This is a genomic window from Yersinia frederiksenii ATCC 33641, assembly GCF_000754805.1.
GTDB classification, from domain to species: domain Bacteria; phylum Pseudomonadota; class Gammaproteobacteria; order Enterobacterales; family Enterobacteriaceae; genus Yersinia; species Yersinia frederiksenii.
Window position 1 is genome coordinate 698,056 of sequence record NZ_KN150731.1, and the last position, 53,942, is coordinate 751,997.

Sequence of the window (53,942 nt, forward strand, 5' to 3'; positions counted from 1 at the left end):
GATACATCCTTGAAAGGTGCGCAGGTCAGCGGCGAAACCGTGAAAGTAGATGCGGGCCGCAATTTAACCCTGCAAAGTGAACAAGACCGCAACAACTACGACAGCAAACAGACCAGCGTGAGTGCCAGTGGCAGCTTCACCTTTGGCACCATGACCGGCAGCGGGAGTGTCAGTGCCAGTAAGTCTAAAATTGATTCAGACTACACATCAGTACAGGAACAGACCGGGTTCTTCGCAGGCAAAGGTGGTTTTGATATCACCGTCGGCGAGCACACTCAGCTCAATGGTGCGGTGATTGGCTCAACTGCCACTGCTGATAAAAATAAGTTGGATACTGGCTCGCTCGGCTTCGCGGATCTCGATAATCAGGCCAGTTTTAAAACCTCAACCAGCAGTATGGGCCTGAGTAGCGGCGGCTTTACGGGTAGCAAAGACATTATCAGCAATATGGGCGGAGGCGTCCCCATCGTTGGAGGCAATAGTGGTGATGCCAGTTCGACTACTCATGCTGCGGTTTCGGATGGCACTATCACGGTTCGCGATACCGATAAACAACAGCAAAATGTCGCTGACCTGAGCCGTGACGTCGAACATGCCAACAACGCCCTCTCCCCTATCTTCGATAAAGAGAAAGAGCAAAACCGCCTGCGCGAAATCAATTTGATCGGGGAGATAGGCAATCAGGTTGCGGATATTGCACGCACGCAGGGTAAGATAGCAGAAGAAAAAGCGCTGAAAGATCCGAAAGCGATTCAGGCAGCAAAAGACGCGCTGGCGGAGAAAGGCAATCTGACGCCAACGAATAAGCAGCTAGTCGAGCAGATACGTAATACAGCGTCAGCCAGTTACGGCACCGGCAGTGATTTACAACGGGCGATCCAGGCCGCAACAGCAATCACTCAGGGGCTGACCGGCGGTAACCTCGGTCAGGCGTTAGCGGGCGGCAGCGCGCCGTATCTGGCGCACGAAATCAGTAAATATCTGCCAGCCGATCAGAACCAGACTGCAAACCTGATGGCCCATGCGGTGTTAGGTGCGGTGGTGGGCCATTTTAGCGGCAATGCGACAGTCGGTGCCGTCTCTGCCTTCACGGCAGAAGCCGCCGCACCCGCAATCATCAAGGCTATGGGCTGGGATAAAGACAGTCTCACCGAAAAACAGAAACAAACCGTCAGTGCGCTGGCGACACTGGCCGCCGGGTTGGCGGGTGGGTTAGTTGGTGACAGCAGCAGTAGCGCAGTGGCTGGTGCGCAGGCTGGGAAGAATGCGGTTGAGAATAATACATTATCCTCTAAAGATGAGAAACTGCGTCAGGATGCGAAGTGGTCACTGCCTTATCTGGAAGGTGATAAGAAGGTACAGGCTGAAAAACTGGTCACTGACCTTGACGCGAAAGATAAAGCGTTCGATGCAGCCATAGACGCAGCATGTAAGCATCTGTCATCAGCTCAGTGCAGGGGAATGCGGCAAGAACTGGCCGCGATGGGCAAAAGCTATGATGAACAAATGAATGGCCAGTACATCGGCACTATGGCAAGTGTTTACAAAGAGGGGGCGGAGAAAATCGATGGTCTGATGTGGCAATATGCAACAGCAGACGCTCAAGCTCAGAAAGCCAAAGACATCCAAACTATAGCGAGTAACTGGGGCGTCAGTATCGAGACAGCCTCCGCACTGTATACAGGAATGGCAATAACGCATACCACTGCGGCTATTGGTGGCGCAGTGTATGGGATGAAGACTGAAGTTCCTGTGACAAAAGGTTTGATTCCAACTGGCTCAATAGCTGATGTGAAATCTATAAGTGCAACTGAGGCCAATGCTCCGTTTGTAGCAAAAGGTTGGGGAGCTCCTTATGATTCGGCAACCCAAGTACGAACATTTACTACAGCATCAGATCTTACTTTTGTGCGTGTTTCAACGGTTGATAACCCCGTAGGTGGTTTCTTAGTCCGTGCAGATGAAATTGCAGGTATGACTCCAATCCAGATCCAAAAATATTTAGCCTTACCTAAAATTCCGACGCAAATAGCAAATGTTCTTGTACCAGCAGGAACGAAAATGCAAGTCGGTAAAGTTGCAGCTCAACCTCAGTTCGATGCACCTAATGCGGGTGGGGTTCAGTATCAACTTTTGCAACAGATCCCAACTAGCAGTTTTGGGATACCGAAATCCTTAAAGTAAGAGAGAAATCATGACTAATAATGTGCTAACTGAATACTATTTTTCTGATGGAAATAAAATAATTCTCCTTGATAGGCTAGGAATGGAGAACCTATACGGAAAAATTGAATGTGCGCGAAATATTTATTTATTAGATATGTATGGAGCGACTATTTGGCAAGTGAGTAGTGACTTTGATTTTGAGGGTAATCCTTTCACAAGTCTGACATTATGTGATGATGGTGGAATAATTGCGTATAGATGGGATGGAGGAAATTATACCATTAATGACAAAACTGGGATTGCTACACCAGTTATTTTGATGAAATAGGTTAGGTGTAGTGACCTATGTTTATAAATACTGAGTTGGATACCAGCACACTGGGCGGCGTGGTCCTGTCGGGGCTGGGCAATGATGGGCACGCGGAAGGCACCACCGGATGGCACTATCACCATAAGGGACACGGATAAACAGCAGCAAAATGTCACTGACCTGAGCCGTGATGCTGAACACGCTAACAACGCCCTCTCCCCTTTCTTCGATAAAGAGAAAGAGCAAAACCGCCTGCGCGAAATCAATTTGATTGGGGAAATAGGCAATCTGACGCCGACGAATAAGCAACTAATCGAGCAGATACGTAATACAGCGTCAGCCAGTTACGGCACCGGCAGCGATTTACAACGGGCGATCCAGGCCGCGACAGCGATCACTCAGCAAAACAAACATATCCCTGGCTCAAATGAATACAAGATAGCTTCAGATGCGGGGCTAAATAAAAGTACCTTAACAGCCCAACCAGAAACTTTGCTTTCAAAATTAGGGACAGGACAACAAGTTGGTAAAACCTCCATTGGAACACCAGGTTCTAAGGAGAGAATTAACTATGGTAATATCATAGGGAATTATATAGGTCCACAAACAGGCGTTTCGACACCAACTACAAATGGCATAGTCCATTATGGTAAAAATGGTGTTCATGTCGTTCCTGCGAGACCATCGGAGTAGGTATAATGAAAGATTCAATTGATTTTATTAATTTTTTCAAGCTTTCCATACAAAGGGCTTTGCTTGGGAATATCACACATAATGTCCGTGCAATAATTGCTGAGTTAAGACAAAACGATATCCAACTTTTTTTTACTATGATGGTGAAATACAAGAAAGTGATAAAGAGACTGCTTCAGAAATAGAGTCAGAGATAATAGCTGATTTTGACGACAATTGTAATATTGACTTAAATATAAAGCGTCTTGACTACCCAAAACTAATAAATCATGTTAATGGAATTTGCGTATATCTAAGGAAAGAGTCTTAGTATTAAATTCCGACATTAGCGGGAATACCACGGGGAACTAACGTTAATGAAGGGAGCCAGCTCTGCATGATGCAGACAAGGCAGAAATAGGTGGGACGGGTTCAGGTACACCAGGCGGCTGGGGGCCAGAAGATGAGGAGAATGCAAGGCATAATGAAACTCATAGTACAACTAGCGGTAAGGATTTAAATGCAGAGTTAGTTGGTCGTGAGATTGCTGATGGCCATGCTTTTGAAAAACATGTTATTGAACAAGGTGAGTTCACTGGACTAGGAATTCGAACAAGAGCGCAATTTGCTCAGCATGTAGAAAATGTTGTAAAAAATCCAACGTCAACAAAGGAATTGAGCGGTGGGCGATCAGCTTATTGGGATCAGTCTACTGGCACTGTAGTTATTCGTAATCCTAAAGCACCAGATGGCGGAACTACATTTAGACCCGTAAACGGACGGGGGTATTTTGATAATCTGAGGTAAATAATGGAATTATCAGTAGTGACTAAGCAACAGGCAGAATTGAAGCTTACAAATGATGAGCTATTAATACTAAATTCGGCCCTTAATGAAATTTGTAATGGAATATCTATATCAGAGTTTGATACCAGAATAGGAGCAACTCGAGAAGACGTAACATTATTGCTTGAAAAAATAGGTCAGACTTTAGATGCCATGGCTATCTCAAGTTGAGATATGAAAATCCCTCCCTCAGTTCAAGTTGGTGGGGTTTTACTTTTTAGCCTAAGCAACTTATCTCAGTCCTGATCACCTATCAGTAATAAAAATCATTGCTATCAAGGATTGACCAGTGGCTTGACGGGCGACAGAGCCACTGTGGGCAGTGACCGTGGCTTGACCGTTACGATTCTAAGCAACAAGGTGCAGCTTCACCTTTGGCACCATGACCGGCAGCGGGAGTGTCAGTGCCAGTAAGTCCAAAATTGACTCAGACTACACATCGGTACAGGAACAGACCGGATTCTTTGCGGGCAAAGGCGGCTTTGATATCACGGTCGGCGAGCACACTCAGCTCAACGGTGCGGTGATTGGCTCGACGGCCACTGCCGATAAAAACAAGTTGGATACTGGCTCGCTCGGCTTCTCGGATCTCGATAATCAGGCCAGTTTTAAAACCTCGACCAGCAGCATGGGCCTGAGTAGCGGCGGTTTTACGGGTAGCAAGGACTTTATCAGCAACATGGGCGGGGCATCCCCATCACGGGCGGTAATAGTGGTGATGCCAGTTCCACCACTCATGCTGCGGTTTCGGATGGCACTATCACGGTTCGCGATACCGAGAAACAACAGCAAAATGTCGCTGACCTGAGCCGTGATGTCGAACACGCCAACAACGCCCTCTCCCCTATCTTCGATAAAGAGAAAGAGCAAAACCGCCTGCGCGAAATCAATTTGATCGGGGAGATGGGCAATCTGACGCCGACGAATAAGCAACTGGTCGAGCAGATACGTAATACAGCGTCAGCCAGTTACGGTACCGGCAGTGATTTACAACGGGCGATCCAGGCCGCGACAGCGATCACTCAGGGGCTGACCGGCGGTAACCTCGGTCAGGCGTTAGCGGGCGGCAGTGCGCCGTATCTGGCGCACGAAATTAGCAAATACCTGCCCGCCGATCAGAACCAGACTGCGAACCTGATGGCCCATGCGGTGTTGGGTGCGGTGGTGGGTCACTTCAGCGGCAATGCGACAGTCGGTGCCATCTCTGCCTTCACGGCAGAAGCCGCCGCACCCGCAATCATCAAGGCCATGGGCTGGGATAAAGAAAATTGATAATTAATCTTCTTGTGAGTAATACAGACCCCCGGCCAACTGGCCGGGGGTCTGTATTACTAAGTACTAAATAAAGTTTGTTGTTTCATTGTGACTCACTAAGGCCAATGAAATATTCATAAACTCATAAGAATCCACGCAATTGTGTGGATTTTTTTATTATGTTTCAGATACTCTTATATAAACGCGGCTAAAACCGTCACTGTAGTGCAACATCGTCATGTATTCAGGATGCCAGGCTATTTGGTCACAACGGTTTTATTAGCCAGTTCTACTGCAACATCAATAAATGCCTTTGTTGCCGCAGTCTGCCATGCCCCTCTTCGCTGCAATAATACCGCCGTTCTTCCCAATTCCCAGCCAGTAACAGGCAGTGCTACCAGGTCATTATTTTGTATAGCAATCGTAGCTGGGAGTAAGGTTGAGAGTGATGTCCGGCGGATCACGTCAAGCACAGCACTGATTTCATTCATCTCTATCTGTACCTTAGGGTGCAATCCTACTTGAAGAAAATTGCGATCAATATGCGTACGCGTAGCGTACTCCTGACTGAGAAGGATGAGTTTCTCATTGTTGAGGTCATCAATAGTCACATTTTTTCGCTGTGCCAGGGGATGATGGTTGGCAACTATCAGCGCCAGAGTTTCGATCAATAGGGTCTGTGATTCAATTTCTTTACAATCACCGTTATAAAAGGCAATTCCTGCATCCAAGTCATTATTCAATAACAGACTTTCTATCCTCTCTTGTGACATTTCTTGGACTTGTAAATTAATATTTGGAAAACGTGCATAAAACTCTGCAACCAGCGGTCCGATAAAATAGGAGGTAAAGGTGGGTGTGGCAGCAACACGTAACGACCCTCGGCTCAGATCTTCCACATCATGAATAGCTCGTTTCCCTTCATCTAAAGCCCGGAATGCACGGCGTACATATTGTAGATAGACTTCCCCTGAGTCCGTCAGCCGAATATTGCGCCCACTGCGATCAAACAACTGGGTATCAAGACTTTCTTCCAGCAGTTTGATCTGCTGTGACAAGGCGGGCTGTGATACATGCAGCGCTGCAGCTGCTCTTGTAAACCCTTGGTGCTCTGCAACAGCAAGAAAATAGCGAACGTAACGGACATTCATGGCAATAACCCATAAGATTTTTGAATTGCATGGATTATAAATCAGTCTTTTATCTTATAAAACAAAAGGAATAATCTTCACCGCATCCCATAGCAAGAAAGAGAATCCTCCATGAAAGAGATTATTGACGGTTTCCTGAAATTCCAACGTGACGCATTTCCTGAACGTGCTGAATTATTCAGAAGTCTGGCCACACAACAAAGTCCGAAAACATTGTTCATTTCCTGTTCAGACAGCCGCATGGTGCCAGAACTGGTTACTCAGCGTGAACCCGGTGACCTGTTTGTGATCCGTAATGCCGGCAACATCGTTCCTTCTTACGGCCCGGAACCCGGTGGTATATCAGCCTCTGTAGAATATGCCGTTACGGCACTGAAAGTGACGGATATCGTGATTTGTGGTCATTCTGACTGCGGTGCGATGACCGCGATTGCCAAATGCCATTGCCTGGACCATATGCCTGCCGTCAAGCACTGGTTGCAGTACGCAGATTCAGCAAAAGTAGTGAATGAATCTCGTGAATACAAAAATATACATGATAAAACGATTTCTATGGTTCATGAGAATGTCGTTGCTCAACTGGCCAATATCCAAACTCACCCATCGGTACGCCTCGCTCTTGAGGAAGGCCGTCTGACAATTCATGGTTGGGTGTATGACATCGAAAGTGGTCTGATTTCTGCTTTTGATCGTGCATCTCGCCAATTTGTTTCCCTGGCTGCGAATCCAAATGTTCGTGCCGTTCCTGCTCATAACTGATTAATCTGTAAAAAGAGGTATTACCGTGATTCAGTCACAAATTAACCGCGATGTTCGTCTAATACTGGCAGATCAAATTCTGAACATTAAAGCGAAAAAAGATCTATCGTTTGCCGAGATTGCTGACGAAACGGGTTTATCCGAGGCATTCGTTACTGCTGCACTTTTAGGACAGCATCCGCTGCCAGCAGAAGTTGCACAAATTGTTGGTCAAAAACTAGACCTAGACAGTGATGCCGTCAGACTGCTGCAAACCATCCCGGTACGTGGCAGCATTGACGACCGCATTCCTACCGACCCGACCATGTACCGTTTCTACGAAATGCTGCAAGTTTACAGCACCACTCTGAAAGTCCTGATTCACGAGAAGTTTGGTGACGGCATTATCAGTGCGATCAACTTTAAACTAGATATAAAAAAAGTTGCTGACCCAGACGGAGGTGAGCGCGCAGTCATTACTCTGGACGGGAAATACCTGCCAACTAAACCGTTTTAACTGGTATTGAAACAAACACGGCGGATATTACTATTCGCCGTCCTCATCAAGGAACACGATGTCCTCAAGTCATGATAACGACCATCAACCAGCCATAATGCTGACATCCTGCGATCTTACACAGCGACAAGAAACATTATTTAAACCACCTTTACGCCTCTCAAAGCCAGAGAGGAATCAACCATGAGTCAGGGGAAAAACAATAGTTTGATGCTGCTGGTTCTGGTATTGATTGGCCTGAATATGCGCCCGCTCTTAACTTCTGTTGGCCCGTTACTGCCTCAGCTACAACAAGCTACTGGCATCAGTTTCGGCGTGGCCTCACTGCTTACAGCGCTCCCTGTCGTGGCAATGGGTATCATGGCTCTGACTGGTGGCTGGATAGGCAAATATCTCAATGAGCGCAACAGTGTGGCACTAAGCTTACTGATGATCGCCATTGGCTCTTTGTTACGCGAAAGCGCTCCGCGCAGTAGCCTATTACTCAGTAGCGCACTCCTTGGTGGTATTGGTATCGGTATGATTCAAACTATCATGCCGACGATTATCAAACGTCTGTTTAGCCAGCGTATGCCACAAGTCATCGGCTTATGGTCTGCAACGTTAATGGGGGGCGGCGGCTTGGGAGCAGCCTTGACACCCTGGCTGGCGCAACATAGTTACCACTGGTATCACGCATTGGCTTGGTGGGGATTACCGGCCATCATTGCACTTATTGGTTGGTGGCTACAATGCAACACACTGAATTCAGTCGCGCATACCTCTGCATCTACGTTACCAGTTCGCATACATATCAGCCCGCGGGCGTGGGTATTAGGTTTATATTTCGGCCTAATTAACGGCGGTTACACCAGCTTGATTGCCTGGTTACCACCTTACTATATACAACTCGGCTTCAGTGCTCAGTCTAGTGGTAGTTTACTGGCGTTAATGACACTCGGGCAGACGTTGGGGGCATTAATTCTGCCGATGCTGGCAAATCGTCAGGACAGAAGAGGATTATTGTTATTCACGTTACTACTACAACTCATTGGTTTCTGTGGTTTTATCTGGCTACCACAGCAATTCGCCATACTATGGGCTGTCGTCTGCGGTATTGGGCTTGGTGGGGCATTTCCTTTATGTTTGGTGCTGGCTCTTGACCATTCCCCCCACCACGAGATTACCAGGCGATTGGTGTCCTTTATGCAGGGAATAGGTTTTATTATCGCCGGGCTTTCGCCGTATTTATCCGGTCTGCTGCGAAGTTTGAGTGGAAACTATCTACTCGACTGGATGCTTCATGCTGGGTGCATTATTGGGCTGATAGTGCTGACTTTGCGTTTTACGCCATCGCGCTATCCGCAGCAATGGCGAACCCTCCCCCCCATGAACGAAGAAAAACAGGTTTGATATCAGTAACTATTATTTTGCTTCCTAGAACGCGGCTAACGAAAGTTGCCGTGCTCTATTAAGGAAATCACTGTTACAGCCTTCTCCTGCATCAACTTTTACAGCAAAAGCTCACGCAACAAGAACTTTTTAATTTTACCCGAAGCGGTGCGCGGTAAATGATCCACCAGCTCTAGCCGTTCAGGATATTTATACTTGGCTACCCGCCTGCTGCGGAAGAAGTCAATCATCGCAGCAAAGGTTAAAGGGACGTCAGGGTCACGGAGTACCACATAAGCGCAGGCCCTTTCACCCAACCGCTCATCTGGCATAGCTACCACGCCAACATCCTGCACCAAAGGGTGCAATAGCAGGATCTCTTCTACCTCGCGACTGCTAATATTCTCACCACCACGAACAATAATATCTTTTTTTCTACCGGTTATTTTGATGTATCCCTCTTCATCCATTCGACAAAGATCGCCACTGTAATACCAGCCTTCTTCATCTAATGCTTGAGCAGTCAGTTCCGGTTCCCCCAGATAGCCGACAAAGACATTAGGGCCACGAGAAGCTTCTTCGCCTTCTTCACCATAAGGAATGGTTTTGCGCGCTTTATCGACAACTTTAATTTCGACCCCTAACACCGCAGTGCCATCGGTATTCACCACTCGGGATAGCGGATCATCCAGTTTAACCACTGCATGAGGTGAACTTTCCGTGGCACCATAGACACTCAGCAACTTTATGCCAGCCTGTAAACAGTCGCGGGTAATCTGTTTCGGGATAGTCGTGCCACCACACAAAAAGAAGCGCAGTGAAGAGATATCGTAAGGTTGTTGCTGCACAGTACACAACAGGTCGTAAACAAAGGGCGTCGCACCCATCACGCAGGTGCATTTTTCCCGCGCTAACAATGTCAGGCAGTCGATCGGATTAAAGATATCCAATAGCACACTGCGAGCACCAATAATAAAAGGCGCAGTCACACCATGCAGAAACCCAGTCGCATGCCCCAGCGGGGCGGGCATTAAGATGGTATCCATCCAGTTCAGATTCAACGTCGCACAATAAGCGCGCTCGCTAGCCAGCACATTATTATGTGTGAGCATTACACCTTTAGGGACACCCTCGGTACCAGAAGTAAACAGCACCACCGCCAATTCATCGCCATGAACTTTCACCGGATTTTCCAGTGGAGAATAATCGCGCAACAATTGACTGAGTGATGGTAATGAAGTTGCAGGCGCCAGTTTATCCACCGCCACCACTTGTTGTAGATAGGGAAGCTGGGAACGCAGCGGCGTAATCATCGCCACAGGGTCGGTATTTTTGAACAGGGTTGGGACGAATAAAACACGCGCCTGACTTTTATTCAGAGTCCAGATAAGTTCAGTTTCGCGGTAAGCGGGCAACAAAGGAACCGAGACGGCACCGGTTTTGAGGCAAGCCAGATAGATGAGTGTGAACTCACTCCAGCCCGGCAGTTGAAAAGCCACTCTATCACCGGGTTGAATACCACAATCCAATAAATAAGCAGCAAGGCAAGCCGCAGCCCGATCCAATGCGGCATAAGTATATGATGCCCCTTGATTATCAATGACAGCTATCTTTTCAGGGGCAACTTTAACCGAATGATGCCAGTAATCCGCCAGTGAAGCATCGCCCCAGTAACCCTGCCGCCGATACTCTTCCCTACGTGCATCATTAAGTTTAATTGTGACAGTCATTCTTTTATCTCACTTATTAACAGCAACTGCGCGGTGTCGTGGTATCTGTGATTGTTTTTGTGATGCAGAAAGGTGGCCTACGAATAGGCCAGGTATAAGAACAACCAATGCAGGCGTTAGCCGAAGCGGAACTCAACACCAAAAGTACCCTGCGGATATTCCCATTTTTCCAAAATAGTATCGCCACACAGCACTCGGCAAGTGCCACATTCCAGACATCCGGCATAATCAAAATGAATATTGCCATCACTGTCTTGCTTGTAGAGCCCGGCAGGACAGGCGTTAATCAGTTTGCGGAACTGCTCTCGGTCAGGGTTAGCAACCAGTACAATGTGTGGATTGCTTTCATCCACGCGAAATTTATTAATACCCAGTTTTACATCGACATTGACGGTATTTTTACTGTTCATAGTGCCGTTGCCCCCTTGATTCCGTCCTTCAGCAGATTAATCAGCCCGACCTTTTTGGCCCGGTTTAATATCTTCGAACGTATAGGTTTGCTTGGGCTACCATCAATAATGAACATATCAGCCATAATGTCGGCGACCATGCGAGGGTATTGCGTAAACATCCGCGGGTTCTCCATCATGGCTGGCATCTTGCGAAAATGATGCATATCCTGCATCACAAAGCTTTGCTCCAGTTTTTTCTGGTAGCCCATCAGCCCAGTGGCGGAGAAATCCTGCTGTTTTTTCGCTTCAATGGCGGTCAGTGCGGCAGCTTCTGCCGACGCAATCGCTAAATCCATACCGCGAATGGTATAACCCAGATTTAGGCACAGCCCCGCAGCATCACCGACAATCATCACGCCATCATTCACCAGCGGCGGAATCATCGCTAATCCCCCTTCAGGAACGACATGGGCCGAATATTCCAGTAGCGTACCGCCTTGAATAAGTGGGCGAATAGCCGGATGCTGTTTAAAATCTTCCAACATTTGTGGAACAGTTTTGCTGGCGTGCTCAATGTCAGCGAGCCCGCAAACCAATCCCAGGGAGATTGAATCCCGGTTGGTGTAAAGGAATCCGCCCCCCATCAAACCATTCGAGGGTGAACCTGCAAACAACCACGCGGCCCCCTCACCTGCAGAGAGATTGAAGCGGTCTTCTATTTGAGATGGCGACAGAGCAATCAGCTCTTTAACCCCGACGGCATAATGATGAGGCGAAGGCGGCGGCACCATGCCAATTGAGCGTCCAAGCAGCGAATTAACGCCATCGGCCAAAATGACAATGTTCGCTTCCAACGAATCTTCACCAGCCTGCACACCGGTAACCCGGTTGCCATCACGGAGTAAAGCATCGACTCTGACACCGGGGATAAATTGCACCCCAGCTTCTTCTGCTTTCTCCATTAACCACGGGTCGAACCGATTGCGCAGCACGGTGTAAGAGGCTTTATGTGGAACATCCGGCTGTTCACTATGAAAATCCAGCGTGACGGCGCTTTCATCCGTGAGAAACGAAATCTTTTCTTTAGTGACTTTACGCTCGACCGGTGCCTCTTGTGCAAAGCCCGGCATAATTCTCTCCAGGCTGTGTGCGTAGAGACGCCCTCCCGTCATGTTTTTACTTCCGGCAGTATTCCCGCGCTCAATGACCAGCACATCCAGCCCCGCTTTGGCCATAACATAGCCTGCGATACAACCCGCGACCCCAGCGCCCACGACGATGGCATCAAACTTTTCTTCCGACATTGCTTGACTCCCTACCCCACCATGGTTGCCCCCCTTCTTCGCGGTGCCTCGGTGACACCGTAAAATCAAGGGGCAGACAGTAGCGGAATACTCAGGTGGTTAACGGGATAATTGTTCAATAAGGGCGGGGACCACTTTGTAAATGTCCCCAACCAAGCCATAGTCGGCATATTTGAAAATAGGTGCGTTTTTATCTTTATTGATAGCAATAATAGTTTTCGCACCATTGCCGCCCACCATGTGCTGAATCTGCCCGGAAATACCCAAGGTTAAGTAGAGATCGGATTTCAGCAACACGCCGGAGACCCCGATATAGCGCTCGCGTTCCATCCAGTGTTCACCTTCAGCTATAGGCCGCGAACATCCCACTTCCGCTCCTATCACCGTAGCCAATTCCTGAACCATGCTAAGGTCAGCCTGTGATACCAAACCACGACCAATCCCCACCACACGCTTGGCTTTACTCAGGTCAACGCTGCTTAATGACTTGGTGCGGCGCTCCTTACACAAGATTTCCTGACGAGGAGTCACATAATTTGCCTGATAGACAGTGCAGTCGTGAGATGAGTTGGCCGTAATTGGTTCGACGGCCCCCGGTGCCAACGTGACAATAGCTATCGGTGTAATAATTTTCTCTCGGCCAAAGGCCAGCCCACCATACATCCGGTGCTCAGCGAAGGTGCCTTCATCATTGACTGACAATGAAGTGACATCATTAACCACCGCCGCGTCGAGTAAAACCCCCAACCTGGCTGCCAGTGCTTTGCCACGCTTGGTTGCTGACATCAAGATCAAGGTGACAGGCGTTTGTGCTGCTGTGGGTTTTTCTATTAGAGAAACCAAGGTTTCAGCATAATTCTCTACCCGCTGTAGCGCAGATTGCTCTGCCAAGACATAGAGGACGTCTGCACCTAGCGGTTTAACGAACGGGACGGCTTCAGCGCCTTGAACCAGAACATTAACCTGCTCTCCCCACTGACGCGCTCCCGCTAATAACTCGGCGTAGCGATCAAGATTGTCGCTGAACACCCATACACTCGTTAATTTGCTCATAATCATTTTTCTCCGTATCGGGTTAGTTCAGCACTTTTCTCAAGTGCTCTGCCAATTCAGCAATGGCTTCTGGGGAGTCATTTTCAATAATGATGTGCTTACGTTCAGCTTGCGGTGGTACTTGGACATTGGCCAGTTCGGTATAAGGTTGAGTTGGTGTCCAGTCGATATCACTGGCTTTCCAATGTGTTACCGGTTTTTTCCCAGCGCCAAGAATGGCTTTCATGGTAGGAACTTTAGGAACGTTAATATCCGAAGCCACACAGAGTACCGCTGGAAGTGGTAACTCCAGCACTTCAACTTCCTCTTCCAAAGTACGTTCAATCAGGACTCGTCCATCCATCAGTTGGATACTACTGACGGCATTAACCGTGGGAAGTTGCAGCATTTCACCAACCAATAATCCAACCTGCTGGGCATATAAATCACCGGAACCTTCACCAAATAACAACAGATCAAAACCTATTTTCTTGGCAGCGGTTGCCAAAGCCTGAGCCGTATCTTTGGGCAGTGCCAGCGCCAAAGAAGCATCCTGAAGCAAATACAATTCATGAGGGCCTCGTGATAACACGTCTTTACGCACTTTAGTATTTTCCAGGTATTCCCCCCCCACACTGAGTGCAACTACCTGACCTTCATCACCAGACAGTTGCATCGCCGCTTCAATAGCATTCAAGTCGAATTGGCTTATTTTCGGATCGGCGCGATCAAAATTGAGCTGGTGCTCGGCTGTGACTACAATGTCTTGCTCTTCCGGTACCAACTTAAAACAAGTTATAATTTTCATAGTATTTCCTATTATCTCAAACGGATATATAAGGCTAATGATGATATATTGATACTGAGTCAGAAAAATAACGACATGATAATATGTTTTAGTTACTAACTATCTTGCAAAAAAAACAGCACGGATATATCTGAGCTTTGATTTTTTATATTTAAATCGTGCTCTTATGATATATATAAAGATAAAAAACGATGCATTCGGCATTCGCTCCCTTGAAAATACTGCAAGGCAATATGTGATATTCATCAAGAAAATGCGATGTACGTTTGAGAAAAAAACCTTACTTTTCGTGAAAAAATAAAATTAAACTCGCATTGTGAAAATCATGTATTAATTTTGTATCTTATCAGTCAAATCTGATACAGCCATAAACCGTGAAATAGCGAATAATCGGTAAACCTCTTATTTTAAAACAGACTTCCCGCCACCATATTATCTTGCATGACGCACAAATAATCTTGTTTTGGCATGCTAAATTCGTGGTATATCTTGTTATCTGTTACATGAAAATGACGATGTACATCTTACAGATTAATATGGAGGTAGCCATGTATCAGCGCTGTTTTGACAATAAGTCAGATGCCATTTTTGAAAACGGACTTACACCTAAGCTCTCCAGATATGTGGTTAGCGATGACCCGAACTGGGAATCAGGTCATCATATGCATGAAGCCGAAACCGAACTGATCTACGTAAAGAAAGGCGTCGTCAAACTGACCATTGACTCATTAAACTATGTTGCTCAGGCTGGCGATATTATTGTTATTGAACGTGGTTGCTTGCATGCTCTGGCCTCTGACACAACTTCACCCGCGACGACCTATGCCTGTGCTGTGTATGGTTTTAAAATAAATGGGCTTGAAGAGAATCGAATAATGCAGCCTAATTCCTACCCGGTGGTTTCTGCCGTTAAAAACAAAGATGTCATACATGAAATCAACATGCTATTACCCCAACAAAAGGATAATCTTTCATCCTCAGTTTATGATGCATTTGGCTCTCTTCTTACTGTGATATTTTATGAGAATTTCAAAAGTGCCTACCGAACCAATACTGGCAATATAATCAAAGACGTGTTGGTAAAAGACATTCTGATTTATTTAAACAATAATTACAGAGAAAAAATAACCTTAGAACAATTAGCAAAAAAATTCCGGGCCAGTGTCAGCTATATCTGCCATGAATTCAGTAAAGAGTATCGGATTTCCCCCATCAACTATGTCATTAAGCGCCGGATAACAGAGGCAAAATTTGCATTGACCAATACGGATTTGTGTCTGAATGAAATTTCTTTCCGAGTTGGCTATGAAAACGTCGATCACTTCACGAAATTATTTATTCGCCATGTCGGTTGCTCGCCTTCTGAATATCGCAAACAGTTCAAGAGTGACCTTAACAAAGAAGAATATATCGCAGAATTTGGTGAACGCTCAGAAATGCTAACCTGAGATTAATGGCAAACCTAATGGCTTTATTGCAAATTTAATCCGTCCACATTTCATAATGTGAACGGATTGTCAGAGCTAGCTACTTATTCTGATAGTCTTTTAGGATCTGACGGCCCGCAATATAAATCATTATTTCATCGGTCCCGCCACCAATTCGTTCGCAGCGAACATCACGCCAGAAGCGCGAAACGCGTGCATCATCGGTATAGCCAAGTCCGCCCATAATTTGTATTGCATCATCAATCACTTCCAGTGCAGTACGAGCACAATATAATTTACACATAGCCGCACTGGTTCTTAGCGACTGATGCATATCAGCCTGCCATGCCACTTTAAGTACCATATTGCGCATGTTTTCAATTTTTACCGCCATTAATACCAGTTTTTCCTGAATCATTTGGTTATGGCCAATTGGCTTACCAAACTGAATACGCTGGTTAGCATACTTGGCTGCATCCTCAAAAGCACATTCGGCAAAACCGGTGCTGCGAGCTGCATTAATCAGGCGCTCCATCTCAAAGTTATACATGACATTCAGGAAGCCCATTCCCTCTTCGCCAACCATATCGCTTTCATCCACTTCGACATTGTCGAGATAGACTTCGCACGTGCTCAGCATGTGCCAACCAATTTTATGCAATGGGTTGATTTTAATACCAGGGCGATTCGACTCAACCCACCACAGCGTAAAGGCTTTTTTAGGATCTTTCGGTTCAGGATCCCGCGCCAGCACCAGCATATAAGGGTATTCTTTGGCTCCAGTAATAAAAGTCTTTTGGCCATTCAAATACACTTTGCCATTATTACGTGTATAGCTGGTCGTGGCGCTATTATTGTCTGAACCCGCACCCGGCTCGGTGAGGGCCAGAGCATAAGCCGGGTCACCGGTCGCGAGTGTACTTTCCGCAGTTTTCCGCAATTGTTCTGGTGAACCAAATCGCATCATACTGTGAATACATTGCCCATTAGTAATCAGAAATGCCGGTGCGCCACATTTTGAGACCTCCATTAACGCCAGCATTTGCGTGACATAATCAGCCGGGATCCCATTATATTCCTCCGGCACACCTAACAGAGAAATACCGTTATCAGATAACGCTCTCATAAATTCTTTAGGATAAGTTCCGGTTTGGTCGCAGGTCCTGAAATACTCTTCGGGGAAGTCATTGGTTATGAGTTCCCGAATACTTGCCAACAATAACTCTTGCTCTTCGGTTAAGCTAAAGTCCATATTCTTCACTCCCCTATATTAATTATCTTCAGGCAAAACAAATCCCATGACGTTATCGTAAAACATTCTTTCATCCATTAATTTCAAATTGCTGGATATAATAGGCTTGAAATCCATTTGCGATAAAATATCACGTTCCAGATCAACGCCGGGGGCAATTTCAACTAAATGAAGTCCATCTTCTTTTAACGTAAATACCGCACGCTCAGTGATATAACGAACATCTAAGCCACGCTCCAGTGCAATTTTCCCACTGAATGTTATTTCCGGTATTTCTTTGATGAATTTTTTAACTCGCCCTTCCTGGACAATTTTTAGTGTTCCTTCACTCACTTCTGTTTTTAGACTGCCCGCAGTTAATGTCCCGCAGAATATAATTTTCTTCGACGTTGCACTGATATCAATAAAGCCACCGGTACCCATAATCTTGCCATTGAATTTATGCACACCAACATTACCCTGTTGGTCTATTTCAGCAAAACTCAAATAACAAACATCTAGGCCACCGCCGTGATAAAAATCAAATTGTGAGGTCATATCTAGAATCGCGCGGGTATTAACGTTGGCACCAAAAGCCACACCTTGTGTCGTAATACCGCCAATGGGGCCGGTCTCCACCGTTAATACAAAATCATCAGCGCAACCCTCTTCTCTGGCAACCAGGCCGATACCATCCGCGATACCCACCCCCACATTCCCGACCGCCCCTTTGCGCATTTCAAATAGCGCACGACGGGCAACTAGCTTGCGCTGGTTCAGCGGAATCGCCATCTTAGTACTATCATCCAACACAAAATCGCCGGAAATAAAGCGGTTAACCGGCGCGCCACCATAGAGTTGAGTCTGTGCCGGGTCAACAACCACAATATCCACAAGATAACCGGGAATTCTGACAGATTTCGGATGAAGAGTGGCTTTCTTAACCATCTTCTGCACTTGCATCATCACAATACCGCCATTGTTATGTACGGCCTGTGCGATAACTAAGGCATCCAGATACATCACTTCATCTTCAAAAGAGGCATAACCTTCACTGTCGCACGTCGTGGCACGTATAAAAGCAATGGTTGGTGCAATAGCCTTATAAAAGAGATATTCCTTATTATCAATTTCAACCAATTTAATGAGATCTTCTTTGGTCACTTCATTGAGTTTCCCACCTTGTTGGCGCGGATCAACAAATGTACCAATACCGATATTAGTTAAAATGCCCGGCTGGTGAGCGGCGGATGCCCGAATAACTTGAGTTAAAACACCTTGCGGATAGTTATAGGCACTAATCTTATTTTGTTCGGCCAAATCAGAAATACGCGGCGATTGTCCCCAATGACCACAAAGCGCCCATTTCACTAGTCCCTCTTGAGCCAGTGGGCTAATACCTCTTTCAGCCCGGTCGCCTAATCCCGTTGGGCTAATTAAAGATAAATTGCGTGGTGACTGAGTGTTTTTATATTGCTCAGCTAATGCCGTAATTAATGTTGTCGCTTCAAGAATCCCACCACCTGCACCTAATACACAGAGTGTCGCTTCATCCGGAATATATTTTACAGCATCCTCAGCGGATAAAACGGGAACCCGACCATTAATTCTTTTCGGTTTTTCCAGTTTCATAGTTTCTCCAATTCCATAGATATGCCTAATCATGATCGAATTAGTTTCTGTCCATCAAGAAAATAAAACGTCACATTGCCATTAGGGCATTGTAAATAAATATCGGGTAGGAATGGTTATTCAGAAACCAGAGAGATCTCTGAATAACGGTTAAATAAGCACTACGTTAGGATTGATGTATTACTGTTAAAACAGATCTTAATTCCTTAATATCTATTTGACCCGGCGCAGATGCTTTTTTCAGTGCACCAAATGTTGCTGCCGAACCAAAGACCTCACCTGATAAGCGAGAAATAATTCCCAGAGTCGACATCGACATAGTAATAATTGGGCGGTCAGCATATTTTTCATGCATTTCTAATGTCGCCGCCAGCAGTGTCATCACGTCGCTTTTGTTTTGTGGCATTAATGCAATTTTAGGAATATCGGCCCCAAGATCTTGCATTTTGCACAGGCGTTTAACAATCTCATCTTTGGGTGGGGTTTTATGGAAATCATGATTAGACATGATAACTTTTACACCTTTAGCATGAGCATATTCTATCGTGGCGCTGACTTCTTGATCGCCCGTAAAAAGCTCCAAATCAATCATGTCAACCTGACCGCTATCAATCATCTTCTTATTTAACGCAAGATAATCATTAGGTGATATCTCTTTCTCTCCCCCTTCTTTAGCTGTTCGAAAGGTAAAGAGAATAGGCTTATTATGAATAATATTTCTGAGCTGCTGTGCAGCCTCGAGAATGCTCTCGATATCTTTCACATCTGCAAAATGATCAATTCGCCATTCCAGAATATCAAAATCAAAGTCTTGGTAATATTCAGCCTCAGACTTAATCGTCGCGACATCTTTTCCCATCAATGACACGATAATTTTAGGAGCACCCTCACCTATGACCAGATTCTTTACTGTTACGGTTTTCATTCTTGTCCCTTCCATTAATGCCTGACAACAGGCAATAGTCAGTATGCTCCCAAGCAGGATGGCTATGCGTTGAACCCCATAACCTTTTTAATATATTCCAGCGGAAACTCTTTTCCAGTCCAAAGCTTAAACTGCTCAGCACCCTGCCATAACAACATTCCATATCCATCGACAGTTTTACACCCAGCTTCCATGGCCATCTGTAGCAGCTTAGTCATATGAGGGTTATAGACGCACTCAGAAACAAGCAACTCAGGGCGCAGCATCGAGATATCACTGACGATACTTTCATTTTCCAGTGGTTTCATTCCCACTTTTGTACCGTTAGTCAGAATATCAGCATTGGCAATAGCATTAGCAAACGCTTTTTGGTCCGCCAGGTCGTATACCGTCACAGTACAATCTGTATTGTCATTAACCCGTTTGGCAAAGGCGAGAGCTTCTTCGTAAAACTCATCACGCCGGTTAAATAGCATGATTTCCTTGATACCTTCAATTGCCGCCTGTGCGCCAATCGCGGTAGATGCGCCACCCGCCCCCACCAGGACCATTTTCTTACCTTTAATATCAAAGCCCGTTTCTTTGATTGCTTTAATATGCCCAGTGCCGTCGGTGTTATATCCTCGAAGAAAACCGTTATCATTAACAATGGTATTAATGGCACCTACTAATTTGGCCGCAGGCGTTAATTCATCAACATATTGACAAGCTAGCTGTTTATTGGGCATAGAAACACCCGTGCCACGCATTTTTAATGCCTTGAGACCTTCGATAGCATGACCAAAAGTGGAATTATCTACCTCGAAAGCCATATAAGTGTAAGGCAAACCTACCTCTTCCAATGCCTTATTCTGCATTTCTGGCGATAGGCTATGTCTGATAGGATAAGCCATTAACCCAATCAGTTCATATTTTGCAGTCACGTCCATTAACAACTCCTCACTAAAAATGGGTATATTTAGATTTCTTAATTAATATTTATCTTATTAATTTTCAGCAAGGCGATCATTGAAGGAATCGCTCACCAAAACGAAAATCACTTTGTGGGATCTTGAAGACTTTATAGTAGCGAATAAAGACGACTATCGCGGTGAAGAAAGCAACAAGAGCAAATACGATATCTAGCAATATGATATATTGCAGACCAATAGTGGATAAATAACCGGTAGCGAGTGGAATAACAAAATTCGCCAATCCCCCCATCATCATATAAATACTGGTAACCTTGGCTTTGCTTTTCGGGAAGAATTCGGACATAACCGAGACACCCAGTTGCAATATCCCACCCGCAGCAGAGAAACCAATAACAAACGCCCCGACATTACAAACCAGCGGAGATGGATACAGATAAATAACAGCGGCGGCAATGACAGCTAGCCCAGTATTAAATACATTGGCCCACACAGGGCGCACCATACTTTTAAGCAGGAAGGCAAAGAGAAAGACGCACAATAATGAACCCAAACTATAGTAAGAAATAGTTTTTAATGCATCCGCTTCGGCCATTCCGGCAAAGGCCATCGCATATTTTGGCATCCAAACGACGATAACATAAAATGTGGAAAATGCCGCGACCCCAAATACCACTGAGGCGACACCTTCCAGCCATGCTAAAGGCTTACTGCTCATCTGAGGCAAGTCTTTGGCAATAGCGGCATCCACTGTCTGGCTGGGAAACTTACTCTTCATCACCAGCAGAGTGACCAGAATAAATAGCACGCCCGGAATGATCATGGCATAGCCAAACCACAGTTGGCTCACCATCAGGAAACTGACTAACATCGGGTAGAACATTTGCCCAAAGGAAATTGTCGCCTTCAGTAGAATCACAGCAGAGCCTGAAGTTTTAGGATAACACTCCATCAATGCAGGATAACCCCCGGTGTCTAATGCCGCATTCGCTGCCCCCACACAGAAGGCCAGAATAAACGCAACAATCAGATTGGGACTGGCAAGGATACCGAAGAAAAATAAGATATAGAGTGCTATACCTACAAAAATAACTGAACGCCTGCCGAACTTATCAGAGATGACACCGAAAAATAGAATACAAACTAATCTTCCCAAACCTATTCCAGAAATGACATAGGCTATTCCAGCACTGTCGGTGTTAAATTTTTCAGCCAAAGGGGTCATATTCTGTGCCAAGGTAATCACACTGATCCCGTGAAGAAAATAACTTAGATATATACTTATGGCCGCTAATAAAAATGGCGCATTGAAGGCCTTATTTTGGCTCATACTTCTCTCCGTTTATTGTTAATTTTTTATTAAATACATTTTTTATAAAACATCAATAAACTACCAACCCTATACAATATATATAACGGCAACCTTGGTTTATACATAATATGACGTTTTCGTTTCCAATTTTATTGCAAAGTGCAAAGAGGATATGGCGACAATATTGTTGTTAGATTGTTTTTATTTTACAAAACCAATACAACAAGGTAATAAGGCAAGAAAATACACTGATGAAATGATAGACGTTTGAATTCTGTGAGGAAGTTAAAAATTATCAAATATAAAAGTAGATTTTCTTAATACTATCATTTTATAAAAGAGACATCAGATACGGTTAGGGGTATTACTGTGATCCGGTAGACATTACCATGATGTATATCAATCAGAAAAAAGCCCCCTCATCAGCTGTCATTATCCATCTATGACTTATAACTAACGTATTTAACAGTTCATTTACTCGGTTTATTTTCTTCATGAGGAAAAAGTGCATGTTATATTGCACAACGCCATAATAATTTTGCACGTCCTCGTGAACCAATATCCTTTCTCATTAAATAAATAAGATAATGCCAAAATCGCACCACAACATTATGTGACCGAGTCAGTGGTACAAACAGAATGTTTATCGTATGTTCAACTATTAGTCAAACTGACCATAATGCTCTTGAAATGACAGGTATACCGAGAGGAAGAAATTAACGAGGTGTCACGGGAAACTGGATGAATTTAAAACAATTACACTATTTTAAGCGCTTAGCTGAAAAACAACATTACACAGAAGCAGCCTCAAGCCTGTTCATCGCCCAGCCGTCATTGAGCCATGCCATATCTGAGCTTGAAAAAGAGCTGGGTGTCACTTTGTTTGAAAAAATCGGTAGAAATGTGCGAATCACAGAGAGTGGGAAAATCTTTTTGCCTTATGTGGAGAATGCACTGCTTGAGTTGGAAAATGGCCGTCTTGCCTTGCGTCAAATGACCGGTTCTGAAAATAATACTATTAGGCTGGCATTTATTTACACCATGGGGGAGACTATCGTTCCCCAACTGATTGACCGTTTTATACATATTCCCGGTCATGAAAATAAGCGTTTTTGCTTCTATCAAGGGACATCGTCATCAATTATTGACGATCTCAAAGCTGATAAGTTTGATTTGGCTTTCTGTTCTCAAATGCCAGAAGAACCCGAAATAGAGTTTATTCCATTAATTAGTCAGGAACTGGTGCTGGTCACCTCGCGTGATCACCCATTAGCATTGCGTAATGAAAGTGAAATCGCATTAGAGGACACCATTCCTTATCCCTTTATCTTTTTTTCACAAAAAAGTGGTTTACGCCAATTTATTGACAAGATGTTTATGCAGAGAAAACTGATCCCAGAAATAACCTGTTATGTTGAAGAAGATACGGCAATGGTTGGGCTTGTCAGTATTAATTATGGTATCGCGATTATGCCGCGAATTAGCACACTTAAACATTCTAACGTTCATGTCATGCACATCAAAGACCCTGGCCCGACTCGCTATATTTGCCTGGCAACCCGTAAGAATCAGATATTATCGCCAGCCGCTCAGACATTTAAGAAGTTTATCTTCAGTTCATGCCAGCTAATGACATTTAAGTAACTTATGCATGAGTGTGTAGCTCGCAACTCCTAGCTACACACTATCTTTTCTTTCAGACCTGAACTTGATTCATTTTTACGATATAACTTTGTTCCCTCCTGCTGCGATAGCCAATAAACAGTGCCGTCAGGAAACCGGCAGCAGCGAGGCCCACATCAAACCACATAATATGGGCGATACTGGTTTGCGAGAGTTTGGCGGTAATCAATGGGATCGTGAATGTCGCCAAACTTCCTGCACTATAAAAAATAGCGGTGGCTTTACCTTTAGCCTGCGGAAAACGCATCGCCATCAGTGTCAATCCGAGTTGCATAACACCGCCGGCAGCAGAGAAGCCAATAACAAAGGAAAAAATAAACACGGTGGTTACGGTGGTATATAAACACACCGCCAGCAAGGCAACGAAAGATATAAAGGTATAAAGCATTAGCAATGTGGTCGAACTCACCGTTTTCTTAACCAATCCCGCAGTAATTAAGACGCATAGCAAAGAGCCGATGGTATAGACACTGAGGAGTTTGATAGACAGGGTATAAGACATCCCCGCCACAAACTGTCCATATTGCGCTAGCCACTGGCTAACCAGATAAAACGTCGCCATCGCGATATATCCATACAGTGTAAAGCTGGCGAGATCTAACATTGAGCAGGTATAACTTTTAGCTGTCTTAGATTCAGCGGTATCAATAGCCGGCTCGATTTTCAGCGGAGAATCATGCGGTGGGAAGGGGCATCGAAACAGATAGAGTGCATTCACCAGCATGACAGCGGCGGCAATTAAAAACGACCAGCCGAACCAGAGGTCAAACCACACTAATATGCTGATCATAAACGGTAAAATAAATTGTCCACCGGAAACAAATGCTTTAATAAGAATATTCGCCGTGCTTGGCGTTTTCGGGAAGGCCTCCATCAGTGATGGATAGGTAGCAGAGTCAAGGAAGCTGTTTGCCATGCCCGCCAAGAAACCGAAACAATAGGCAATAACAATGCTTTTTGTACCGAGGATTCCGAGGAAAAAGACCAGATAACAGGCCATTCCCAGATAAACAAAGGGTTTTCGACCAAAACGATCGGAGAGCATGCCCGCTATCAGTAGAATACTCAGCCGCCCTATTCCTAATGATGAAATGACAATCGACACACCTGCGGCGTCAGTTTGCCACTGCTGTTGTAGATGGGGCATATTTAAGCTGATCAATATGACACCCATGCCGTGGACCAAATAATTAATATACAAGCCGATAGATGTTGGTATGTAATTTTTTTTCATATAAACCCTTTGCAGAAAAGGATTTTTTTGATGCAGTCTACAGGGTTTTCTTTCCTGCTATCTATCTCAAAAAAACCTGATCTAGAGGTACTTTCCCGGTGAATTTTGTGGTGCAAGAAAATGACAACCAGACTCAATGCGACAAGTAAAAAAATCCTAAAAGGCTAGGCACTTCATGTATTTCCATACTAACAATCCGGCTTAGCAATAAATAATTCATTTTTTGAAGGTAATTCATAGATTATTTCTATGGACAGCCTAGCTGGATGTTATTGGTCTATTTCCCCCGTTATAATTGTACTTTTCTCCATGCCACTGACGCATTCTTAACAACATTACTGCAACATATACGCCAATCATTTAACAAGTCGGGTATTTATTTAATAGCAACAGTTAGAATGATAGATTTTAATGATAAATAGAGAGAATTGAGCATGCCGTTAATAGGTAATAATACACAAGATGTTTATTTTTGAATTTGTGAGAAAGGAAACATATTATTCATTTTTATGACATGAGTCATATTATGACAGCAAGCAATTAATTTCCTTGAAGTGTCAATATACTTAGGCCATCAAGGAATAATTAATGCAAGATACTTTGGTGTCAGAAAGTAAAGCTATTCATTATCGTAACATTCTATATACTGTTTAACACAAACGTTCCAGATCATGAGAATACAGCTCGGCGGCAACAGATTGATAAACTTTCCATTCTAGAAAGTCTCCATCAGCATAAACAGCATGAAATGCCTCATAATCGGGGAAAAAGCGCATAGTATTATTCCCAATGCGATTATTTATCTTTTTAAGAATGGCATTAATCTTTTTCTTTCTTTTTTCATTCATCAAAGTCAGAGTCTCAATCACTGCTGCGGGAATGTCTTGCTCTCCTTTTTCCCATTGTTGCCACATTTCCGTATCTTTATCGCCTGCAATATAATTTGCCGCCTCTTCATAGCTCATAAAAAAAATCTGACGCAATGCCTGCAATTCTAAATAGTTCATAATGACTCCGACATTCATTAATGTGAATGATTAAATAACATTATAATGCTCAGGACGGAATGATCATTATCACAATAAGTTAAACCCGCCATTGCCAGATAATCCGAGCGAAGACAAAAAGCCCGCAAAATCGATGATGATTGCCGGCTTTGTATCTTGGGTACATCACTGTCACTATGTTAGATGAGGCTAAATATTTGCATAACTAGATCCCGCCACTATTCCCCAACCAGAATAACTTCAATCCCACCTTTACGTAGCCCATTCAAACTTTCCGCAGGAATGCCTTGGTCGGTGATAACCATATGTATGCGCTGAGTATCAATAATCTTATGTAAACTGGAACGATTAAATTTGCTGGAGTCAGTAACTACAATAATACGTTCCGCGACTTCACACATTCGGCGATTGAGCCGTGCTTCATCTTCATTATGTGTGCTTATGCCTCGCTCAAGATCAATGGCGTCAACCCCAAGAAACAGCATATCGAAGTGGTAATTCTGTAAAGATTGATCGGCTTGATCACCATAAAAGGAAAGAGACTGACGCCGCAAGTGTCCTCCGGTCATCAACAGTTCTACTCCTTCAGCGTCTAGCAGTGAATTCGCCACATTCATGCCGTTGGTCATCGCAATAACCTCCTTATGATTGCGCATCAGGCGCGCAATTTCATAGGTGGTCGTGCCGGAGTCCAAAATAACACGGTGCCCTGGCTTAATCAGGTTGGCGGCCACCCGGGCAATGCTGCGCTTTAATGATGTATTAAGGGAGCTTTTATCTTCTACCGTCGGCTCGATCCCCGGCGTCCCTGAGTCACACACCAGCGCGCCGCCGTAAGCCCGTACCGCAATTCCTTGTTTTTCCAGAAAAGCCAGGTCATTGCGGATCGTCACCGTAGAAACACCAAAAAATGACGATAAATCATTAACCTGAACACTTCCTTGTTGGCGCAGCCGCTGAATAATCTGCTCACGCCTTTCACTTGTACCCGTTATACGTTTGTCCGCTACCGAATCACTATTGCTCATAGGACATCCTTTCTAAAAGCCTTTCGTTTCTTTTCACTTTGCCTATTAATACCTTTCTTTTGCGGGAAAGCAAGTTTTAACATTGCCGGAAAGAGGTCCGTTTCCTCACCAAACACCCTTTCATTATGTTTCTTTTGCGAAACAGATCCCAATTTTATTATCTTTCGTTTTGTTTTTATTCCACGATAAAGCAGTATCAATGCAACAAATCGAAAGACAAAAGCAACCTAAAACCCATACGGAGAGGAAAGTGAAACATTTAACCGAGTTTGTGGCTGACCATAAACAGGATATCGGATGTGGCATTTTTGCCGTCTGTTCTGCGCACCCACTGGTTCTGGAAGCAGCAATACGCCACGCCCGGGCAACAGAATCTATCTTATTAATAGAAGCGACCTCCAACCAGGTCGATCAGTATGGCGGCTATACCGGCATGACTCCGGCTGATTTCCGTGGTTTTGTTGAACAAATGGCGGATAACCATCAGTTTCCTCGCGACCAGCTGATTTTGGGTGGCGATCACCTTGGGCCTAACCGCTGGCAAAATGCCCCTGCGGAAGAAGCGATGACTCAGGCGGAAGAACTTATTCGCCACTATGTTGCTGCGGGCTTTAAGAAAATCCACCTTGATTGCAGTATGTCTTGTGCTGATGACCCCGTGCCTTTAACCGATGAAATTGTTGCTAACAGAGCTGCCAGGTTGGCTCTGATAGCAGAACAAACTCGTAAGGATCAATATGGTTCCTCTGATTTGGTGTATGTCATCGGCACCGAAGTCCCGGTTCCCGGTGGTGCACATGAAACCCTATCAACACTGGCGGTCACCTCACCACAAGCAGCAAAAGCCACATTAGCAGCTCACCGCCACGCTTTTGAACAACAGGGATTGAGTGACCTATGGCCGCGGATTATCGGGCTGGTCGTCCAGCCGGGTGTCGAATTCGACCATACCCATGTTATTGATTATCAACCGAAGAAATCACTGGCCCTCAGTCAAATGATCGAAGAATTTGACACCATGGTCTTTGAGGCTCACTCCACCGATTATCAAACCCCACTCGCCCTACGGCAGCTCGTTCAGCATCACTTCGCTATTTTAAAAGTGGGCCCGGCACTCACTTTCGCATTGCGTGAAGCGCTTTTTTCACTGGCGGCAATTGAACAAGAATTACGGCCGGCACACCAGTGCTCAGGTCTGCGTGATGTGCTGGAAAACGTCATGCAGGAACAGCCGGATTACTGGAAACATCACTATCACGGCAGTCACGAAGCACGTCGGTTGGCTCGTGGTTATAGCTACTCTGACCGCATTCGCTACTACTGGCCGGATCAAGACATTGATAAGGCTTATTCCAAGTTAATAGAAAATTTGGCGGATGAATCGATTCCACTGCCATTAATCAGTCAGTATCTGCCTCTTCAATACGTTAAGGTCCGTGAAAGCCTTTTTGCAGCAACACCGCACGAACTGATTATCGATCATATCCAGGATGTATTGCGCCAGTACCATGCTGCCTGCCTGGGAACATCGCCATCCAATTAACACAATGATAATAAGGAAGAAAATATGCCAAACATTGTATTAAGTCGTATTGATGAGCGCCTAATTCACGGCCAGGTTGGCGTCCAGTGGGTAGGATTTGCCGGAGCGAATCTGGTGTTAGTTGCCAATGATGAAGTCGCCGAAGATCAGGTTCAACAAAACCTGATGGAAATGGTGCTAGCGGAAGGAATTTCTGTCCGTTTTTGGCCACTGCAAAAAGTTATCGACAATATTCATCGCGCCGCTGATCGCCAGAAAATTCTACTGGTTTGCAAGAACCCTGAAGATTTTCTGACATTGGTTAACGGTGATGTGCCGGTGACTCGTATCAATGTCGGCAATATGCATTACGCCGAAGGTAAACAACAAATAGCAAAAACTGTCTCTGTTGACGATCAGGATATTGCCGCCTTTAATGGCCTGAAAAAAGCAGGGGTGGAATGTTTTATTCAGGGCGTGCCAACCGAGCCCGCTCAGGATCTCTACAAACTCCTCTGAGGTATTTTCTATGGAAATTAGCTTATTACAGGCATTAGCGTTGGGGATTCTGGCCTTTATTGCGGGTCTGGATATGTTCAACGGCCTGACACATATGCACCGTCCGGTGGTCCTCGGCCCACTGGTTGGCCTGATACTGGGTGATCTTCACACCGGTATTCTAACCGGCGGTACATTGGAACTGGTATGGATGGGGCTTGCTCCTCTGGCGGGCGCTCAACCCCCTAATGTGATTATCGGCACTATTGTCGGAACCGCCTTTGCTATTACTGCTGGCGTAAAACCCGAGGTCGCCGTTGGAGTGGCAGTGCCCTTCGCCGTGGCGGTGCAAATGGGGATTACCTTCTTGTTCTCCATTATGTCTGGTGTGATGGCGCGCTGCGACAAAATGGCGGCAAATGCTGATACCGCTGGCATTGAGCGCGTTAACTATCTGGCCTTACTGGCGCTCGGGACGTTCTATTTTCTGTGCGCATTCTTGCCCATCTATTTTGGCGCGGAGCATGCAAAAACAGTGATCGATGTCCTGCCAGCCCGGCTGATCGATGGCCTTGGTGTGGCCGGGGGCATCATGCCAGCGATCGGTTTTGCCGTATTGCTGAAAATCATGATGAAAAATATTTATATCCCCTACTTTATTCTTGGTTTTGTCGCTGCCGCCTGGCTAAAACTGCCGGTGCTGGCCATTGCTGCCGCAGCATTGGCTATGGCCATCATTGATTTTATGCGTAAAGACCCACCGGCGCAGCAGCCTTCCCGTACTGAGCAAGAGGAATTCGAAGATGGTATCTAATACTCAAGTTTTGCCAGACGTCAGCGTAACGGAACAGCCGGTGGCTGATGGCAACGACAATATCTATGAAGATCAAACTATCGGTGCAGAGCTGACGAAGCAGGATATCAACCGTGTAGCCTGGCGCTCCATGCTGCTGCAAGCCTCTTTTAACTATGAGCGTATGCAAGCTTCTGGTTGGCTTTACGGTCTGTTACCTGCGCTGAAAAAGATTCATACCAATAAGAATGACTTAGCACGGGCGATGAAAGGCCATATGGGATTCTTCAATACCCATCCTTTCCTCGTGACTTTCGTTATCGGCATCATTCTGGCGATGGAGCGTTCAAAGCAGGATGTCAACAGCATCCAAAGCACCAAAATCGCTGTTGGCGCACCACTTGGCGGAATTGGCGATGCCATGTTCTGGCTGACCTTGCTGCCTATTTGTGGTGGCATTGGGGCCAGTCTGGCCCTGCAAGGATCGATTCTCGGTGCGGTGGTGTTTCTGGTGCTGTTTAACGTCGTTCATCTTGGGCTGCGTTTCGGCCTTGCCCACTATGCCTATCGCATGGGTGTGGCGGCCATCCCACTCATTAAAGCCAATACGCGTAAAGTAGGTCATGCGGCTTCTATTGTTGGGATGACCGTGATTGGTGCCCTGGTGGCCACTTATGTTCGTTTGTCCACCACACTTGAAATCACTGCCGGGGATGCCGTCGTTAAGTTACAAACCGACGTTATCGATAAACTGATGCCGGCTTTTCTTCCACTGCTATACACCCTGACCATGTATTGGCTGGTACGCCGTGGCTGGAGCCCTCTGCGACTCATTGGACTTACCGTAGTGTTAGGGATTGTTGGAAAGTTCTGCCACTTCCTATGATTGCGAGAAAAATAATAAGCGAGATAAAACAAGATGATAAGCATTATTCTCAGCGGCCACGGTGGGTTTGCCACCGGACTGGAAAAGGCGATGAAGCAAATACTGGGCGAACAGCCGCAAGTTATAGCCATCGATTTTCCTGAAAGTTCCTCCACTGCTCTGCTGACGGCTCAGTTTGAAGAGGCGCTAGCCAGTCTGGATGAGCGCGAAGGGCTGGTTTTTTTGACTGATTTACTCGGCGGCACCCCCTTCCGCGTGGCCTCAACTCTGGCCATGCAGAAAGCAGACCGTGAAGTTATCACCGGTGTAAATTTGCAGCTCTTGCTGGAAATGGTACTGGAGCGTGAAGGCCTCAGTAGCCAAGAGTTCCGTCGAATGGCGCTCGAATGCGGTCACCGTGGATTGACCAGCTTGGTGGACGAAATGGGACGCTATCGCGAAACCGCACCGGTTGAGGAAGGTATATGACGGTATTGCTACGCGCCAGACGTGTTCTTACCGAGCAAGGCTGGCTCGATGAACACCAGTTACATATCGATGGCGACACCATCGTCGCCATTGAGCCAATCCCCACTGGCGTGACTTGGCGCGATGCTGAACTGTTGTGCCCTGCCTACATTGATATTCATGTCCACGGTGGCGAGGGGGTTGATGTGATGGATGATGATCCCCATGCTCTGAGCCGGTTGGCATTACATAAAGCACGTGAGGGGGTGGGCGGATGGTTGCCGACAACGGTAACTGCCCCACTGGACGAAATAGTGAGCGCATTGCAACGTATCGCCCAGCACTACCATCAAGGAGGGAAAGGGGCCACTGTGCTGGGAAGCTACCTAGAAGGCCCCTATTTCACGCCACACAATAAAGGCGCACACCCAGCAGAGCTGTTCCGCGAACTCGATATTACTGAGCTCGATAGATTGATTGAGGTCTCACGGAATACATTGCGTGTAGTGGCGCTGGCACCTGAAAAACCTGGTGCGCTACAGGCAATTAAGCATCTGAAAAGCCGCGGGATCAAGGTCATGCTCGGCCACAGCGCGGCGAGTTATGAAGAATCACTCCGTGCTTTTGATGCTGGGGCTGATGGGCTAGTTCACTGTTTTAATGGCATGACTGGCCTGCATCATCGTAACCCCGGCATGGTTGGCGCGGGGTTAACTGACCAGCGCGCCTGGCTTGAGTTGATTGCCGATGGCCACCATGTGCATCCTGCCGTAATGACTCTTTGCTGTGGTTGTGCCAAAACGCGAATATTATTGATAACTGATGCGATGAGTGCGGCAGGGATGCCAGATGGTGACTATTCGATTTGTGGTCACCCGGTGACAATGCAGCAGGGTGTTGTTCGCACAGCTAGCGGAGGTTTGGCCGGCAGTACGCTTTCGCTGGATGCCGCAGTACGAAATCTGGTCAATGACGTGGGCATACCGGCGGCGGATGCAGTCCATATGGCTTCACTGCATCCTGCGCAAATGCTGGGGCTTGAGAAAACCTATGGCTCACTGTCAGTGAATAAACGCGCCAATATCATTGCGCTTGATTCCCAACTCAAACTGCAAACTATTTGGGTTGATGGCTTGCCTGTTCTCCTATAGCCCTTTCATTACGTATCATATTGGTTTGTGGTCTAGACGATCACAGACCTTTCTTTTCCTTTCGTATTTTCCGAACCAATTTACTATAAAAAAATAATATTTATAGATAGATCAATAGCATTAAAACAATTCATTGTTTTTCAGATCACGTTTTTCGTTTTATTTCTTTTCTTATGTTGACCTTTCGTTTTCTTTTCTATAGATTTTCATTTAAACACATAGCGGGTTAAATGAAACAAAACGAAAGATTGCCTTCTGCTGCTTTGTGCTGACCCTTTGAATATGCACTGCTAAGGACTGAGTTATGAACGAAAGCCATTCTGCCCGTATTTCCGGCACGTCTACCTGGACCGAAAAAGAGATCCGTCAGCAACCTGAATGCTGGATCCGCTCCTTAAAAAATATAGAAAGCCTACGCCATGATATCGACGCCTTCCTTGCGCCACTATTGCAAAAATCTGATTTGCAGATTGTCCTAACCGGTGCGGGAACCTCAGCATTTATCGGTGATATTATTGCGCCATGGTTATCACGCCATAGTGGGAAAAATTTTGTTGCCGTGCCGACAACCGACCTCGTCACCAACCCTGTTGACTATCTGTCTACCGAGCAACCCACACTGCTTATCTCCTTTGGGCGCTCAGGTAACAGCCCTGAAAGTGTGGCAGCCGTCGATTTAGCCAACCAATTAGTCAAACAGTGTCACCATCTGGTCATCACCTGCAATGAAGCTGGCAGCCTGTATCAAAATGCAGCGAAAAGCGACAATGCACTGGCGCTGCTGATGCCACCAGAAACCCATGACCGTGGTTTCGCCATGACCAGCAGTATCACCACCATGATGGCAAGCTGTCTGGCAGTTTTCGCCCCTGAGGTTATCAACAGCACTCGCTTCCAAGACGTCGCAACTCGCTGTCAGCAGATTATTACCGCGCAAGGTAACTTGAGCGAAGCCGTGTTTGGCGACCTGCCTTTCAAACGAATTGTTTACCTCGGTAGCGGTGGATTGCAAGGTGTGGCGCGGGAATCGGCACTGAAAGTATTAGAGCTCACTGCGGGTAAATTGGTCGCATTTTATGACTCCCCGACAGGCTTTCGCCACGGGCCAAAATCACTGGTCAATGGCGAAACACTGGTGGTAGTTTTTGTTTCCAGCCACCCTTACACCCGCCAATACGATCTCGATTTGCTGGCTGAGTTGCACCGCGACCAACAAGCCATGCGTGTCGTGGCGGTCTCTGCCACCACCAGTCCAGAGATCGAAGCTGGCCCCTATATTCAGCTACCGGCTTCCCGCGACTTTATTGATATCGAACAGGCCTTCTGCTTCTTGATGTACGCGCAAATTTTTGCCCTGACCGAATCCATCAAAGCAGGGATTACTCCGGATACCCCTTCCGCCAGCGGGACAGTAAACCGTGTAGTGAAAGGCGTGGTTATTCACCCCTGGAAAGGCTGAGAGGATCATTATATGAGTATTATTTCTACCAAATATCTGCTTCAGGATGCACAAGCAAGAGGCTACGCGGTACCGGCGTTTAATATCCATAACGCGGAAACTATTCAGGCAATCCTCGAGGTTTGCAAAGAGATGCAGTCGCCGGTGATCCTTGCCGGTACTCCGGGCACGTTTAAGCACATCGCTTTTGAAGAGATCTATGCATTGTGCAAAGCCTATTCGGAAAGCTATGACATGCCGCTGGCGTTACATCTTGATCATCATGAATCACTGGAAGATATCAGTCGTAAGGTTAACGCCGGGGTACGAAGTGCCATGATTGACGGCAGCCACTTCCCGTTTGCCGAAAATGTGCAGTTGGTGCGGACGGTGGTTGATTTCTGTCATCGCAACGATTGCAGCGTCGAAGCTGAGTTAGGCCGTCTGGGTGGCGTAGAAGATGATATGGATGTTGATGAAGAGAGCGCCTTTCTGACTGACCCACAACAAGCACGTCGCTTTGTCGAACTCACTGGGGTTGATAGCCTGGCGGTTGCCATTGGTACCGCCCATGGCTTGTACACTAAGCGCCCCAAAATTGATTTTAAGCGTCTGGCAGAAATCCGCGAAACGGTTGATATTCCTCTGGTATTGCATGGCGCAAGTGATGTACCTGATGAATATGTTAGACGTGCTATCGGGTTGGGGGTTTGCAAAGTCAACGTGGCAACCGAGCTAAAAATCGCCTTTGCGGCGGCGGTGAAAAAATGGTTTGCCGACAATCCAGAAGGCAATGACCCACGTTATTACATGCGTGTCGGCATGGACGCCATGAAAGAAGTGGTGCGCAGTAAAGTGACCGTCTGTGGGTCTGCTAACAAATTAATTCCTGAAACTGAAGCCTCGCTATAAATAGGTGCACTTAGCATGTTGCCCGGTGACTGCCGGGTAACACTATGTGTCCAACACTTGTTTGATTAAAAATACGTTTTAATTTAATGCCCTATCCGCTTTAACGCGCCATCTGAAGAATAACAAACATCTTTTCTGGACCTCAAATAACAAGGACATCCACATGCAGAAAATCATACCGAGTTCGCTCTTATTATTACTGATGAGTCATGGCGCTTTTGCTGCCGAATATCTACTGAATAACGATAAACTATCCCTCTCATTTGATGATAAAAATTCAGCTGTCGTGGTGAAAGATAAACTTTCCGACCACAAACTTGCTCCAGTGGAGCTATTTTTCCTCACTCTGCCCAATGAAGATGTTATCCACGCCGCCGATTTCAACATTAAAAACGTCACTCAAAAAGATGATGCTATTCACATCGATTATGAGCATAAAGACTTCGACGTCACCGTGGTACTCAATGTATTAAAAGGGAAATATGCCAGTATCGACTATACGATTAAGGCAAAAGGCAAAGCGCGTGACGTGGCCAAAATCACCTTCTTCCCAACCAAAGGGCAGTCACAGGCACCTTACGTGGATGGCGCGATTAATAGCTCGCCGATTATCGCCGACAGCTTCTTTATCTTGCCGGAAAAACCTATCGTCAATACCTATGCCTATGAAACTACAACCAATCTGAATGTAGAGTTAAAAACGCCGATTGAAACCGATGCGCCCGTTACTTTCACCACCTATTTCGGCACATTTGAAGAAAATAACCAGTTGCGCCGCAGCTTTAACCAATTTATCAATGCGATGCGCCCTCGCCCTTATCAGCAGTATCTTCACTACAACAGTTGGATGGATATCGGCTTCTTCACCACGTATACCGAACAAGAAGTGCTCGACCGAATGGACACTTACGCCGATGAGCTGATGAAAAAACGTGGCGTACAACTGGACGGTTTTCTGCTGGATGATGGCTGGGATGACCGCACCGGAAAATGGCTTTTCGGCCCGGCATTCAGTAAGGGATTTAGTGTTGTGAAAGAAAAAGCCGACAGCCTGAATACCTCGGTCGGTTTGTGGTTATCGCCGTGGGGTGGGTATAACAAGCCACGCGATATCCGTGTTTCCCACGCCAAAGAGAACGGTTTCGAAACCGTGGATGGAAAATTCGCCCTCTCCGGCCCTAATTATTTCCGTAATTTTAATGAGCAGATTATTAAACTCATTAAAAACGAGCATATCACCTCCTTTAAACTGGACGGCATGGGCAATGCCAACTCACATATTAAAGGTAGCCAGTTCGCCTCCGATTTTGACGCCTCCATCGAGCTGATTAAAAACATGCGTGAGGCTAATAAAGATCTGTTTATCAACCTAACAACCGGCACTAATGCCAGCCCTTCCTGGTTGTTCTACGCCGACTCTATCTGGCGTCAGGGCGATGATATCAACGTCTTTGGTAAAGGCTCGCCAGCTCAACAATGGATGACCTACCGTGATGCCGAAACCTATCGTTCTATTGTGCGCAAAGGTCCGCTATTCCCGCTAAACTCGCTGATGTACCACGGTATTGTTAGCGCTGAAAATGCCTATTTTGGGCTGGAAAAAGTACAAACCGATCCTGATTTTGCTGATCAGGTGTGGAGCTACTTTGCCACCGGGACTCAGCTACAAGAACTCTATATCACCCCTTCAATGTTAAACAGCAACAAGTGGGACACGCTGGCAAACGCCGCTAAATGGTCACGGGAAAATAGTGATGTGTTGGTTGATACCCATTGGATTGGGGGTGATCCTACTGCACTGGATATTTATGGCTGGGCATCCTGGAGCAAAGATAAAGCTATCTTTGGCCTGCGTAACCCATCCGATAAAGAACAAAGTTATTATTTAGACCTGACCAAAGACTTCGAAATCCCGAGTGGTCAAGCCACCAGCTTTACCCTCAAAACGGTATACGGCACCAACCCAAGCTTGGCAAAAGATTACAGCAAACCGGTGATTATCACCTTGAAACCACTGGAAACACTGGTCATCGAAGCAATACCTGTGGCTAGCACCCAATAATTTCCCTTCCACTATCAGGCCGGGTGGTCATATTTATCCGGCCTATCAAGCAGCTCGGCAATTTTTGCTCTTCACCGAAAATGCAACAGTTCATCAGCGATGCCAATAATGAATCCACGATGCTGCCCCCGAATGACGAGGTCATATCCGGCAAAAAGTGTTGAGATTCTTTCGTTTCTTTCATTCTCGCAATGATTGACAATAATCTTGCGCTAGCTTTTGACGCTTACCGTTCAAATGTTAATATAGGTGGCTGAGGGTGCTTGATATTTTGATAACAAAGGAAACGTTTTGAACACGAAAAGCAGAATACGGTTGTGGCCACGGTTGGCATTATATGCAATGACTATTTTGCTATTGGCTGGGTGCTCAAACAAATCAAAACGCGACTATTCTACGTTACCGAAAGGCAGTTACAACAGTCAGTCCTATACCGTTAAACGGGGCGACACTCTCTATTTTATCGCTTGGATCAGTGACAGCGAAGTCAATGACCTTGCCCGGATCAATAAACTCAGCCCGCCCTATCGGTTAGAAGTCGGGCAAAAACTGCAACTTAATAGCTCTACCTCTAGCGGCAGTTTGGCGTCTAATAAACGCAAATCCTCAAGCTCCTCCATCACTAAATCAACGCCGCCACCCGGGGCTGGGGGTTGCTGGCGTTGGCCTACCAGTGGTCAGGTGATATCGAAATACTCTACTGCCGATGGCGGTAATAAAGGTATTGATATTGCAGGCAAACGTGGGCAGCCGGTATATGCATCCGCTAAAGGGCGCGTCGTGTATGTCGGGAATCAACTACGAGGTTATGGCAACCTGATCATGATTAAGCACGGTAATGACTTCATTACGGCTTATGCCCATAACGACACGATGCTGGTGAAGAATGCACAGGATGTCAAAGCGGGGCAAAAAATAGCCACATTGGGAAGCTCGGGAAGCGACACTCTCATGCTGCATTTTCAAATTCGTTACCGGGCAACCGCCCTTGATCCACTCAGATATCTGCCAGCACCAGGAACAACACCTAAATGCTAATGCTTGAATCTCATCCTATTTTATGGTGCATTCCGTGCACTACCCTCGTATATGTATCTATGCCCCACCCATCTCAGGCTGATAATATGCCGACGCGGATATCACTTGAACCATGAAGCTGTTGTTCTCTGTTATTATTTTCACCTTACCAGAGCCCCATAGATGCCACGCCCACTAATAAGTCATGGCGTAATGTGTAATATAGTCATTTATTGCCGAGGGATATTTCAACAATACATCAAGTGCCTCGTGATTCGCAAAACCAAAACCGACCAAATTAATAGCGTTAATATGCTGTCAATAACTCTCTACCCAGTTTCCCGTCCAATCGAGTAAGCGAAGAACTCATTAAATCCTCTGCATCTACGTTTGTAAGATAATGAATCCAAAGAATTGCACAACGCCATAATTTGAATTATCTTGCAATAATACAGGCTCTTATAATGAAAATGATTAAATAGCATGGACAAAAGGAACATTGCCCCATGAGTACCGGATCTATCCTGTTTTACATTTATGGGATTGGCATTGTTGTCGCAACGGGTGTCATCTTCCCTCTCACTCGGGACCAGAGCTTGGTCGTAAGATGGATATCGTCATTTCTTATCGGTATAACCTGGCCCCTGAGCTTGCCGGTTGCCTTGTTACTCTCGATGTTCTAATTGAAATAACAATGATCTGTGCCACAGTTGATTTAAAATAAGCCGCTATAATTACGTTAGGTCATAACGCAAATAGGAGGATGTATGTATCACTCTATTTTGGTGCCTGTGGACATTTCAGATCCTGACTTTACCCAACAAGTCATTGCACATGTTGAAGCACAGGCAAATATTACTGATGTCGCTCACGTTCATTTCCTGACGGTCATTCCGACGTTTCCTTATTATGCCTCTCTAGGGCTCGCCCATTCGGGGGAAGCCCCAAATCAAGAGCAGATAAAAAACGAAGCATTATCAAAGCTTTCTGAGCTTATTGACCAATTTGATATTCCCGCCGATAGGATCAAAAAACACGTAGTCTCGGGTTCTCCCAAAGATGAGATACTGAGAGTTGCTGATTCAATCAAGGCCGACTTAATTATCATTGCCTCACATCGGCCCGGCATATTGACGTATCTATTGGGTTCAAATGCTGCAGCGGTAGTCCGCCACGCAAAATGCTCAGTGCTTGTCGTCCGTTAATCGTTCTTATACAAAACCCGAACAGAGCGATTCCCTTTAAAAACAAAGAAACCTTACTGCTTTGGTCGGGTTTCTTTGTTGTCGTTCGTACACTATTTGGATGCAGCAGAAAAATACATGAGTTAAATATCATTTCTGATACTCACTGTAGAATAAGCCATTTGCCTGCCAGGCACAGTTGCACAGTTGCACAGTGCCGCATTTTATCTTTCGATTTAAGCCGTTGCCACAAAGAGGGTTTGAAGATAATTACTGCTAGCACTGAGCTGTATAAAGGCCACCACTAGGGCACCACTAGGGCACCTAGATTTGGTGACTAAATTATTTAGCAAACTTATCAGCTTCTTCGTCGGTAGTGATAAAGCTTTCACCCAAGCCAATCGCAATCAATACTCCCACGATATAACCCAAGATCTTACTGTTCAGCATTTTTTTCAGCATGCAGTGAAACCTCCTATCAGAAGAACAATTATTTTATGCCTTTAGCATAATTTATCGAAGGGTGACGTAATCTAAGACAGAATTTTATGCATTCTCTCTTGGATCTCTCGCTGTAGTGACGGTGATTTACAACTTTCCTCTGAGGGGAAGTTATTATCCATCAGCATGACGTCGAGTTTTTCTTTGTCTGCAGGGCTCAATGTACTATATAACGCTGAGACTATTTTTTTCAGCGCTAACATTTCAAGCGTCAAATGTGATATTGCATCAGACATACCTCAGTTCCCTGTAATCTTCATGATTATTGAAAGTATAACGATGTCTTGTGGCAACTCTCCAACACAAATCGTGCTAAATATGCGCTATTTACTCGTTCTTACTATATCGGCGAAACCCGTCACCACCCCCTGATTGAGCCGCTTCTATTTGCGTCACTATAAAAATAATTAGCTTAAGATATTCTTCCTATACCGCAGTCAAAACCCGCTATGCTTAAATCAAGAATCGTTCATTCAATACGCTGATTTTAAGTTTTAACACCACCCTTTCGTCTGAATAGTATATGGAGCATACATGGACATTGAACCCAAATCTCCTCGTGCGATAAAGGCTCCTAGCTACTTGGATGCACTTATTCCCGTCGTCTCATTAATCGTGCTGGTAGGGTCATCCGTCGCTTTATTTGGTCTTAATGCAGTCAATGGCCCGCTGCAAGTCGCTATTATCATTAGTACAATGATCACATCTATAATCATATTGAAAAATGGTCATAGCTGGGAGGCTATTTCTGAGTCAGGACGTAAAGGTATTGCTACTGTCTCCGGCGCAATCTTTATCCTTTTTTCCGTTGGCGCATTAATTGGCACTTGGAATATGTCTGGAACCATCCCGACCATGGTGTATTACGGGATCGTCATGATCACTCCTAATTGGTTTTACCCCATTGCTTTTCTGGTATGCATCGGGGTATCACTGAGTATTGGCAGTTCCTGGACAACGGCGGGTACTCTGGGAGTTGGATTAGTCGGCTTGGCCAATATGCTCGGCTTATCACCCGAAATAACCGCTGGCGCAGTAATATCTGGCGCGTACGTCGGCGATAAAGTTTCGCCTCTATCAGAAAGTACAGTATTAGCTGCACAATTAAATGGCGTAGAACTGTATAAGCATATTCGTACACAACTTTGGACGACTGTCCCCGCGGCGTTTATTGCTCTGATTGCATTTATCGTGCTGGGTATGAATCAGCAAAGCGCTTTTGATATCACAATCACCAATAATGAAATGACCCGCTTTAATGAACTTTTCCATATTACGCCATGGAATCTGTTGCCACTGTTCTTTTTACTGACATTATCAATATTAAAGGTGCCCGCCTCACTCGCCATTATGTGCTCTGCTTTACTGGCCGGTATCATGACTTCTTTTATGCAGCCACAGGTTATCATGCGTTTCATCGCTGAACCGGATGTTGCCACACCACTGCTTGCCATTAAAGCTATTTGGGTCGCGATGGCTACAGGCTTTCAGGAGAATTCAGGGATTGAGCAGATCGATGCTCTCCTTTCTCGTGGCGGTATGGACAGTATGTTACTGACCATCTGGTTAATTATTGGTGCAGTCACTTTCGGGATCATGGTGGATGACTTTGGTCTGCTTAATAAACTGGTGACACCATTGCTGTTACGGGCCAGAACCGTGGGGCGCTTAATTGCGTCGGTCGTTGCTACCGCCATTGGGTTGAATATTGCCGCAGGCGATCAATATATAGCGCTGCTGTTACCAACTCGGTTATACCGTGCTGAATTTGCCAAACGTGGGCTGGCACCAGAAAATCTTTCACGGGCTGTCTCTGACGCCGGTATTGTCACCTCCCCGCTCATTCCATGGAATTCCTGCGGAGCTTATATGGCCGCCGTTCTGGGGGTATCAACTATGGCCTACATGCCATTCGCCGTGTTTAATATCGCCGCCCCCCTGATAACTTTGGTGTTGGGTGTAACGGGTTTTAATATTCGTCACATACCAAAGACTACAGCAGAGTTAAAAGAAAATATCCCTGAAAGCAAACCTGTCCAGTAGTCACCATTAAGATTAGAGGGTATGGCTGTGTAAAAATAAAACCGGGCTTAATGGCCCGGTCTGTTTATTGATAATTTGTTAGTCAGTATTAGAAGTTATATTTCACACCCAGCATCACTGCGGTATCGCTATAACCTTTATTGCCGACCTGCTGGCCAATATTACCCCAGAGATTCACCTTCTTGCTTAGCTGGCCTTCCACACCCAGTTTCAGTTCAGCAATATTCGCCGCACCGGTTTGTTTTACCGTCATGCCATCCATGGTGGTACCAAAGTCTTTGGTGTTGTGGATCCAGTTAGCTTCCACAAACGGCTGGAACTCGCGATCTTTACCTTTATCCTGCTCCGCATAACCGTTCATAAAAGCTTTTACCCCCAGGCGGGTCTGGATATTGCCATTGCCTTCGCCAGAGACATTTGTGCCATTGGCTTCTTTATGGTCATCAGCTTTGACCCCCATCCAGGTGACCTGGGCTTTCGGCTGGATAAAGTAGCTGGCATTTTTCGCGGCATTTTCACCCACTTTAAAGGTATAGCCGCTTTCCACCGAGGCGGTAACCCCTTTGGATTTGTATTCTTCAACCGCTAAGCCCTGACCATTAACGGTGTTATTGAACCAGCTGTATTGCGCCCAGCTGTCCACATACAGGCCGGTTTTATCCACACTGTTGGCATACCAGGTGCCATAGACACCAGTGCTGTAACCGTCTACCGAGGCCCGGGCGCTGTAGCCCGACAGCCGCGACTCCGTGGTGCTTTTGCTGTTACCGTAACCGGCCATCAGGCCCAGATGGAAACGGTCTGCGTCATTGTGGCTCCACTGGGCAATATCGCCGCCTAGTTGCATCACATAGCGGTTACTTTGGGTGCGCAGTTGGTCCTGAGAATCGCGCGAACGGTTATGCCCACCTTCGTTACGCAACCACAAGCTGGTGACTTTCTGCTCGCCAGTCAGCGCATCGATATACTGGGTTTCACCCAGACGGTCATGCAGACGAGTGACGAACATATTGTTAGCTGCTGCCAGGTTGGCGCTGTATCCGCTAGCTTCCGGTCGTTCAACCATCGGTGGCGGTGTTTGTGGCGATTGGACTACCGGTGGCAATGTCCCTGGAAGTTCGACTGCCGGTGGTAGTGTCCCTGGGAGTTCAACTGCCGGTGGCTGTGTTTCCGGGAGCTCGGTTGCCGGTGGTAGCGTTTCCGGAACACTAGGGCCGGGTACACTCGTCGGGATTGCGCTGTTCAAATACCAGTTAGCACTATTGATACCAATACCGCGCTCTAAATAGTAGTCATAAGCCCCGGCGACAATACGCCCGTTTTGAGTAAACTGACCATTAGACGCGCCAGCCACTGAAATCAGCTCAATGCCATTTAGGGTTTGTGCGCCACTGCCGCCGAGATTATTCACCTGCACAAAAGTGCTACCGGAGGTATTCCCCCCGATAATCAGTTTATCGGTAATGGAGTTATCATCCTCCAGAACTGAATTCATATTCAGCAGGCCATCATTACCACTATAATCACCCGTAATGGTTAAGGTGTTGCCGCCAAGTCCGCCAAAATTCACGGTACCGCTATTATCTAACGAGTGAAGCGTCTGATTGTAGCCATTCAAATCCAGCGAGCCTGCAGTCTGGGTGACATAATCAGAGCTGGCGCTGAATACATTATTCGCACCGGCTTTAAGGGTACCTTGATTGACTTGAGTCGCGCCAGTGTAACTGCTGGCCACAGACAACGTCAGGGCATAGGGGCCATTTTGTATCAGGCTACCCGTACCGACGAGATTGAAGTTCAGACTACCATCAGCACTACGCTGGAAAATTAACTCGCCTTCATTTTTCAAGTCTTGAATAGGAGAGACAATGGTTGCCAGGTCATTAACGATTGTCTGACCAACCAGTGTTCCGCCCGAGCCCGTTAAGCGGCTACTGCCATTGAAGGTGGTGTTGTTGGTGGTGCCACCTCCGTAGAGGATCTGATCCCCATTGTTATTAAAAATGGTGTTGTTGGCGATACCAGTGACATGCTGGCTCCCCTTGTTAACAATGGTGTCGTTAGCGACTCCCACCACTCCATGGATAATTTGACTGCCACCGTTAAGGGTTGTGCTGTTGGCGGTACCTTTAACCTCCTGTCTGCCATCGATAATGGTGGTGATGTTGGCTGTGCCACCATAAAGAAACTGATCCCCACCGGCAATCGTGGTGTTGTAAGCGATGCCTGGGCCATCAACACGCTGATACCCCCCCGTAATGGTGGTACCATCGGCTATACCGAAAACAGATTGATACCCGCCGTTAACGGTGGAATTGTAGCTTTTACCCTCAGGGCTGATACTCTGATATCCACTATTAATCGTAGTGTTGTAGGCGAAGGCTCCCCCATCGACAGACTGAGTTCCACCACTAACGGTGGCGCCTATAGCGGTACCACCTTTGTAGAGATACTGATGTCCAGCAATAATGATGGCGTTTGTATCTATACCACCTTTGTTAACAACCTGGCCCGCATTGATACCGTTAATGGTGACACCGTTAACTTTACCGCCCTCTAGGACACCCTGATATCCCTCAAGAATAGTACCGCCGTTAGCGATGCCACCATTATTAATAGACATAGACCCATGGTTAAGGATGGTGTCGTTGGCTATACCGCCATTATTAACATTCTGCTTTCCGTAGTAAATGAGGGTATCGTTAGTTGTACCACCTTCGTTAACATTCTGAACTCCCTGCATATTAACGGTAGTGTCGTTGGCAATACCGTTCATCCCGATATTTTGAATCTCTTTAACATCAAGAGTTTCACCAGAGATTTCTTGTTCGATAATATCTGGGGTAAATGCCATTACCGAGGAACTGCCTAATACACCACAAATAAGAATGGCTAAAATTGATAGTTTTGCCCGGAGCGGTTGATCTCTTGATTCCGCACTGCAGATAATTGTCGCAGGGCGATTAATGGTTTTTTTATTCATATATGTAAAGCCTATAATCGAATTTCTTAATGAAACTCAGCTGGTGAAGTGAAATAAAATGATATAAATTGCTTTTAATTTGTTAAATTATTGCAATTAAATTAATTTACATGAAGCATCCGAGCTATTATTTTTAATAAATAGCCAACTTAAAATTAACCAATTACATTTTTATTGTCTAAATATAGTTATATTTTTGTTATTGTATAAAAAGCTGCTGAATATATTTTTTTGATAATTGAAAATAATCTAATTATTCTGGGTTTAATATAAGATATCGCCTTTAATTTGTAGGAAAAATCCTAATAAAATAATGAATTCTAAAAAATGTAATATTCATCAAAGGATGTTATGTAATCTCTCGCTGGGCTTTGAAGCTATATGAATTTGAACCGTGTCAATATGGCTGACCTGATCTATTTTTTTGCTATTGCACGCCATAACAGCTTTAGCGAAGCGGCTATTGAGGTAAACAAGCGTATCTTGAACCGTTGAGAGTTTTTCGAAGCAGAGCTTATGACGGGTATAGAGCCGATCCCTTTACAAACAGTCAGTTTGATAAAAGCTAAAGCACAAAAAGTGTCGCTCATGTATGAGGCCTATCTGAGCGACAGTCATCTTAGCTGGCTGTTTTTTTCAATTAAAAAATCAATTAATGTTTTCACTCTTTTAGTCTTCCCTGCATTTTTAGGGTAATAGAGATAAACAGGTGGATATGTTTTCCAGTAACTCTCCATCACAGGAAGAAATTCCTCTTTATCTGGCTGTAACCTGTGGATGGGTTCAAACAATCTTCCGATGCCGAGTCCGCTACGTATTCCATCAGCCATAACGTCAATATCATTACTGATTAACTGCCCCGGCATTTCGACGGTCAACTGCTCCCCTTGGTCATCCAGCATCAATGGAAGAATACGGTTATTGGTAATGAAGCGGTAACCGATAAGTTTGTGCTGATAGAGATCGGAGGGCGTCGTAGGGGTACCGAACTGCGCAAGATAGGCCGATGACGCATACAGCCCTTCCCGAAACGGTTTCATTAACTGGCGTGCCACTACGCCGCCTTCAAGAATATCGCCAAAACGGATCCCCAGATCAAAGCGGCCTTCAATAATATTAACGGTGCCGTCGTAAACCGAAATTTCAAGTTGAATGCCAGGATATTTCTGGCAAAAGGCCGCCATAACCGGTTTGAGTATAAGCAGGTAAGCGAAGCGAGAGAGCGTAATCCTGACCAAGCCTGAGGGTTCCTGGTTCTGGTCACGGATGTTTTCCAGTGATTTTTCAAGCGTATCCACTGCCGCTTCAGTCTGCTCCAGCAACTGTTGCCCGGCATCGGTCAGTTCAATACGCCGTGTTGTACGCGCAAAAAGCGGGTGACCGATATGTTGCTCAAGCAGCTTAAGTGACTTGCTGACGGAGGGAGGGGTAATTTCAAGCTTTCGGGCCGCAGCAGAGATACTCCCTTCACGAGCAATACTCTGAAAGATCCGTATTTGGTTGTAAATCGCGTTATTCACACATCATCCTTAAGCAATAACCTGCTTATTATTAACTACAGGCTAAGTATCCTTTAGTCAAGGATGACCTAATCTTATCAAGATCGCGATCCTATACTTATTGTCGGTTCGCCGGTCAGAATAAGCGCTCATCGCGATCGTCGTTCCATTCGACAAATGTTGCTATGGTTTTTGAGCCGGACTGTAAGTCATTTCTTCGACCATTCTTCAGGAGGATTTTATGAAAAAATTACCAAAAATAGCGTTAGGAACCTGGTCCTGGGGAGAAGGATTTGCCGGTGGGGATACCGTATTCGGAAACCACCTTTCCGACCGTCAGGTGGAAGAAGTATTCAGCAACGCCATGGATAAAGGACTTAATCTTTGGGACACCGCTGCCGTCTACGGGATGGGGAGTTCTGAAACCGCGTTGGGTAAGCTAGTCCGCCAATACCCACGTGAAGAAATAATTCTATCCACCAAATTCACGCCGCAAATTGCCAACAAGGAGTCAGCACAGCCCGTGAGCGCCATGCTTAAGGAGAGTCTCGACCGTCTGGGGGTAGAAGATATTGATATCTACTGGATTCATAATCCATCCGACGTAGACAAATGGACACCGGGCCTGATCCCTCTGTTACAGAGCGGCAAGATAAAACGGGTTGGTGTCTCCAATCACAACCTAGAACAAATAAAGCGGGCAAATGAGCTCCTTAAACCGGCAGGTTATTCAGTGAGTGCCGTTCAGAATCACTACAGCCTGCTCTACTGTTCATCGGAAGATGCAGGGATCCTGGACTATTGCCATCAAAACAACATCACCTTCTTTGCCTATATGGTGTTGGAACAAGGGGCGCTAAGTGGCCGTTACCACTCGCAAAATCCTATGCCTGCGGGAAGTGGCCGTGGTGAAACCTATAACCCCGTTTTACCGCAACTAGAAAAATTAACGGCGGCGATGAAAGCGATAGGAGATGAAAGAAACGCCAGTGTTGCACAAGTTGCCATCGCTTGGGCAATTGCAAAAGGCACCCTTCCAATCGTAGGTGCCACCAAAGTTCATCATGTTCTGGATGCTGTAGGCGCAGCGGAAATTCAGCTTAGCGCTGACGAAATGGTCACTCTCGAGCGTCTTGCTAAAGCAACCGGAGTAGATACACGAGGATCATGGGAGAAGCCCATGGCCTAATAAACTGAGGTCAAGATTGCCGCCAGATAACCCCGCTTATGTGGCGGCTTTGCGTACGCTCGACCTCCATCAAACTTGATTATTAGCTTTTGGCTAAGAGTGATTGAACTATTAACACCCTAAAAAACAAAGTACAGCCGACCTATACTAGAGGTCTGTCAAACAATTAACGTTTAATCCATTGAAAATGAAAAATATCCTGATTATTTCCGGTCATCCGAATCTGAACGAGTCAATCGGCAACGTGACTATCCTGAATGAAGTAGCCCTGGCACTGCCAGAGGCTGAAATTCGCCGTCTAGACGCGCTTTATCCGGACCATAAAATCAATGTTAAAGCAGAGCAGGAAAGCTTGTTGAAAGCTGACGTCATCGTCTGGCAATTTCCATTCTCTTGGTATTCACTGCCAGGAATTATGAAATTATGGCTAGATGAGGTTTTTGTTCACGGGTTCGCACATGGCTCAACGGCAAAACTTGGCGGTAAAAAACTGGTTCTTTCATTTACCACCGGTGCACCGCAGGCGCTCTATTCATCGGAGGGATTTTTTGGCCATAACGTTGAAGATTATTTGACCCATTTTGAAACCACTGCCCGACTCTGCAATCTGGATTTGCAAAAACCTGTGTATACCTGTGGCATCAGTTATGCCGACAGAGATGAAAATAAAATAGCGCAACAGAAAAACATGGCTAAAGAGCATGCCTCACGACTGATCGCGCTTTTGAAATCCTTATCCGCAGAATTGAAACTGGCGGTGTAAAAGAGAGGTGCTAATTGTTCATTATCAATATTACGGTAAAAGATACTATTTCACCTGAGCAGCATGAGTCCCTTTTTATTCGTCATGCGCAATGGTTTAAACACCATTTTTCTACAGGAAAATTTGTCGTTATCGGGCCTTATTCTGATCGGGAGCGATCTGGGATCATTATTGCCAATATAGAGAATCGCGATGAACTGATGACTATTCTTAGCGAGGACTCTTATTACCCCAATCTGGCCACTTATGAGATAAGTGAGTTTATCCCCAAAATGATTGCGGAAAACTTACATCAGTTTCAAAAATCATAAAAGTCAGTGAGTTGATGTATTAAATAAAGAAGGGAGAAGTGAATGAAGTGGATTAACTTACGCAAGACTACAAAATTTATTACCTTGATTTTTATGTTTCTGATGCCAGTCAGCGAAGCTATCAGTAACGATAAGACTGATATTAAAACTCTCGTTATCGTCTCCCATCCGTATCCGGAGAGGTCTGTTTTGACTAAAGGATTGCAGGAGGCGGCAGAAAGCGTTGAAGGTGTGACGGTTCGCAATCTTGAATCGATATATGGTTTTGACACCAGCAAAATTAATGGTGATGAAGAGCGCCGATTGATGCGCGAACACTCACGTATCGTGTTTCTGTTCCCAACTCACTGGTTCAATATTACACCCATGATGAAAGCGTGGCTAAATGATACTTGGGGCAGCGTCGGGCCGGGGTTATGGCAAGGGAAAGAGATGTTAGTTGTCAGCACGGCGGCAGGAGGAGCATCGACTTACGGAGATCAGGGCAGAATTGGCGTTACACTTGCTGATGTCTTTTTGCCTATGAAAGCCAGCGCCCTGCATGCCGGTATGACTTACCTGCCTCCGCTTGTATTCCAAAGCGCTAGCAGCAGCCAATTGCCACAATATCAGCGCCAGTTTATTGAACGTCTGAAAATGTAATTAATCGCGATTCACTCTATAACCAACAGATAAATAAAGGCATCTTGTGAAAAATATTATCACCATGACACTCTGCCTGCTGATGGGAAGTCCCGCATTTGCAACCAGCTCAACCTCACTGGATAAAACCGTTATGAACATTTTTGAGCTGGGTATCAAAGCGGGGAAAGATCAGCAATATGATGAAGTAGCCAGAAGCAATATTTCTTCTTCTGTTGAAAATGAAAGTGGCACGCTGGCAATGTACTCACTCAAACGCAAGGACGATTTAAATCAGGCATACATGATTGAAATCTATGCAGACAAGGAGGCATACAATCAGCATTTAAATTCGGAGCAGTACAAGGCATTTATTGCTCGGGCTCCTGAAATTATAGGTCAGAAACGCAAAACGGATGTCGTACCGCAATTTCTGGGCGATAAGCGAATCGTCCAAAACGAGAACACCATAAATAATTTGGTTGTTGTCGATGTAAAACCCGAATTTCAGACGGCGTTCAAAAATATCGTCCTGCCTGAAATGGCCGAGTCCCTGAAGCTTGAGGATGGCGTGCTGGCGATGTATGCCGCCACCGATGCGAAAAATGAAAATCGCTGGTATTTCTATGAGGTTTACGCCAGCGAGGCTGATTATCAACGGCACCGGCAGACTCCGCACTTCCGGGAATATATAGAACAAACGGCAGACATGACAGTCAGTAAAGAATCTATTCCTGTCGTACCCGTTTTTCTCCGAAACAAAGGCGCCATGCGGTTTAATGCTTAGCGCCTGAGCATCAGTCCATTAGAGGATGAATGGGGTTCGTGATCAAAATAGTGATTACTGCTGTCGCTTGTCCTTACCCATTTCGCGGATGCAGAAGAAAAAAGAGGTAAAAATATGTTGAAAAATAATCCATCAAACCTTTCAGTTGCCGATATTCAATTCGTTTCTCCAGCGTTGGCTCGCTTTAGTCACGAAGTCATTACGGATGACCTGTGGAAACGAGATGAGCTTTCTCAACGTGACCGCAGCATCGTCACCGTAGCCATTCTAATTGCCAGAAACCAGCCCACTGAGTTAAAGCATTTCATCGAGGTTGCTCTCGATAGCGGCGTCACACCCGCCGAGGTTTCGGAAATTATTACGCATCTTGCGTTTTATTCCGGCTGGCCAAATGCTATGTCGGCTATAGCAGTAACAAAAGATATTTTTCAGCAGCGTGGGGTTAGCGCTGAGCAGCTACCTGAAGCCTTGCCTACGCTTTTACCGCTCAACCAGGAAGCTGAAAAGCAGCGTGCAGAAACGGTGGAAAAGAATGTCGGCCCCATCTCTCCCGGACTGGTCAAATTCACCGCCGACCCTCTCTTTCTTGATCTGTGGCAGAGACCCGCGCTCAAGCCCCGTGACAGGAGCCTAGTGACAGTCAGCGCATTAATCGCATCGGGGCAAAGTGCACAGATTAGTTACCATCTTAATCGCGCGATGGATAATGGACTGACCTCCGCAGAGGCGGGTGAAATTGTGACTCAGGCTGCCTTCTATGCGGGCTGGCCGAATGCTTTTTCTGCAGTGCCAGTTGTGGGTGAAGTACTGCGTGCTCGCTTATCAAAAGAAGGTTAAAAAATCTGTTATTTAAAGGAGAACCAATGACTACGACTATCCGTATCATTTCACTCCTCCTGATTATTTTCATGGGGAGGGTAAACGCTGGGGAGAAAACGGTGAAAATTCAATTTAATTACAATAACAAGACAGTGATTGGTTCTCTTGAGAATAACCCGGCATCCCAAGAGTTTCTGGCCATGCTTCCTCTCACGGTTAAGCTGGAAGACTATGGTTCAGTCGAGAAAATCGCATTGCTACCAAGTAAACTCAATAAGACTAATACGATGGCGGCAATAACACCTGTTGCTGGTGATATTGCATACTATATTCCCTGGGGAAATTTAGCGATATTTCGTCAGGATTTTCGCTATTCTCCGGGGTTGGTCAGACTTGGGCGAATTGAAGAAGGACTGGAGTCGTTACAGCAACCAGGCTCAGTAGAAATACATATAACGCGAGTTGAAAATGAATAACCATAACACTAAGAATTGCTGCAGATATCGCTCTATTGGGGAGTAAACTGCGGATCACCAATTAACATTCTATGATGTTAATTACCTCAGTTTCTGGTACTGAGCCGAAGGTCAGCTCTTATTACGCTCAGAATAGCAAATGTATCTGATTAAGTATGAGTCAATACAGATGATTGGTCTCAATTTTAAGCCGCTGACCAAGAACGCAAAAAACAATAGATGAATACACCGTTCGATTAAACTCTGTTTTTCTTATATGATTTTGTTATTTTTTTCCGGCATTTGGTTCGATTTATATCGCAAGGGATATAAAGATGAAGTAGCCATTTCATGGCTGGTAGCTTTGGAGTATCTAGCGCGATAATTTGCTTATATCGACTCATTTTAATCGAGTAACCTACCGGTCATACCCACCTGATATATTCCCAGTATTTATGCTACAAACTATTCGTTCTATGATGTATAAAGAAAATGACAGTTCAATGGCAGAAAATACACTCAGTTGCCTATAGATAGTTCAAGGAAGAGAGATGAAAGAGTATGTGATTCCTGCAATTTTAGTCTTAGCTACCGTTGTTGCTTTTACCGCAGTGGCAGTAACCACTTTCGCTTTGTTGGGTGATGGCGTGAAAATTGGTGACATGACTTACTATATCGGTTAATGCGGTCATTTGTTTATATCAACGGGGGTTATGATGAAACAGAGCATCCAATGGCTCAATAAGTTCTAGGTCAATCTCACCAAAGTCTGTTTTTTTGAAGCATAAAAGACAAAACCGGGCGTAATTGCCCGGCCTGTTTATTAATAATTTGTTAGTCAGTATTAAAAGTTATATTTAACCCCTAACATGACTGCCGTATCACTGTAGCCTTTATTACCCACCTGCTGGCCGACATTACCCCACAGATTGACTTTCTTGCTTAGCTGGCCTTCCACACCCAGTTTCAGTTCAGCAATATTCGCCGCACCGGCTTGTTTTACCGTCATGCCATCCATGGTAGTACCAAAGTCTTTGGTGTTGTGGATCCAGTTGGCTTCGACAAACGGCTGGAATACCAGGTCTTTGCCTTTATCCTGTTCGGCATAGCCGTTCATAAAGGCTTTTACCCCCAGGCGGGTCTGGATATTGCCGTTGCCTTCACCGGAGATATTTGTGCCATTAGCTTCTTTATGCTCATCAGCTTTGACACCCATCCAGGTGACCTGGGCTTTCGGCTGGATAAAATACGTGGCGTTTTTCGCGGTGTTTTCACCCACTTTAAAGGTATAGCCACTTTCAACAGAAGCCGTTACACCCTTGGACTTGTACTCTTCAGCCGCCAAACCCTGACCATTAACGGTGTTATCGAACCAACTGTATTGCGCCCAGCTGTCCACATACAGGCCGGTTTTATCGGCGCTATTGGCATACCAGGTGCCATAGACGCCGGAGCTGTAGCCATCTACCGAGGCGCGGGCGCTGTAACCGGATAAACGTGATTCGCTGGTGCTTTTGCTATTGCCATAGCCCGCCATCAGCCCCAGATGGAAGCGGTCTGCACCCGTGTGGCTCCACTGGGCAATATCGCCACCCAGTTGCATCACATAGCGGTTACTTTGCGTGCGCAACTGGTCTTGAGAATCGCGTGAACGGTTATGACCACCTTCATTACGCAGCCACAAACTGGTGACTTTCTGCTCGCCGGTCAGCGCATCAATATAGTGAGTTTCACCCAGACGGTCATGCAGGCGGGTGACAAACAGATTGTTGGCCGCGGCGAGGTTGGCGCTGTAACCGCTGGCTTCAGGCCGCTCAACCAGTGGGGGAGATGGCTCGCCCGGAACTTCCGGGGTCTCTGTCGGGATCGCGTTGCTCAGATACCAGTTGGCGGCATTGCTGCCCGCCCCGCGCTGTAAATAGTAGTCATAGGCCCCGGCAGCGATACGTCCCTGCTGAGTAAACTCACCCTCAGACACGCCGCCCACCGTGATCAGCTCAATGCCGTTCAGAGTCTGTGCGCCACTGCCGCCCAGATTATTGACCTGCACATAGGTGTTACCAGCGGTATTACCGGCGATAATCAGTTTATCGGTAACGGAATTGTCATCTTCCAGCACCGAATTCATATTGAGCAGGCCATTGTTGCCGGTATAATCGCCGGTAATGGTCAGGGTATTGCCCCCCATCCCGCCAAAGTTCACAGCCCCGCCATTATTGAGGGACTGAAGTGTCTGGTGATAGCCGTCCAAATCCAGCGTGCCGCCGGCCTGGGTGATATAATCAGAGCTGGCGCTGAACACATTGTCTGCTCCGGCTTTGAGTGTACCGCCATTGACCGTGGTGGCACCGGAATAGGAGCTGGCGGTGGAAAGGGTCAGGGTGTGCGGGCCATTTTGTGTCAGACCGCCGGTGCCGGTGAGGTCGAAATTCAGGGTGTAATCGTCGCTACGCTGGAAAATCACCTCGCCCTCATTGTGCACAAGGCCATCATTACCAACAATGGTTCCCCGGTCGTTGACGATGGTCTGGCCCGTCAGTCGTCCTTCTGCGTACATGCCTAAATTGCCATTGTTGTATATTGTGGTATTGTTGGCGATGCCACTGTGGACAGTCTGATTCCCACCATTAATGGTGGTATCATTGGCTATGCCGTCATAGTAAACAGACTGCTCCCCACTATTAATGATGGTATCGTTGGCTATACCACTGATAAGAGTCTGATTCCCACCATTAACGGTGGTGGTGTTGGCTATGGCACCACTGTAAACAGTCTGCAGCCCATTATTAAGGGTGGTATTGTTGGCGGTTCCACCACCGGAAACATTCTGCCGTCCATTGCGATTAATGATGGCATTGTTGGCTGTCCCACCATCTCTAACAAACTGCTGCCCATTACCATATACCGTGGTGTTGTTGGCTATCGCCCCATCGTAAACAACCTGCTGTCCCCCGCTATCATTAAGGGTGGTATTGTTGGCTACGCCGCCACTATAAACATGCTGAACTCCATAAGTATTAACAGTGGTACCGTTGGCTATGCCGCCATTGTTAACCTCCTGCCATCCACTGCCATTAATGGTGGTATCGTTAGTTGTTCCCCCATTGTTAACATGCTGCTGCCCATTGAGATTAATAGTAGTATTATTGGCGGTTCCGCCACTGTTAACATTTTGCTGCCCACGGCCAGTATTAGACGCGGTACCACTAATGGTAGTATCGTTGGCAATCCCCCCTTCCCCTATGTTTTGAGTCTCGAGGGCCTCCAACGTTTCCCCTGTCACTTCTTCCCCAATAACCTCGGGGGTAAAGGCGACTGAAGCGGAGGGACTGCCTAATATACCGAAAATAAGAAGCGCTAAAACTGACAGATTGCCACGA

Annotated in this window: 49 protein-coding genes and 2 pseudogenes; 34 read left to right on the forward strand and 17 right to left on the reverse strand. The window is 45.9% G+C overall.

The features are described 5' to 3' along the window. The 8 genes and pseudogenes from DJ58_RS22135 to DJ58_RS24025 form a co-directional block, all read left to right on the forward strand. Positions 1 to 2,184, forward strand: a 2,184-nt coding sequence (locus DJ58_RS22135) for a VENN motif pre-toxin domain-containing protein (RefSeq protein WP_211117146.1), incomplete at its 5' end; no start/stop codon positions are given. 10 nt (positions 2,185 to 2,194) lie between these two features. Continuing rightward, positions 2,195 to 2,494: a hypothetical protein gene (locus DJ58_RS18340; RefSeq protein WP_019081680.1), complete on the forward strand. Its 300-nt coding sequence runs from the start codon at positions 2,195 to 2,197 to the stop codon at positions 2,492 to 2,494. Positions 2,495 to 2,538: 44 nt separating this feature from the next. Further along, positions 2,539 to 2,878, forward strand: a pseudogene (locus tag DJ58_RS24080) (hypothetical protein); the annotation flags it as partial. Between the two features lie 36 nt (positions 2,879 to 2,914). Next, positions 2,915 to 3,169 carry a polymorphic toxin type 50 domain-containing protein gene (locus DJ58_RS24085; protein WP_425314932.1) on the forward strand — a complete coding sequence of 85 codons (255 nt, stop codon included), beginning with the start codon at positions 2,915 to 2,917 and terminating at the stop codon, positions 3,167 to 3,169. Between the two features lie 5 nt (positions 3,170 to 3,174). Further along, a pseudogene (locus DJ58_RS24185) lies at positions 3,175 to 3,479 on the forward strand (MafI2 family immunity protein). A gap of 479 nt (positions 3,480 to 3,958) precedes the next feature. Beyond that, complete coding sequence (locus DJ58_RS18330; RefSeq protein WP_032912293.1) at positions 3,959 to 4,165, forward strand: hypothetical protein; 207 nt, start codon at positions 3,959 to 3,961, stop codon at positions 4,163 to 4,165. 211 nt (positions 4,166 to 4,376) lie between these two features. After that, entirely contained in the window at positions 4,377 to 4,802 is a 426-nt protein-coding gene (locus DJ58_RS24020; protein WP_004712751.1) for a hypothetical protein, read from the forward strand. Between the two features lie 95 nt (positions 4,803 to 4,897). Continuing rightward, complete coding sequence (locus DJ58_RS24025) at positions 4,898 to 5,266, forward strand: hypothetical protein (RefSeq protein ID WP_050504527.1); 369 nt, start codon at positions 4,898 to 4,900, stop codon at positions 5,264 to 5,266. A 239-nt stretch (positions 5,267 to 5,505) separates the two neighbouring features. On the opposite strand, the gene cynR is transcribed toward DJ58_RS24025, so the two are convergent. Further along, on the reverse strand, positions 5,506 to 6,399 hold the full coding sequence (cynR, locus tag DJ58_RS18325; protein WP_004712297.1) for a transcriptional regulator CynR: 894 nt from the start codon (positions 6,397 to 6,399) through the stop codon (positions 5,506 to 5,508). Positions 6,400 to 6,510: 111 nt separating this feature from the next. On the opposite strand from cynR, the gene DJ58_RS18320 reads away from it, so the two are divergent. The 3 genes from DJ58_RS18320 (at position 6,511) to DJ58_RS18310 (ending at position 9,046) form a co-directional block, all read left to right on the forward strand. Then, positions 6,511 to 7,158, forward strand: coding sequence for a carbonic anhydrase (locus DJ58_RS18320; protein WP_004712298.1), 648 nt, complete (start codon positions 6,511 to 6,513; stop codon positions 7,156 to 7,158). Between the two features lie 25 nt (positions 7,159 to 7,183). Continuing rightward, positions 7,184 to 7,654, forward strand: coding sequence for a cyanase (gene cynS, locus DJ58_RS18315; RefSeq protein WP_004712299.1), 471 nt, complete (start codon positions 7,184 to 7,186; stop codon positions 7,652 to 7,654). Between the two features lie 210 nt (positions 7,655 to 7,864). Further along, positions 7,865 to 9,046 carry a cyanate transporter gene (locus tag DJ58_RS18310; protein ID WP_138070089.1) on the forward strand — a complete coding sequence of 394 codons (1,182 nt, stop codon included), beginning with the start codon at positions 7,865 to 7,867 and terminating at the stop codon, positions 9,044 to 9,046. Positions 9,047 to 9,144: 98 nt separating this feature from the next. Here DJ58_RS18310 and fadK read toward each other — a convergent pair whose 3' ends face one another. The 5 genes from fadK to DJ58_RS18285 all read right to left on the reverse strand — a co-directional run bounded on the left by fadK (position 9,145) and on the right by DJ58_RS18285 (position 14,291). Next, a complete protein-coding gene (fadK, locus tag DJ58_RS18305; protein WP_004712301.1) occupies positions 9,145 to 10,755 on the reverse strand; it encodes a medium-chain fatty-acid--CoA ligase in 1,611 nt (536 codons plus the stop codon). A gap of 116 nt (positions 10,756 to 10,871) precedes the next feature. Further along, entirely contained in the window at positions 10,872 to 11,165 is a 294-nt protein-coding gene (locus DJ58_RS18300; RefSeq protein WP_032911951.1) for a ferredoxin family protein, read from the reverse strand. Then, positions 11,162 to 12,451, reverse strand: coding sequence for an FAD-dependent oxidoreductase (locus DJ58_RS18295; protein WP_004712303.1), 1,290 nt, complete (start codon positions 12,449 to 12,451; stop codon positions 11,162 to 11,164). Before DJ58_RS18295 ends, DJ58_RS18300 begins: the two co-directional genes overlap by 4 nt. A gap of 99 nt (positions 12,452 to 12,550) precedes the next feature. Beyond that, the gene (locus DJ58_RS18290) at positions 12,551 to 13,504 is read right to left on the reverse strand and encodes an electron transfer flavoprotein subunit alpha (protein ID WP_032911967.1); all 954 of its coding nucleotides are present in this window, start codon (positions 13,502 to 13,504) and stop codon (positions 12,551 to 12,553) included. Between the two features lie 22 nt (positions 13,505 to 13,526). Next, on the reverse strand, positions 13,527 to 14,291 hold the full coding sequence (locus DJ58_RS18285; RefSeq protein ID WP_004712305.1) for an electron transfer flavoprotein: 765 nt from the start codon (positions 14,289 to 14,291) through the stop codon (positions 13,527 to 13,529). Between the two features lie 548 nt (positions 14,292 to 14,839). Between DJ58_RS18285 and DJ58_RS18280 the strand changes: the two genes are divergently transcribed. Next, positions 14,840 to 15,739: an AraC family transcriptional regulator gene (locus tag DJ58_RS18280; RefSeq protein WP_004712306.1), complete on the forward strand. Its 900-nt coding sequence runs from the start codon at positions 14,840 to 14,842 to the stop codon at positions 15,737 to 15,739. 79 nt (positions 15,740 to 15,818) lie between these two features. On the opposite strand, the gene DJ58_RS18275 is transcribed toward DJ58_RS18280, so the two are convergent. The 5 genes from DJ58_RS18275 to DJ58_RS18255 all read right to left on the reverse strand — a co-directional run bounded on the left by DJ58_RS18275 (position 15,819) and on the right by DJ58_RS18255 (position 21,747). After that, a complete protein-coding gene (locus DJ58_RS18275) occupies positions 15,819 to 16,970 on the reverse strand; it encodes an acyl-CoA dehydrogenase (RefSeq protein ID WP_004712307.1) in 1,152 nt (383 codons plus the stop codon). Positions 16,971 to 16,988: 18 nt separating this feature from the next. Further along, positions 16,989 to 18,581 (reverse strand): acyl CoA:acetate/3-ketoacid CoA transferase, encoded by a 1,593-nt coding sequence (locus DJ58_RS18270; protein WP_004712308.1) that lies wholly within the window; start codon positions 18,579 to 18,581, stop codon positions 16,989 to 16,991. A gap of 166 nt (positions 18,582 to 18,747) precedes the next feature. Next, positions 18,748 to 19,506, reverse strand: coding sequence for a type I 3-dehydroquinate dehydratase (gene aroD, locus DJ58_RS18265; protein WP_032911953.1), 759 nt, complete (start codon positions 19,504 to 19,506; stop codon positions 18,748 to 18,750). Between the two features lie 62 nt (positions 19,507 to 19,568). Further along, positions 19,569 to 20,435, reverse strand: a complete 867-nt coding sequence (ydiB, locus tag DJ58_RS18260) for a quinate/shikimate dehydrogenase (RefSeq protein WP_032913189.1) — start codon at positions 20,433 to 20,435, stop codon at positions 19,569 to 19,571. Between the two features lie 76 nt (positions 20,436 to 20,511). Continuing rightward, positions 20,512 to 21,747 carry an MFS transporter gene (locus DJ58_RS18255; protein ID WP_032911955.1) on the reverse strand — a complete coding sequence of 412 codons (1,236 nt, stop codon included), beginning with the start codon at positions 21,745 to 21,747 and terminating at the stop codon, positions 20,512 to 20,514. A 723-nt stretch (positions 21,748 to 22,470) separates the two neighbouring features. Here DJ58_RS18255 and DJ58_RS18250 point away from each other — a divergent pair. Further along, positions 22,471 to 23,373, forward strand: coding sequence for a LysR family transcriptional regulator (locus tag DJ58_RS18250; RefSeq protein ID WP_004712312.1), 903 nt, complete (start codon positions 22,471 to 22,473; stop codon positions 23,371 to 23,373). A 52-nt stretch (positions 23,374 to 23,425) separates the two neighbouring features. Here DJ58_RS18250 and DJ58_RS18245 read toward each other — a convergent pair whose 3' ends face one another. The 3 genes from DJ58_RS18245 to DJ58_RS18235 form a co-directional block, all read right to left on the reverse strand. Continuing rightward, complete coding sequence (locus tag DJ58_RS18245) at positions 23,426 to 24,646, reverse strand: MFS transporter (RefSeq protein ID WP_032913190.1); 1,221 nt, start codon at positions 24,644 to 24,646, stop codon at positions 23,426 to 23,428. A 650-nt stretch (positions 24,647 to 25,296) separates the two neighbouring features. Further along, positions 25,297 to 25,653 (reverse strand): YdiL family protein, encoded by a 357-nt coding sequence (locus DJ58_RS18240; protein ID WP_032911958.1) that lies wholly within the window; start codon positions 25,651 to 25,653, stop codon positions 25,297 to 25,299. Between the two features lie 218 nt (positions 25,654 to 25,871). Continuing rightward, complete coding sequence (locus DJ58_RS18235; RefSeq protein WP_004712315.1) at positions 25,872 to 26,681, reverse strand: DeoR family transcriptional regulator; 810 nt, start codon at positions 26,679 to 26,681, stop codon at positions 25,872 to 25,874. A 250-nt stretch (positions 26,682 to 26,931) separates the two neighbouring features. On the opposite strand from DJ58_RS18235, the gene kbaZ reads away from it, so the two are divergent. From kbaZ to DJ58_RS18170, 13 genes are all read left to right on the forward strand, one after another. After that, positions 26,932 to 28,224: a tagatose-bisphosphate aldolase subunit KbaZ gene (gene kbaZ / locus DJ58_RS18230; RefSeq protein ID WP_004712316.1), complete on the forward strand. Its 1,293-nt coding sequence runs from the start codon at positions 26,932 to 26,934 to the stop codon at positions 28,222 to 28,224. A gap of 24 nt (positions 28,225 to 28,248) precedes the next feature. Next, positions 28,249 to 28,722: a PTS N-acetylgalactosamine transporter subunit IIB gene (agaV, locus tag DJ58_RS18225; protein ID WP_004712317.1), complete on the forward strand. Its 474-nt coding sequence runs from the start codon at positions 28,249 to 28,251 to the stop codon at positions 28,720 to 28,722. 10 nt (positions 28,723 to 28,732) lie between these two features. Next, entirely contained in the window at positions 28,733 to 29,515 is a 783-nt protein-coding gene (gene agaW, locus DJ58_RS18220) for a PTS N-acetylgalactosamine transporter subunit IIC (RefSeq protein ID WP_004712318.1), read from the forward strand. Beyond that, on the forward strand, positions 29,505 to 30,380 hold the full coding sequence (gene agaE / locus DJ58_RS18215) for a PTS N-acetylgalactosamine transporter subunit IID (RefSeq protein WP_032911960.1): 876 nt from the start codon (positions 29,505 to 29,507) through the stop codon (positions 30,378 to 30,380). The genes agaW and agaE overlap by 11 nt, the downstream gene beginning before the upstream one ends. A 33-nt stretch (positions 30,381 to 30,413) precedes the next feature. Then, positions 30,414 to 30,848, forward strand: coding sequence for a PTS galactosamine/N-acetylgalactosamine transporter subunit IIA (agaF, locus tag DJ58_RS18210; protein ID WP_004712320.1), 435 nt, complete (start codon positions 30,414 to 30,416; stop codon positions 30,846 to 30,848). After that, complete coding sequence (nagA, locus tag DJ58_RS18205; protein WP_032911962.1) at positions 30,845 to 31,978, forward strand: N-acetylglucosamine-6-phosphate deacetylase; 1,134 nt, start codon at positions 30,845 to 30,847, stop codon at positions 31,976 to 31,978. The genes agaF and nagA overlap by 4 nt, the downstream gene beginning before the upstream one ends. Positions 31,979 to 32,282: 304 nt before the next feature. After that, positions 32,283 to 33,437, forward strand: coding sequence for an SIS domain-containing protein (locus DJ58_RS18200; protein WP_004712322.1), 1,155 nt, complete (start codon positions 32,283 to 32,285; stop codon positions 33,435 to 33,437). A gap of 12 nt (positions 33,438 to 33,449) precedes the next feature. Next, positions 33,450 to 34,328, forward strand: coding sequence for a tagatose-bisphosphate aldolase subunit KbaY (gene kbaY / locus DJ58_RS18195; protein ID WP_004712323.1), 879 nt, complete (start codon positions 33,450 to 33,452; stop codon positions 34,326 to 34,328). Positions 34,329 to 34,491: 163 nt separating this feature from the next. After that, a complete protein-coding gene (gene yacT, locus DJ58_RS18190) occupies positions 34,492 to 36,390 on the forward strand; it encodes an enterotoxin YacT (RefSeq protein WP_004712324.1) in 1,899 nt (632 codons plus the stop codon). A 309-nt stretch (positions 36,391 to 36,699) separates the two neighbouring features. Next, a complete protein-coding gene (gene actS, locus DJ58_RS18185) occupies positions 36,700 to 37,428 on the forward strand; it encodes an amidase activator ActS (RefSeq protein ID WP_032911970.1) in 729 nt (242 codons plus the stop codon). A gap of 485 nt (positions 37,429 to 37,913) precedes the next feature. Then, positions 37,914 to 38,090 (forward strand): GhoT/OrtT family toxin, encoded by a 177-nt coding sequence (locus tag DJ58_RS0121515; protein ID WP_032911964.1) that lies wholly within the window; start codon positions 37,914 to 37,916, stop codon positions 38,088 to 38,090. A gap of 84 nt (positions 38,091 to 38,174) precedes the next feature. Further along, positions 38,175 to 38,612, forward strand: coding sequence for a universal stress protein UspF (uspF, locus tag DJ58_RS18180; RefSeq protein ID WP_004712326.1), 438 nt, complete (start codon positions 38,175 to 38,177; stop codon positions 38,610 to 38,612). Between the two features lie 1,014 nt (positions 38,613 to 39,626). Then, complete coding sequence (locus DJ58_RS18170; protein ID WP_032911965.1) at positions 39,627 to 41,135, forward strand: Na+/H+ antiporter NhaC family protein; 1,509 nt, start codon at positions 39,627 to 39,629, stop codon at positions 41,133 to 41,135. An 88-nt stretch (positions 41,136 to 41,223) separates the two neighbouring features. On the opposite strand, the gene DJ58_RS23080 is transcribed toward DJ58_RS18170, so the two are convergent. After that, complete coding sequence (locus tag DJ58_RS23080; protein ID WP_050504528.1) at positions 41,224 to 44,118, reverse strand: autotransporter outer membrane beta-barrel domain-containing protein; 2,895 nt, start codon at positions 44,116 to 44,118, stop codon at positions 41,224 to 41,226. Positions 44,119 to 44,732: 614 nt separating this feature from the next. After that, entirely contained in the window at positions 44,733 to 45,638 is a 906-nt protein-coding gene (locus tag DJ58_RS18165) for a LysR family transcriptional regulator (RefSeq protein WP_004712706.1), read from the reverse strand. Positions 45,639 to 45,858: 220 nt separating this feature from the next. Between DJ58_RS18165 and DJ58_RS18160 the strand changes: the two genes are divergently transcribed. The 8 genes from DJ58_RS18160 (at position 45,859) to DJ58_RS23995 (ending at position 51,245) form a co-directional block, all read left to right on the forward strand. Beyond that, entirely contained in the window at positions 45,859 to 46,806 is a 948-nt protein-coding gene (locus DJ58_RS18160) for an aldo/keto reductase (protein ID WP_004712707.1), read from the forward strand. Between the two features lie 187 nt (positions 46,807 to 46,993). Then, the gene (locus DJ58_RS18155) at positions 46,994 to 47,569 is read left to right on the forward strand and encodes an NAD(P)H-dependent oxidoreductase (protein ID WP_004712708.1); all 576 of its coding nucleotides are present in this window, start codon (positions 46,994 to 46,996) and stop codon (positions 47,567 to 47,569) included. Between the two features lie 14 nt (positions 47,570 to 47,583). Then, positions 47,584 to 47,880, forward strand: coding sequence for a YciI family protein (locus tag DJ58_RS18150; protein ID WP_004712709.1), 297 nt, complete (start codon positions 47,584 to 47,586; stop codon positions 47,878 to 47,880). Positions 47,881 to 47,973: 93 nt separating this feature from the next. Beyond that, a complete protein-coding gene (locus DJ58_RS18145; RefSeq protein WP_050132469.1) occupies positions 47,974 to 48,522 on the forward strand; it encodes an NAD(P)H-dependent oxidoreductase in 549 nt (182 codons plus the stop codon). Positions 48,523 to 48,568: 46 nt separating this feature from the next. Continuing rightward, positions 48,569 to 49,288, forward strand: coding sequence for an antibiotic biosynthesis monooxygenase (locus DJ58_RS18140; RefSeq protein WP_004712711.1), 720 nt, complete (start codon positions 48,569 to 48,571; stop codon positions 49,286 to 49,288). Positions 49,289 to 49,345: 57 nt separating this feature from the next. After that, positions 49,346 to 50,125 (forward strand): carboxymuconolactone decarboxylase family protein, encoded by a 780-nt coding sequence (locus DJ58_RS18135; RefSeq protein WP_032912262.1) that lies wholly within the window; start codon positions 49,346 to 49,348, stop codon positions 50,123 to 50,125. 26 nt (positions 50,126 to 50,151) lie between these two features. Continuing rightward, complete coding sequence (locus DJ58_RS18130; RefSeq protein ID WP_032912263.1) at positions 50,152 to 50,583, forward strand: cyclophilin-like fold protein; 432 nt, start codon at positions 50,152 to 50,154, stop codon at positions 50,581 to 50,583. A 530-nt stretch (positions 50,584 to 51,113) separates the two neighbouring features. Beyond that, a complete protein-coding gene (locus tag DJ58_RS23995) occupies positions 51,114 to 51,245 on the forward strand; it encodes a hypothetical protein (protein WP_004712714.1) in 132 nt (43 codons plus the stop codon). Positions 51,246 to 51,406: 161 nt separating this feature from the next. Here the strand turns inward: DJ58_RS23995 and DJ58_RS18125 are convergent. Further along, positions 51,407 to 53,942: autotransporter outer membrane beta-barrel domain-containing protein (locus DJ58_RS18125; RefSeq protein ID WP_080725781.1), on the reverse strand; the 2,536-nt coding region annotated here is incomplete at its 5' end.

Coding starts and splice junctions, on each gene's coding strand:
- DJ58_RS18340 (WP_019081680.1), top strand. CDS start 2,195: ATGACTAATAATGTGCTAACTGAATACTATTTTTCTGATGGAAATAAA.
- DJ58_RS18330 (WP_032912293.1), top strand. CDS start 3,959: ATGGAATTATCAGTAGTGACTAAGCAACAGGCAGAATTGAAGCTTACA.
- DJ58_RS24020 (WP_004712751.1), top strand. CDS start 4,377: ATGACCGGCAGCGGGAGTGTCAGTGCCAGTAAGTCCAAAATTGACTCA.
- DJ58_RS24025 (WP_050504527.1), top strand. CDS start 4,898: ATGGGCAATCTGACGCCGACGAATAAGCAACTGGTCGAGCAGATACGT.
- cynR (WP_004712297.1), bottom strand. CDS start 6,399: ATGAATGTCCGTTACGTTCGCTATTTTCTTGCTGTTGCAGAGCACCAA.
- DJ58_RS18320 (WP_004712298.1), top strand. CDS start 6,511: ATGAAAGAGATTATTGACGGTTTCCTGAAATTCCAACGTGACGCATTT.
- DJ58_RS18310 (WP_138070089.1), top strand. CDS start 7,865: ATGCTGCTGGTTCTGGTATTGATTGGCCTGAATATGCGCCCGCTCTTA.
- fadK (WP_004712301.1), bottom strand. CDS start 10,755: ATGACTGTCACAATTAAACTTAATGATGCACGTAGGGAAGAGTATCGG.
- DJ58_RS18300 (WP_032911951.1), bottom strand. CDS start 11,165: ATGAACAGTAAAAATACCGTCAATGTCGATGTAAAACTGGGTATTAAT.
- DJ58_RS18295 (WP_004712303.1), bottom strand. CDS start 12,451: ATGTCGGAAGAAAAGTTTGATGCCATCGTCGTGGGCGCTGGGGTCGCG.
- DJ58_RS18290 (WP_032911967.1), bottom strand. CDS start 13,504: ATGAGCAAATTAACGAGTGTATGGGTGTTCAGCGACAATCTTGATCGC.
- DJ58_RS18285 (WP_004712305.1), bottom strand. CDS start 14,291: ATGAAAATTATAACTTGTTTTAAGTTGGTACCGGAAGAGCAAGACATT.
- DJ58_RS18280 (WP_004712306.1), top strand. CDS start 14,840: ATGTATCAGCGCTGTTTTGACAATAAGTCAGATGCCATTTTTGAAAAC.
- DJ58_RS18275 (WP_004712307.1), bottom strand. CDS start 16,970: ATGGACTTTAGCTTAACCGAAGAGCAAGAGTTATTGTTGGCAAGTATT.
- DJ58_RS18270 (WP_004712308.1), bottom strand. CDS start 18,581: ATGAAACTGGAAAAACCGAAAAGAATTAATGGTCGGGTTCCCGTTTTA.
- aroD (WP_032911953.1), bottom strand. CDS start 19,506: ATGAAAACCGTAACAGTAAAGAATCTGGTCATAGGTGAGGGTGCTCCT.
- ydiB (WP_032913189.1), bottom strand. CDS start 20,435: ATGGACGTGACTGCAAAATATGAACTGATTGGGTTAATGGCTTATCCT.
- DJ58_RS18255 (WP_032911955.1), bottom strand. CDS start 21,747: ATGAGCCAAAATAAGGCCTTCAATGCGCCATTTTTATTAGCGGCCATA.
- DJ58_RS18250 (WP_004712312.1), top strand. CDS start 22,471: ATGAATTTAAAACAATTACACTATTTTAAGCGCTTAGCTGAAAAACAA.
- DJ58_RS18245 (WP_032913190.1), bottom strand. CDS start 24,646: ATGAAAAAAAATTACATACCAACATCTATCGGCTTGTATATTAATTAT.
- DJ58_RS18240 (WP_032911958.1), bottom strand. CDS start 25,653: ATGAACTATTTAGAATTGCAGGCATTGCGTCAGATTTTTTTTATGAGC.
- DJ58_RS18235 (WP_004712315.1), bottom strand. CDS start 26,681: ATGAGCAATAGTGATTCGGTAGCGGACAAACGTATAACGGGTACAAGT.
- agaV (WP_004712317.1), top strand. CDS start 28,249: ATGCCAAACATTGTATTAAGTCGTATTGATGAGCGCCTAATTCACGGC.
- agaW (WP_004712318.1), top strand. CDS start 28,733: ATGGAAATTAGCTTATTACAGGCATTAGCGTTGGGGATTCTGGCCTTT.
- agaE (WP_032911960.1), top strand. CDS start 29,505: ATGGTATCTAATACTCAAGTTTTGCCAGACGTCAGCGTAACGGAACAG.
- agaF (WP_004712320.1), top strand. CDS start 30,414: ATGATAAGCATTATTCTCAGCGGCCACGGTGGGTTTGCCACCGGACTG.
- nagA (WP_032911962.1), top strand. CDS start 30,845: ATGACGGTATTGCTACGCGCCAGACGTGTTCTTACCGAGCAAGGCTGG.
- DJ58_RS18200 (WP_004712322.1), top strand. CDS start 32,283: ATGAACGAAAGCCATTCTGCCCGTATTTCCGGCACGTCTACCTGGACC.
- kbaY (WP_004712323.1), top strand. CDS start 33,450: ATGAGTATTATTTCTACCAAATATCTGCTTCAGGATGCACAAGCAAGA.
- yacT (WP_004712324.1), top strand. CDS start 34,492: ATGCAGAAAATCATACCGAGTTCGCTCTTATTATTACTGATGAGTCAT.
- DJ58_RS0121515 (WP_032911964.1), top strand. CDS start 37,914: ATGAGTACCGGATCTATCCTGTTTTACATTTATGGGATTGGCATTGTT.
- uspF (WP_004712326.1), top strand. CDS start 38,175: ATGTATCACTCTATTTTGGTGCCTGTGGACATTTCAGATCCTGACTTT.
- DJ58_RS18170 (WP_032911965.1), top strand. CDS start 39,627: ATGGACATTGAACCCAAATCTCCTCGTGCGATAAAGGCTCCTAGCTAC.
- DJ58_RS23080 (WP_050504528.1), bottom strand. CDS start 44,118: ATGAATAAAAAAACCATTAATCGCCCTGCGACAATTATCTGCAGTGCG.
- DJ58_RS18160 (WP_004712707.1), top strand. CDS start 45,859: ATGAAAAAATTACCAAAAATAGCGTTAGGAACCTGGTCCTGGGGAGAA.
- DJ58_RS18155 (WP_004712708.1), top strand. CDS start 46,994: ATGAAAAATATCCTGATTATTTCCGGTCATCCGAATCTGAACGAGTCA.
- DJ58_RS18145 (WP_050132469.1), top strand. CDS start 47,974: ATGTTTCTGATGCCAGTCAGCGAAGCTATCAGTAACGATAAGACTGAT.
- DJ58_RS18130 (WP_032912263.1), top strand. CDS start 50,152: ATGACTACGACTATCCGTATCATTTCACTCCTCCTGATTATTTTCATG.
- DJ58_RS23995 (WP_004712714.1), top strand. CDS start 51,114: ATGAAAGAGTATGTGATTCCTGCAATTTTAGTCTTAGCTACCGTTGTT.